This window comes from Halostagnicola kamekurae (genome assembly GCF_900116205.1).
Classification (GTDB): Archaea; Halobacteriota; Halobacteria; order Halobacteriales; family Natrialbaceae; genus Halostagnicola; species Halostagnicola kamekurae.
The window spans coordinates 723,060-777,844 of the sequence record NZ_FOZS01000002.1 but is presented as its reverse complement, the minus strand read 5'-3'; the positions used below and the strand labels follow the sequence as shown (position 1 = coordinate 777,844).

Here is a 54,785-nt window from a genome sequence, read left to right as displayed (position 1 = left end):
GATCGTCGACGTCGTCGAGGAGCTCGACCCGCTCTGGATGGTCGATATGCACAACCAACTCACCTACAGGACCGACGACGGCGACATCGTCTCGAACTCGGTGTACTGGCCGACCCACGAGGACGTCCCGGACGAGACGAGACGGCTCGGGAAACGACTCTGTCGGGCGGCGTTCGAGGAGGCGGACCGCTTCGGTAACGCGACGGTCACCAGCTATCCGGGCGGAAACCAACTCGGCATCGCGCGAAACAGCCACGGCGTCGCGGGCGTCGCCTGTATGCTACTCGAGACGCGCGGGCACATGGGTCAGGAGGCGCTCGGACGGCGAATTCGAAACGAGTTCGCCATCGTGACGCGCTTGATCGAGGCCACGGCGGACGGGTCGCTGTTCGAGATCGATCCGGCGCTCGCCGAGGACATCCCCGAACGGGGCGAGCGGTACAACACGGACCTCCCGCCGACGGACGTCCCGATGGATCAGTGGGTGGACGCGTCGGTGTCGACGGCCATGATCGACTGGGAGATCCTCAACGACGCGGTCGCGTGTTCGGTCGACGGCCGCTTTCTCGAGCGGCTCCCCGTCGATGTCGGCGGAACCCTCCTCGTACGGAACGACGTGAACGACCAGGTCCGCCCGTACCACGTCGCCCGCACTCACGACGAGGGTGGGGCACGGGCCGTCAGAATCGGAGCGAACGCTCGAGAGCGGTTCTACGAACCCGGCGACAACGTTCCGACGAGATTCGATTCGGCCGTTCGCGGGTACGATCCGGATCCGTGGGCACTGCTGGAAGTGCGACCGGCCCAGCTCGAGTGGGAGATCCTCAACGACGCGGAGGCGTGTTCGATCGAAGAATCCTTCCTCACAGATCTGCCCGTATCGGTCGGCGACCGAATCCGCCTGCAGAACAACGATACCGAGCGTGAACGGACGTTCACGGTCGCCAGGACTCACCACGTCGACGATCCGCACGGCATCGACGACGGAGAACGACGCGTGCGGATGGGACTCGCCGCTCGGAGCCGGTTCTACGAGTCTGACGAGTCGGTCCCCTCGTCGTTCGTCGGCAAAGCCCGACCGGCGTGAGTACGGGCGGATTTCGCCTCCGGTACGCTTCGATGAATTCGGACAATTCGCCTGAAATTCCTGTCTTCGCGGTCTCGAGACGGTTTCGATCGATCAATTTCGTGGGCGCATATGACCGTATTACGCGTCCGTATCTGTCGGCTATAGAAATTGGTGTTGCAAATAACCATCACGGTCTCCCGTTGTACGTCTGCTCCATGGGTCCACGTATCAGACGTCGGGCGTTCATCGCGGCCAGCGGCACGACTGGAATCGCGGCGTTCGCCGGTTGCATCGGTGAAGACGCCCAAGAGCAAGAAGACAATCAAGAGGGCGGCGACGGCGGCGGAGACATCGGCGAAGCCAATCCGGACGCGGACGGTCAGATCCTCTCCTGGCACGCGGGCGGTACGAGCGGAACGTACTACCCGCTCTCGGGTGACTTCAAATCGATCGTCGAAGAACACACGCCGCACGGACTGCAGGTCCAATCGACTGGCGCGAGCGTCGAAAACGTCGGGAGTTTGAGCCGCGAAGACGCCCACTTCGCGCTGATCCAGAACGACATCGCACACTTCGCTGCGACCGGGACGGGCATCGACGAATTCGAGGGGCAGGCGGTCTCGAACATTCGCGGCGTCGCGACGTTGTACCCCGAAACGATACACGTCGTCACGCAGGCGGACTCCGGCGTCGAAAGCATCAGCGACCTCGAGGGTGCGTCGGTCAACACCGGCGACCTGGGCAGCGGAACTCAGGTCAACGCCCTCCAGATACTCGAGACCGCCGGTATCGGGAGTGGCGATTTCGACGAGCAGAACACGAACTTCGCGACGGCGGCCGATCAGCTTCGAGACGGTGACGTCGACGCCTCGTTCGTCGTTGGCGGCTGGCCGGTCGGCTCGGTCGAGGAACTCGCGACGACCGACGACATCTCGCTGATCGAACTCTCCGCGGACCTCAACGAGGAGATTCAATCCGAGGCGGAGTGGTTCGCGAGCGACGTGGTTCCCGCCGGCACCTACGACGGGATCGACGAGGACGTCCACACGGTCTCGGTCCAGGCGATGATCGCCACCCACGAGGGCGTCGACACGGGCATCGTCGAGGAAGTCACCACCGCCATATTCGACAACACGGGCGACATCGGCCAGAAATCGGACTTCATCGACGTCGATTCGGCACAGGACGCGATGCCGATCGACCTCCATCCGGGCGCACAGCGGTACTTCGAGTGATTCGAGCGCCCGCTCCATCGGATCACACCTGAAACCGTCGTAGTGATGATCGGCGATCTTCACTGCGGTAGCGACCGACGAAACGCGCGAACGAACACACAACGAACTGCCTCGATCATGCACACGCTTCGTCGAACCCTCGTCGCGCTCGTCGTTCTCGCGATACTCGTCTCGACGGCGGCGCTCGTCGTCTCCGCGTCGCCCTCGAAGACGCTCGTCGTCACGGACGCCGACACCGGCGAGATGATCCTCGAGACGCCGGTCGAAGACGGCGAGAACGTCACGCTCGCGTACACCCACAGCGTCGAGAAGACGGCGGTTCAGGACGTGTACGTCGTCGACGACGCCGAACTTCGAACCGATCGGATGGTGTTTCGCTCTCACGGGGCCGGGTTGCCCTCCGACGCGGATATCGAGCTGACAGACGAGGGGTTCGTCGTCAGTCCGAACAGATCCTACGAGACGCTCCCCGTCGTCCCCGGATCGATCGCGGGACACGAACTCGTCGTCGACGGTGAGCGGTACGATCTGGTCGAGCGATCCGACGGCCCCGTTCGTATCACGGTTGAGGACCGCACCATCGGCGACCGAATTTCGGGAGTACTCGCTTCGATTGATCGCCCACATGCATCGCTATATGAACCAGCTCTCGAGACGCCCGCTCACCGGCCGTCGGCGGTGGATGGCCCCACGATAGCCGAATTGAACGCGGCGTAGATAGCAACTATGAGTACAGACACCGACGAATCGGAATCGCTCTCGGACGAAGAACAGGCGGAGATCATACAGGAAGTCGAACGCCGTCGAACCCTCCAGGGGATCGCGGTGATCCTCGTCGCCCTCGTCGGGATTTCCTTCTCGGCGTTTCAGCTGTGGCTCGCCGCCCGAAGTTACGAGATCGCTGTGACGCTTCCGGTCGTCGGCGAGTACCAGCTCACGTCGCTCCAGCAACTCCAAGTCAACGCGATCCACGTCACGTTCGCGCTCGTGCTGGCGTTTCTGTTGTTCCCGACGACGCGCGGGGACGGGTTCGTCTCGCGACGTCTCGCGCGCCTCGAGCCGGCGACGCGTGACAGATTCGGCGCTGACGCCGCGGCGACGCGTCTCGTCGAACGGCTCGGCGACGGCGTTCGCTGGGCGGTCGTCGACACCGATATGAACCGGATCACCCCGGTCGATTGCTGTCTGGCCGTGCTCTCGGTGTTGCCCGCCCTCTACATTCTCACGGAGTTCGAAGAAATCCAGACGATCGCGTTCCAGCGGTTCCGGCCGACACGGCCGGTTCAGGAGGTGTATCCGATCCTCGAGCCCGTCGTCACCGTCGTCGCCGCGGCTGGGATCCCGATCGACGGGGTGTCCTACGCGTACCTTCTCGGCGTGCTCGGGCTGTTGTTGGTGCTCGAGGCGACGCGTCGGACCCTCGGCTTCATCCTGATGTCGCTGGTCGGCTTTTTCATCGTCTACGCCAAGTGGGGCCACTTCGTCCCGCGAGATTCGGTGGTCGGCGCGCTGTCGGTCCAGCCCGAAACCTGGACCGAGATCGTCTACAACCTGTGGTACACCGTCGAGGCGGGGGTGTTCTCCACGCCCGTCACCGTCAGCGTTCGCTTCATCTACATCTTCATCCTGTTCGGCGCGTTCCTCGAGATGAGCGGCGCCGGCAAGTGGTTCATCGATCTGGCGTACTCGCTGACCGGCACTCGAAAGGGCGGGCCCGCGAAGGCCAGCACCGTCTCGAGTGGCTTCATGGGGATGCTCTCCGGGTCGTCGATCGCGAACACGGTGACGACCGGCGCGTTCACGATCCCGTTGATGAAACGGTCGGGGTACACGCCGTCGTTCTCGGGCGCGGTCGAGTCCGCTGCGTCCTCGGGCGGACAGATGCTCCCGCCGGTGATGGGCGCGGCCGCATTCCTCATCGTCGAGTTCACGGGGACGCCGTACCCGGACGTAATCATCGCCGCGACGCTGCCCGCCATCGCCTTCTTCTTCGGGATGTGGGTGATGGTCCACTTCGAAGCGATGCGGGCTGGAATCGGCGGTCTCCCGCGAGAGCAGCTTCCGGACCTGCGATCGCACGTCCGAAGCGGGTGGTTCTACCTGGCCCCGCTTGCGCTCCTGTTGTACTTCCTGATCGTCGCCCGCCTGTCGATCAACCGGGCCGGCTGGTACACCATCGTCGCCGTCGTCGCGCTCATCGCGGCCCTGACCGCGTACGACGAGCGGACTCGGCTCCCGCTGTTCGGCGGAATCGCCGCACTCTCGCTGGTTCAATTCGGCGCGTTCGCGGTCTACGGCGGCGGCGTTCTCGAGGCGCTCGGCGCCGTCGCTACCGGTCAGTCTGCCGGCGGGGCGCTCTCGCTCGGAAGTGCGGCCACCGCCGCTGCGGCTGATCTGGGCACGATTACGATCCTCATCAGCGTCGCCGTCATGCTGGCCCGCCCCGGTATTGATTCCCCACTTCTCGAGCTCGACGATTCGGTCGAGACGACGATACAGCGGAGTACGCAGGTTCTCGATCGGCCGGCGCTCGCGAGCAAGGCGTGGTACCGCTTTGGCGGGTTCGTGCTCAAATCGATGGAATCGGGGGCTCGAACGGCGACGACCGTCGTCATCGCCGTCGCCGCCGCGGGCGTTATCCCCGGCGTTATCAGCATCTCAGGGCTCGGGCCGAACCTGGCCGCGCTCATCAGCTCCGTCAGCGGGGATTCGATGTTGCTATTGCTCGTCCTCACCGGCGTCGCGGCGATCATCTTCGGCATGGGGATGCCGACGACGGTCATGTACATCATCCTCGTCGCGATGCTCGAGACGCCGATCGCTCGCGGGACGGGCATCGCGATCCTGGCGGTCCACCTCTACATCCTCTACTTCGGCCTGATGGCGGACGTGACGCCGCCGGTCGCGGTCGCCGCGTTCGCCGGCGCGGGCGTGGCGAAAGCCGACGAGTTCAAGACCGCGACGACCGCGTTCTTGCTGTCGCTTAACAAGATCCTCGTTCCGTTCGCGTTCGTCTTCTCGCCGGGGATCCTCCTGTTACGCGACCAGACGTCCGGGTGGGGCGTCATCGGCTGGTCGGACGTGGTCGACCCCGGCTTTTTCCTCCCGAGCGTCGTGGTCCCCGTGCTCGGGATGTTCCTCGGCGTCTACGCCCTCGGGGCCACGATCATCGGCTACCAGTACTCCCCGGTCGGTCCGACCGCCCGCGGGCTCTACTCGCTCGCCTCTATCCTCCTGATGGTCCCCGAACTGCTCTTGCTGGTCGTCGAGGCGCTGTTGGGACTGGCCGGAATACCGTCGTTCCTGACGATCTTCGCGATAACGTTCCCGCTTCGACTCGTCGGACTGGGGCTACTCGTCGGGCTCTCGCTTCGAAACCGCTCCGGGACGGCGGGCGAAATCGACTCGAGCATCGCCGGAGCGGCGACCGGGGACGCCGACTAGCTCGCGGTGTGGGGCGTCTTGGTGTGAGCCGTCTCCGCCGCTGCGATATCACCCGAGTTCTTCGTCGAGAATGAGCCGCGTCTTCGTGCTTACGACCTCGTCTTGCTCGCGCGCGTTCGTGATGAGTTCGTTGACCCCTCGCGTGTCCGCCGCGTCGACGACGAGCACGATGTCCTGCTCGCCCGACACCTGCCAGACGAAGTCGACTTCCTCCCACTCGGCCATGCGATCGGAGACGTTCGCCGTGTCGACGTCGACCGCGACGCTGACTTCTATCATCGCCTTTACGTTCCCGGTCCGCGTCGAGATCGTAAACCGCTCGATGATCTCCTCGTCCATCATGCGCTCGACGCGGTTGCGAACCGTTCCCTCGCTGGTACCCACCTCGTCGGCTATCTCGGTGTAGGGCGTCCGGGCGTCCCACCGGAGGACGTTCAGGATTCGCCGGTCCAACTCGTCCATGGACGAGAGCTTCGGTCGACTCACACTTACCGATTACGAATTTCGTAACTCAGCTTCGAAGACAACACTTATGATGGTGGCACAAATACGTAGTTCGTAATGACAGCAGCCTACGTAGCACTGGAAGGTGGCCACGTGATCGAGGGCCGTGGTCGTGCTTCGGGAACCGCTCGTGGGGAATTGGTTTTCACGACAGCGTACTCGGGATACGAAGAGAGTCTCACCGATCCCTCCTACGAGGAACAGGTGCTGACCTTTTCGTACCCACTGATCGGTAACTACGGCGTCCGAGAGGAACGCTTCGAGTCCGATCGCGTCCACCCGCGTGCGGTCCTCGCGCGGGAACTCACCGAGGACGTCGCCGAGTGGCTCGAGAGCGAGGGTGTCCCCGCACTCGACCACATCGACACGCGCGAGGTCGTCACCGACATCCGAGACGGCGGCGCGATGAAGTGCGGTATCGCCGTCGGCGAGGACGTCACTCCCGAGGACGCACTCGAGGAACTCGAGGCCTGCAAGGGCATGAGCGAACACACGGAGATCGGCGAGCAGGTAAGCGTCGACGACGCCACCGTTCACGGCGAGGACAACGACGGCGAGACGGTCGCGCTCGTCGACTGCGGCGCGAAGGGCTCGATCGTCTCCTCGCTGCTCGAGCGAGACGCGACGGTCCACGTCCTGCCCCACGACGCGACGGTCGCCGAGGTCGAGGCGATCGACCCCGACGTCCTGTTCATCTCGAACGGGCCGGGTGATCCCGCGAACTTCGAGCAGGCGATCGCGCTCGTCGAGGCGTTCGTCGAAGACACGCCCGTCGCGGGCATCTGTCTCGGCCAGCAGGTCGTCGCCCGCGCGCTCGGCGGCTCGACCGAGAAGATGGACTTCGGCCACCGCGGCGTCAACCAGCCCGTGCTCGACCTCGAGTCCAAGCAGGTGCTCATGACGACCCAGAACCACGGCTACACCGTCGCGGAACCGGGCGAACACCTCGAGGTTTCCCAGATCAACGTCAACGACGACACGCCGGAAGGCCTCGACGGGGTCGAGTACGACATCCTCACCCGTCAGTACCACCCCGAAGCCAACCCCGGCCCGCAGGACTCCCTCGGCTTCTTCGACGACGTGCTCGCGATGGGCGAACAGTCCGCTCGAGCGGTCCCGGCCGACGACTGATCGGATCGTCGCGTCGCAACTGAGTCGTTTTCGTTCGTTTTCCTGAAGTAATTCGTCGAGTAGCCTCGATCCTACGGAAACGAGTAGCGCGCCTACTCGAAGGAGTAGACGACCGTCGCGCTCGCGCGAACGCTGACCGGCCCGGAGTCGATGTCGGTACTCGGTGCACCAGACCCGCTCGATCCGCTGGCGTCCGCACTCGTTTCGTACTGGACCGGTTGCACGTCGACGTTGCTCGTCGAGACCGACTTCGTTCCGGTGAGTTCCACGCCCCGATTGTCGGCGATGTGGGCGGCTTCGTCGTCGGCGTTCTCGAGCGCGTGGTCGATCGCCTCGTCGCGCATCTCTGCCCGTCGCTCGTCGCTCAACTCGAAGCTCACCCTCCCGACGTCGTCGGCACCGGCCTCGACCGACGCGTCGATAATCTCACCGACGCGGTCGACGTCGTCGATTTCGACCTGGAACTGGTGGGTTCCGACGTACCCCGACTCTTCGTAGCGGGTTCGAACCTCGTACCGCCCGGACTCGACGCGATCGTCCGGAATCTCGAGGTCGTCGAAGGTCTCTCGAAGCGTTTCGGCTCGCGTCGCCAGTTCGTCTCTGACCGCCGCCGCGCTGTCGCCCGTCGCTTCGATGCCGACGCTCACTACGGCTTCGTCCGGTTCCGTTTCGACTTCGCCGGCCGCCCTGACTTCGATTTCGCGCCCGCTCGAGTCGGCGTCGTCGCCGGATTGGCCCTCGTCGCCAGTCATGGCGCTGCCGAGGCAGCCTGCGGTAGTCGCGGTCAATCCAGCGGCCGTCGCTGCGAGGAGTCGTCGTCGATCCATATGCACCGATTAGGGCAGTGACACATAGCACCTTCCCAAGCTGAAACGAGCGTTTGAGCTACGAGAGACGGCCGAACGGGATCGCCTGACTTCGTCGCGGCAACTCAGCACCCACGACTCTGTCGCGATAACAGCCCTATAACTTCGTCGCTACGCGCAGTCCCGACAACTCGGTCGCGACGCACAACCTCGATAACTCAGCTCCTATTGCTCAGTCATACCGAAAACAACAGAAGACTCGCTCCGCTCGTCTTCCGAGCTTTCGGCATTCCTTCGCTACCGCTCAGTCATGCCGAAAACTCCGCTTCCCCGTAAACGCCATTGCGATGTCGTGTTCGTCCGCGGCCGCGATCACGTCCTCGTCGTTGACCGACCCGCCGGGCTGGACGACGGCTTCGATGCCGGCTGACGCGGCTTCTTCGATGCCGTCCGGGAACGGGAAGAACGCGTCCGAAGCCATCACGGCTCCTTCGGTGTCCTTACCCTCCGCGTGTTCGTCGGCTTTCATCGCCGCGAGTCGTACCGCGTCGACGCGCGAGACCTGTCCCATGCCGACGCCGACCGTCTCGGTCCCCTCGGTGAACAGGATTCCGTTCGACTTGACGTGTTTGAGCGTCTGCCAGCCGAAGATCATCGACTCGAGCTCCTCGTCGGTCGGCTCGCGCTCGGTGACGACCTCGAGGTCGTCGACCGAGATCGACTGTCGGTCGCGTTCCTGAACGAGCCGACCGCCGACGAGCGGCTTTTCGGTGAAGCGCTCGGTTCGCTCGCCGAGTTCGCCAACGTCCAACACGCGCAGGTTGTCCTTCTCGAAGAGAATCTCGAGGGCGTCCTCGCTGTAACCCGGCGCGACGACGACCTCCTTGAACGAGTCGATGACCTGTGCTGCGGTCTCGGCGTCGCACTCGCGGTTGAGCGCGACGATGCCGCCGAACGCGCTCATCGGGTCCGTCGATAGGGCCTTCTCGTAGGCCTCGGCGAGCGAATCCGCGGTCGCACAGCCCGCGGGATTCGTGTGTTTGATCACCGCGGCGGCCGGCTCGTCGAACTCCTTGATCAGATTGAGCGCGCCGTCGGCGTCGTTGTAGTTGTTGTACGAGAGCGCTTTGGCTCCCTCGTTCAACTGCTCGGCGTGGACGACCGAGGCTTCCTCGCAGGTGTAGTCGGTGTAGACCGCGGCGTCCTGATGGGGGTTCTCCCCGTATCGAAGCGTCTCGAGCCGATCGTTCGAGACGAGGCGGCGACCCGGCAGGCCGTCGTGGTCGTCTCCGGGGGTGGTCGCCACGTCCTCGCCGACGGAAACCGTCCCGCCGTCTTCGTCGACCGCGACCGCGTCCTCGGCGAACCACTTCACCGCCCGCGGGTACGCCCGGAACTCGCCCTCGTAGAGCACCCGGTCGGAGAGCGAATCCTCGTCGTCACCCTCGTAGACCGGGATCGGCTCCTGGGTCACGATGGGGCCAGCGTCGACCTCGCTCTCGACGACGTTGCCCTCGTCGTCAGTCGCGTCGGTGACGACGTGGACCGTACACCCGGTCGTCGAGACGCCGGCCTCGAGCGCGTCGCCCCAGGCATCCGTGCCGGGGAACGACGGTAGCAGCGAGGGATGGACGTTCAGCGTGGTCGGAACCGCATCGAGGAACGTATCCGTCAGTATACGCATGTAGCCGTCGAGACAGACCAGGTCGAACTCGTAGTCGGCAAGCGCCTCGAGGACGGCCTCCTCGTGGTCGGTTCGGCTCATCCCGTCCTCGAGCGGGACGACCTCGGTGGGAATCTCGCGTTCGGCTGCGCCTTCGCGTACTGGGGCGTCCTCGCTAGTGGTGAGGACGACGGACAGTTCCGCGCCGCCCGGCGCGCGATCGGTGATGTTGAGCAGGTTGCGCCCGCGGTTGCCGGCCATCCCGGCGATTCGGATCATACTCGAACCCGCGCTCGCAAACGGGAAAGTGATTGCGGTCTCGAACGGCACAATATACACGAACATGGATATAGATACTCGTCACGAACCGAAGTATCCCGGACAGTATGCACGCTCGTGGCCTCCAGTTTCGATACGCTTTTGGACCGCGCTGGAGGATGCTCGAGCATGACCGACACTCACGCGCTGTACGCCGTCTCCCCGCTCGACGGCCGGTACGGCGGCCGCACCGCACCGCTGTCGCCGTACGCCAGCGAAGCCGCGCTCATGCGCGCCCGCGTCCGCGTCGAAGTGGAGTATCTGATCGCGCTCGCCGACTGCGAGGCGACGCCGCTCGAGTTAGACACCGACGAGCGCACCCAGCTCTCGGGGCTGTACAACCACTTCGCCGAGGAGGACGCGCGGTTGATCAAGACCCTCGAGACCGAGGGCTACGAAGAGTTCGAGGCCACGAACCACGACGTGAAGGCGGTCGAGTACTTCATCCGTCACAACCTGCCCGCAGACAGCGACGCTTCCGCGTGGATCCACTTCGGACTCACGAGCGAGGACGTGAACAACCTCGCCCATCGTCTGCTCGTCCGGGACGCCGTCGAGGACGTGCTGTTGGGCGAACTGTACGAACTGCAAGACACGCTCGCGGAGATGGCCCGCGAACACCGGGACCTGCCGATGCTCGCGCGAACGCACGGCCAGCCCGCAACGCCGACCACCTTCGGGAAGGAACTGGCCGTCTATGCGGCCCGTCTCGGTCGAACGACGGCTCGCGTTCGCGACGCGACCGACGAACTCCGGGGGAAACTCGGCGGTGCGAGCGGCACCTACGCCGCCCACGTCGCGGCGTACCCGGACGTCGACTGGCAGTCCTTCGCCGAGGCGTTCGTCACCGACCTCGGCCTCGAGTTCGAACCGCTCACGACGCAGGTTAACCCCTGCGACGACCTCTCGGCGCTGTTCGACGCCTTCCGCGGCGTCAACGACGTATTGCTCGACCTCGATCGGGACATGTGGCTCTACGTCTCCGATCGCTACCTCGGCCAGGAGGCCGTCGAAGGCGAAACCGGCTCTTCGACGATGCCCCACAAGGTCAACCCGATCGACTTCGAGAACAGCGAGGGCAACCTCTCGAAGGCCAACTCGGATCTGACCTTCCTCGCCGAGTACGTCACGACCTCGAGGCTCCAGCGGGACCTGTCGGATTCGACGGTCAAACGGAACATCGGTGCCGCGCTCGCACACTGTCTCATCGGCTACAAGAAGTCCGCTGCGGGCCTCTCGAAGGTCGTCCCCAACGAGCAGGTCATGCGCGACGAACTCGAGTCGACCCCCGAAATCATCGGCGAGGCGGTCCAGACGATTCTCAGACGAGAGGGACAGGCGGATGCCTACGAGCGGGTCAAGGCCGTCACCCGGGGCAAGGACGTTTCGATCGCGGACTTCAGAGAACTGTTCGACGACCTCGATATCGACGAAGATGTCCGCGAGGAACTGCATGCGTTGACGCCGGCAGGGTACACCGGCATCGCCGACGATCTGGTCGACGACGTTCCCGAATAATCGCGACTCGAGACGAGTCGTCGGTCAACGGAGTCCGGCAGCGAGAAACGTTCCTCGAAACGTGTAGTCGAGATCAGTCTGCGGTCGGCGACGCGGGCGTGTCGACGACGCCGCTCGTCCAGGTGCCTCGGAAGAACCAGAGGCCCGCGACGACGACGCTCACGACGTTCGAGATCGCCATCGCGTACCAGACGCCGGTTTCGCCGAACCCACCCCACTGGATGAGTCCGTAGGCGACCGGGACCTGGATGATCCACAGCGAGAGGATCGAGAACGCCATGGCGATCCGGGTGCTCCCGCTGCCGCGGAACGCCCCCATCAGGATCTGGAACACCCCGAGGAAGGCGAACGTCGGACCGACGATCGTGAGGAACTCGGCACCCATGTCGATCACCGTCGCCGACTCCTCGCCGGTCAGGAAGACGCCGATTATCTCCGGTGCGAACGCGTAGACGGCAACGCTCATCGCCGCGAACGCTCCGCCGATGATCCCGGCGTTCAACAGGACGCCGTTGCGGGCGCGATCGGACTGCTGTGCGCCGAGGTTCTGCCCGACGACGACCTCGGTCGCCTGTGCGATTCCCAGCGAGAGGAGGGTGAATATTGCGTAGACGCGACTGCCGACGCCGAAGGCCGCGACGGCGTCCGAACCGGCGATTGCGACCAACGCCGTCAAGACCGTAATCCCGAGGGCTCGAGTGCTCTGTTCGATCCCCGCGGGGATTCCGAGTCGGACGAGCTTCGTGACGGACTCGAGTTGTAAGCGAAACTGCGAGAGCGACGGTTTGATCCCGAGCTCTCCGGAGAACAGCAACCACAGGCCCACGAACGCGCCGACCGCGCGGCTAAATACCGTCGCGATCGCCGCACCCTCGACGCCGAGACCGGTGAAGCCGGTCAGCGAGTACAGCGACGACTCGAGAGCCCCTAATCCGAGCGCGCCGAACAGCGGATTGTTTTCGAACCCGAGGATGAGGAACGGGTCGAGGACGACGTTGAGGACGACGCTGACGGTCATCAGGTAAAGCGGCGTTCGCGTGTCGCCCCACCCGCGCAACAGCGCCTGAAACATGAAGAACGCGAAGACGGTGACCGTCCCAACGAACCAAGCTCGCGTGTACTCGACGGCCATCCCGTGGACCGCGCTCCCGGCCTCGGCACCGACGAGCGTGAGCAACTGCGGCGCGAAGACGTAGCCGACGATCGAGGCGAGCAGCGAGACGAGCAACACGAACGACATCGTCTGCCCGACGACGTGATCGACCCGCTCGTCGTTGTTCGCGCCCTTGTGCTGGGAGATCAGGATGGTGCCGGCGACCGTAAAGCCGCCGCCAATACTGATGACCAGAAAGATGATCGGAAACGCAAAGGAGATGGCGGCGACGGCGTCGGAGCCGACGCGACCAACCCAGAACGTATCCGCGATGTTGTACGCGACCTGCAGTAGCTGCGTCAACACGAGTGGAATCGCGAGAAAGACGATCGGCTTCAACAGCTCTCCGTTGGTCACGTCGACGGATCGATCTTCCCCGGTCGCGCTCATCTTCCACCCGACGATCGGCGACTATCCGCGGGCAGGGCTCTCGAGCGGGAGAACGCGTCGGTACGATCGGGGAGGGAAGTCCGTTCGAGCGGTCGATCCGATTCCCTCGGCCGGCGTCGATGTTTCAATTCCCACATAGTAACTGACTAGTCAGTCAGTTCGTAAAGGCGTTTCGTGAGTGTGCGTCGCGGGACCAAAGATATCGAGTCACAGGCCGCAGGCACAGGATATCAGGCCGCGATCGTAGAGACAGGATATCGAAATACACAGGCACCGCTCGAAGACGTATTCATCCAACCGGTACCGATCCGTCGAAAACAGTCAGGTGCCTCTACTCAGTGAGCGGGAGGAAGATACCGAACACGAACGGCGAGAAGAAGCCGACGAGGAGGCCGACGATCGAGAGGGCATACAGCAGCGTATCCTCCCAGGCGGGGAGACCGCCGAAGTACGTCTGACCGACGAACTCGCCGCCGACACCGATAATGAGCAATCCAAGGCCGAGAAGGAACCCGGCTTTCGTCAGGTGGGGATAATCGAGTTTTCCGTACCGTCCCATACGACTCGAGTACTCGCGTGGAACTAATAGGGTTACGGGCCGTTGCAGAATCCGCTGCTAAGTCGTCCGAACTCTTCTTCGAGCGCCTCGGGTCGATCAGCCGACGAACTGCTCGAGCGTCTCGCGGACCGCCGCCGCCGCTCGCTCGATGTCGGTCAGCCGAACGTACTCTCGTTCGGCGTGGGCGACGCCACCTTCCTCGTCCTCGAGGACGCCCGGGCCGAAGACGACCGTCGGCGCGTCGGCGGCGAAGAACCCGGCTTCGGTCGCCGCGCCGAACGGCCGTACGTCGCCGCCGCTCGCCTCACGGAGGCTCCCAACGAGTGCGTCGTCCTCGTCCGTGACGAACGCCTTCGGGAACGGCGTATCGGGCCGGACGAGATCGACGGAGACCTCGAGCGCGTCCGGAACGCGGTCGTCGAGAAACGCCTCGAGATCCGTACGGAACGATTCGCTCGTCTCCGGCGGGACGCTCCGCCGGTCGAACGTGAGTCGGCACCGGTCCGGAACGCGATTCGGTGCCTCGCCGGCCTCGAGCATGGTCGCCGTCAGTTTCGGCTCCCCGAGCGTGGCGTCCGCGCCCGGTCCGGCCTCGTCGTCGTAGCTTCGAAGCGCCTCGAAGACGGTCTCGAGGCCGAATATCGCGTTTCGGTCGGCGGGAACCTTCGCCGCGTGGCCGCTCTCGCCCTCGAGGGTGACCGTCCCTTCGAACTGGCCGCGGGCGGCGATACACACGTCGAGGTCCGTCGGTTCGCCGACGATGAAGCCGTCCACGGATGGGGGTAACGTTTCCCGTAGCCCCGCCCCGCCGGTCATCAACGTCTCTTCGTCGGTGGTGATCGCGAGCGTGAGCGTCCCGGCGGTCGGTTCGACCCCGAGGAACGCCGCCAGCAGGGCGGCGAGCGGTCCCTTCGCGTCACAGGCTCCGCGCCCGCAGACGATGTCGCCGTCGCGTTCGTAGGGAACGTGGGGGGCGACGGTGTCGATGTGCGTGTTCAAGACGATGTGCGGACCGGAGGCGTCCGTTCCGTCGGCCGCTCCCTGTGCGCCGGCGCCTCGGCTGGCGAGGACGTTTCCATACTCGTCCACCGTCGGCTCGGGCCCGGCGTCGCGAAGCGTCTCACGGAGCAAGTCCCGCATCTCCGAAACGTCCTCGTGGGAGGGCGTCCGGACCGCGTCGGCGTGGAACTGCGCGATATCGAAGCCCATCTTACTGTCCCGACTCGCGCTCGACGCGCGTTACGTCCGCGAGCGTTTCCCGGCGGCGGACGACACGCGCGTCGCCGTCCTCGAGTGCCACTTCCGCCGGCCGTGGCTGAGAGTGGAACTGGCTGGCGAGTTCGTAACCGTATGACCCCGCGTTGCCGATCGCGACGACGTCGCCGCGCTCGGGGCGGGCGATGGGTCGGTCGTGGGCGAAGACGTCCGCGCTGGTACAGACCGGCCCGCCGACGGTAACCTCGTGGGCCTCGCGTTCGGGCGCGCTGACGTTCAGCATAGGATGGTAGGAGCCGAACATCGCGGGCCGAATCAGGGTTGCGAGACTAGCGTCGATGCCGACCACGGTCGTGTCCGGCGCTTCCTTGATCGTGTTCACTTCCGAGAGGATCAGGCCCGCGTCGGCGACGACGTAGCGGCCCGGTTCGAGCTTGAGCCGGGCGTCGAGGTCGCCGACCGCCTCGCGGACCATGTTCGAGGTCTTCTCGAGATCCAGCGGCTCGTCGTCCTCGCGGTAGGGAACGCCGTAGCCGCCCCCGACGTCGACGAACTCGAGGTCCTCGTCGCCTACTCGGCGAGCCATCTCGCCGATGCGGGAAATGGCGCGACAGTGGTCCTCGAGGCCGTCGGTCAGGACGCCGCTGCCGGCGTGGGCGTGGAGGCCGACGAGGTCGAAGTCCTCGCGCACGCGATCGGCGACTTCCGGGACGCGCTCGTAGGGGATGCCGAACTTCGCGTCCGCGCCGGTCGCGACCTTCTCGTGGTGGCCCGTTCCGATGCCGGGATTGATCCGAATGGCGATTCGCCCGTCGTAGCCGCGCTCTGCGAGGCGCTCGAGCGTGTCCATCGCGCCGATGGTGATCGTCAGCCCCGGATTATCCGCGGCGAGGTCGGTCGCGTAGTCGAGGTCGTGATCCGGCGGGTTGACGGCGGTGTACTGCAGTTCGTTCGGGTCCGCACCGGCGTCGATCGATCGCTGGAGCTCGCCCCAGGCCGCACACTCGATGGTCCCGCCGACCTCGAGAACCGCCTCGAGCACCGCCTTCCCGGTGTGTGCTTTCGCCGCGTACATCACGTGGGCGTCCGGAAACGCGGTCGAAAACCGGGCGTAGTTCTCCTTCACGCGATCGAGATCCATCACGTAAAGCGGTGTGTCGTACTCGGCGGCGAGCGACTCGAGTCGCTCGCGGTCCCAGTCGTCGAGCCGGCGAACGGCCGGCGAGTCCGCGAAATCACTCATTGTCCACTGGAAGTGACCGGGAGGATTCAAGCGTTTGGGTTCGTCCGCTCGTCGGGAAGCGAGTCGACTCACTCGAACCGATACCGTCTCTCACCACTCTACCGGGTTCAGTGTCGCAGGAGGTTCTATCCATCTCTCGTCGACTCATCGTCACCTCACTCGTCTCGGCTAGCAAATAATGTGGATACAGTAGATACGAGAATACGATCCTACATCCCGTATCAGTAATATTTCGAATACACTCTTGATGATTCGGTTCGTTGGTTCCCGTATGTCGATCGATATCGAGGATTTCGAAGAACGCACCTCCGCGGAACTCGAGGAGCCGAGCAACGCCGAACGAGTGCTTCGATTTCTCTACGAGAACAGAGACAAGGCGTGGAAGGCATCGACGGTCGCCGAACGAGCGAATGTCAACGAAAACTCGATCTCGGCGGTCCTCAATCGACTGAAGGAACAGGATCTCGTCCGACACAAGGGCTCGTACTGGGCGATTACGGACGACACGGAACGCCTTCGTCGCGCCCACCAGTTCCACCGGACGGTCCAGCGATTCGACGAACTCTACGGCGAAGAGGATCGCGAGGAGTGGGTCGAAGCGAGTGAGCGATCGAACGAATGACTCTCGATCGAGGGACCATCGTACTCGCGGACGATCCGTTCAAGGGCGACGGTGCAAGCCGGCCCTGGCTGGTAATCGGTACGGACGAGACGCCCTTTCACGGCGAGCAATACATTGACTCACGCTCTCGACGAAAACGTGGTACGACGAACGCGTTCCGATCGACGACGACGATATCATCGATGGCGGCCTCCCGAAAGACAGTTCGATTCTTCCGTGGGCGGTCGCATCAGTCGACGCGACTCGAATCGATCGTGAACTCGGCACGCTAAAAGAACCCCTCATCGCCAACGTCGCCAGACAGCTCGGTGCGTATATCGGTCTCGAGCGACACTGATTACCGGATACACAGCCACACCGAACTCTCGGTCAAACGAACGGTCGGACGATGCGTCGCTATTCTCGCAGCGCGTCCTCGCGCTCGGTCGCCTCGAGCGTCTCAGTCTCGAGATCGGTCGCGACGACGGCGGGTTTGTACGCGCCGCCCTCGAAGAGGTCGTGGTCGCTGACCGAGGATTCGACGAACCGCGTGAACGCGCGTCGCTCGGCGGGCAGTTCGCCGTACAGGACTTCCTCCTCGACGAGGTCGTAGACGGGGATTCGTGGCGTCAGGAGCGTGTTCTCGCCGACGACGCTGTTTTCGCCGACGACGAATCCGCTCGTGACGCGACAGCCGGCACCGAGCGAGACGCCGTCCTCGACGATGACCGGCGCGCTCTCGACGGGCTCGAGCACGCCGCCGATGAGGGTGTTCGCGCCGAGTTTGACGTTCTCGCCGATCTGGGCGCACGAGCCGACGGTGTCACAGGAGTCGACGAGCGCGCCGTCGCCGACGTGGGCCCCGATGTTGACGAAACTCGGGCTCATCATGATGCAGTCCTCGCCGAGGTAGGCACCGCGGCGGATGGTCGTCCCGTCGGGCGTGTTGCGGGTGCCACGCTCGCCCAGGTCCTCGGTCTCGCGCAGCGGGAGGACGTCGTAGTGCTCGACGCCGCCGTACTCGAAGGCTGCGTTCTCGCGCAGGCCGAAGTTCAGTAGAATTCCCTGTTTAACCCACTCGTTGGCCTCCCACTCGTCGCCGCGCTTTTCGGCGGCGCGGATCTCCCCCTCTTCGAGCGCCGAGAGAAAGGCCTCGAGCGTCGAACGTTCGTCCTCGCCGGCCGACTGCGCGTCGACCTCGCCGCGTTGCTTTCGCTCCCACAGTTCGTCGATCTCGGTCTCGAGCGCACTCATAGCTGTCCGGGGATGGCGCGTGCAGGGCTAAAATTCCATCCATTCGCGCCGGCTCAGTAGGGTAGCACGCGACCGGCTCCGTGGGCCGACGACGCGAGCCCGTTCAGTCGGCCAGCACGTCCGCGAAGTCGTAGCTTCCGGGGTCGCGCCCGGAGAGCCACACCGCCGAATCGACCGCGCCGGCGGCGAAAACGCCCCGGTCCTCGGCTCTGTGGGTCAGCCGAACCTCCTCGTGGTTGTCCGCGATGACGATCTCGTGCTCGCCGGTCACGTCGCCCGCCCGAAGGACGTGGACGCCGATCTCATCCTCCTCGCGCGGGTCGAATCCCTCGCGGCCGTGTTTGCGCCCCGAAAAGTCCCCGTTGGCCTCGATCTCGGAGAGCAGTCGATTCGCGGTCCCGCTCGGAGCGTCGCGTTTCGCGTTGTGGTGGGTTTCGACCAGTTCCACGTCGTAGCCCGCCAGATCCTGCACTGCGTCGCCGACGACGTTCACGAGCGCCTGCACGCCGCGGGCGAAGTTCGGCGCGCGCAAGAGCGGAATCGTCTCGCCGACTTCCTCGAGCGCCTCGAGTTCGTCGTCCTCGAACCCCGTCGTTCCAGTGACGAACGCGACGCCCGCGTCTGCGCAGGCTCGCGCGTACTCGAGCGCGGATTCGGGCCCGGTGAAGTCGATCACGGCCGCCGGTTCGCGCTCGGCGAGGAGCTCCTCGAACGCGTCGGCGGACTCGACGGAAACGCCGCTTACGTCCTCGCCGTCCGGATCGCGGTTGACCGCGAAGGCGACCTCGACGTCGTCGCGGTCGGCGACCGCGGCGATCACTTCCGCGCCCATTCGGCCGGTGGCTCCGGTGACGCCGACCCGCACCGTCATCGATCACCCTCCGGTCCGGCGTTGGCGACCGCGGCGGAGCCGTCCTCGAGATCGGCGAGGACCGCCTCGAGGTCGTCACGATATTCCTCGGCCAGTCGGGACAGTGGCGGGCGCATGCGGGCCGGGCCGTAGCCGCGGATCTGCATGGCCTCCTTGACCGGGATCGGGTTGGTCTCGACGAACAGTTCCCGAAACAGCGGCCCGAGTTCGTGGTGGAGTTCTCGAGCGCGCGCGTAGTCGCCGTCGAGCGCGGCACCGACCATCGCGCAGGTTCGCTCGGGTTCGACGTTGGCGGTGACGCTGATCGCGCCCGTCGCGCCGACCGAGAGCATCGGCAGCGTGAGTGCATCGTCGCCCGAGAGGACGGCGAAGTCCTCGCCGGTCGTCCGCTCGGCGATCTCGCCGATCAGGCCGAGGTCGCCGCTGGCGGCCTTGTAGCCCGCGATGTTCTCGTGGCTCGCGAGTTCGACAGCCGTGTCGGGCTCGATGGATCGGCCCGTTCGCGAGGGCACGTTGTAGACTATCTGTGGCACGTCGACGGCGTCCGCGATCGTTCGATAGTGCTCGATCAGGCCGCGCTGCTCGGGCTTGTTGTAGTACGGCGAGATCAGGAGTAGGCCGTCAGCGCCCGCGTCGGCGGCTCGTTCGGAGAGCTCGAGCGCCTCGCGGGTGTTGTTCGAACCGCTGCCCGCGATGACCGGCACGTCGGAGACGGCGTCGATGACCGCCTCGACGACCTGAACGTGTTCTTCGTGGGTCAGCGTCGCGGATTCGCCGGTCGAGCCGACGGGGACGAGCCCGTCGACGCCCGCGCGCTCGAGTCGCTGTGCGTCGGTCTGTAAGGTTTCGAAGTCGATTCGCTCGTCCTCGTCGAAGGGCGTACACATCGCCGGGAAGACGCCCGTGAAGTCGATATCGTCCGTCATAGGTATTCTATTGGTGTGTTGGTCGGCGGTCGGCTACTTGGATGTAATGATTCTGCACGGAGCCGGCGTCGCGACTGGCCGGAGTGATCTGGGGCGCACCCGAGACGGGACGTCACCCCGCCTCGAGCCCTTTCAGGCCCGTTTTTTCGGAAAACGAGATTTCGCGCCGCTCACGATCGGGCGTACCGAGGCGTGAGCGGTGCGACGCATATCCGAGCCATCACAGCGGACGAACTTATCCGTTGTGGATTTTCTCTCTACTTCCGCTTGTGTGCGAACTGCTACCAGCATATTTCGCGGAACTTATACCTTCGGCTTACCTACAGCAAGGCATGACAGACTTCGGACTGCAAGTACGGATGGCGGTCGTGGGAAGCATCCTGTTTGCTTTTTACACCGTCGCAGCGGTTTTCGCTAGCCTATTTTTCTCCATTCCGCTACTGGTCGTTCTCCCGCTTGGTATTATCGTCCTCCCGGCGATCCAGTACAAACTCGGGAAGTGGTCGGCGCTCAGGGGCGCAGAAGAGATGCCCGAAGAGGGGCAGTATCAGCAAGTCCATCAGATGACCGAGTCGCTCTCGCGCGATATGGGGATCGACAAACCCAAACTGATGGTCATGAATATGGGCGTTCCCAACGCGTTCGCCGTCGGCCGAAAGGGTGCCGGCGTCGTCTGCGTTTCGACCGAACTGATGCAGCTCCTCGAGCGCGACGAACTCGAGGGCGTCATCGCTCACGAACTCGCACACATCAAAAACCGAGACGTGATCACGATGGTCGTCGGTCAGTCGATCGGTTCGATGGTCGGCTGGGTCGCGGCGATCGCGTACATGTCCGGCGGCGAGCGAAACCCGGGGAGCTTCTTCGTCGCGATGATCATCTCGAACATCGCGAACATGCTCGTCATGATCTTCGTGCTCGCTATCTCGCGATATCGCGAGTACGTCGCCGACGACGACGCGCGACAGGCGATCGGCAGCGGCGATCCGCTCGCGCGGGCGCTCGAGAAGATATCTAACGGCGCACAGGGGCGAGAGTCGGAACTGGACGACAGCATGAGCGCGCTCTGTATCCTCAACGCCGACAGGAGCATTTTGCAAAAAATCTTCTCAACCCACCCGCCGACGGAAAAGCGCATCCAGAAGCTCCGAAGCTAATTTCTGCCGTCGACGCCGGCGACTTTCGATCGATTCGACTGCCACGACGCGATTTTTTTACGTGTTCCCAACAGAGACGCGAGTGTGACAGATATTCATCCGGGTCAGCGCGTCGCCGTCCTCGTCGACGCCCAGAACCTCTATCATACGGCCCAGAGCATGCACAGCCGTAACATCGACTACTCGTCGCTGCTCGAGAAGGCGGTCCAAGACAGACAGCTGACGCGCGCCATCGCCTACGTGATCCGCGCGGATTCGCCGGAAGAGGAGTCGTTTTTCGACGCGCTCGTCGACATCGGCTTCGAGACGAAGATCAAGGACATCAAGCGCTTTTCCGACGGTACGAAAAAAGCCGACTGGGACGTCGGAATGAGCCTCGACGCGGTGACGCTCGCGAACCACATCGACACGCTCGTCCTCTGTACCGGCGACGGTGACTTCTCCCGGCTCTGTTCGCACCTCCGGCACGAGGGCGTCCGCGTGGAAGTGATGGCGTTCGAATCCTCGACGTCAGAAGACCTCATCGACGCGGCAGATACGTTCCTCGACCTCGGCGAACGCCACGAAACGTTCCTGCTTTGACATCCTCCCCGCGCTGAAGCGCGAGGATTCCTCCGTTGGGGGTTCTGCTACCGACCCACGGGGGCAACTTGCGGGTTCGTGCGCACTTCTTTGGGACTTTCGTGAGGGTGTGGCGTCCCCGACCAGTTGTGGTCGTCCCACTCGAATCGCACGGGCCGTGCCATCGGCCTGACTTCGCAATCGCTGTTTTCTCGAAGGAACGTCTCTGACGCCGTGAGGTCGGCGTGTCCCTCGAAACCGCACGGACACGTCAGCGTATCCCCGTGGCGAACCGTCTTCCTGTGGTCGTCACACTTGGGACACGTCTGAGAAGTCCACGCTTCCGACTCAGCTTCGAGAGAGATGCCGTACTCCTCACAAACGCACGCGAGACGGTGGATGAACTTCTTGAACGCCCAGAAGTTGTGTGTCTTCTCGTTCACTCTGACCGACCAGTGCGTTTCCAGCACGTCGGTCAAATCGCCCACGTATACTGTCGCCACGCCCTCGTCGTACAACCGTTCAACGAGGTCGCGCACCAGCGCATTCTGTGCATGGTCACGACGTTTCGTCCGCTGTCGGTACAGCCGTCGAATCCGTTTCGAGGAGTAGCTTCCCTCCCGGAGCTTCGACTGTAGGCGGGCGATTTCATCGGTCGTCTCACGGAACCGTCCGAACAACTCCCGACCGTCGTAGAGGTACTGGTTCCCAGTGGTCGTGGAACAGGCGATGAGATTGTCCGCGCCAACGTCGAGGGCGGCTTCTTCCGAAGCCAGTGGTGAATCCAGTCGAGAATCAGGGACGGTGACTGGTTGGAAAGCCCTGAACGTGTCGCTCACCTCGTCGTACTCAAGTTCCAAACGACCCTGTTCGCCGTCCCACTTCGGGTTGCCTCGGACTTCGAGGCGGAGCCGTTCGTGGTAGCCGAGTCCGTATTCGTCTTTCAGTTCTTGCCCGACAGGGATCTCGAGACGGCTAGGCTTTCCCCACTGAATCGTGTACTGGTTGCATCGGATGTAGGTACGGAGTTCTCGTCCGTCCTCCTCGTTGCCCCAGTACGACGGTGGGTTGGGGTACTCGCCTTTCTCCTTGAGGGCGAAGAACGACCGCCACGCTTCACTGTTCTTGCGCGTGACCTGTTGAACAGTCGCGCTTCCGACGACACCGTTGTACTGTCCACGGTATTCGGACGTGTCCCACACGTCGCCGTCACCGAAGTAGTTCTGACGGCGTTCGTAGGTCAGTTCGTTCCACAGGGATGCGGAGGCGTCGAGTAGCCGTAAGAGGCACTCTGTGTCGTTCTCGGTCTGTGGAACGACCTCGAAGGTGTTGACGCGCTTCATTCGTCGTCACTCTCCTGTTCAGCGATGTACTGTTCGATAGCACCCTTCGAGGCACTTCCTGCCGTACCGACGTAGTACGAACGAGTCCACTTCACGCGGTCGTCGTACCGCTGATTGTATTTCCGCGCGGAAATCCCCTTGACCCAGTTGACGATGAGTGACGGGGCGTTCTTGGGTGGACTCCCGATGAACAGGTGTACGTGGTCGGGCATGACCTCAGACTCGGTCAGTTCGAGGTCTTTGTCTTCACAGATTTCTGCGAAGATGGCTTCGAGACGTTCCTTCGTCTTCCCCGTCAGGTGCGAACGCCGGTATTTTGGTACGAAGACTATGTGGTAGTAGAGTTCATATTTCGCATGACGGGTACTCTTTACCACTATGTATACTATCTTAGTCGGACAGCTTAATAATTGCGTTGGAACCCCGTTGGCACCATCGACGGCGGTTGAATACTGTTGGTCGGCTTCATCCCCGCGCTGAAGCGCGAGGCTTTCGCCTCGGATTTTTCGTAAGTCCCGAGCGAGGCGACCGCTCTCGAGAACTCGAGCGAATCATACCTGCTCGAGACGGGCTGAAAACACCGGAAACGGAGTCAAAAAAGCGACTCGAGCGGCTCAGTAAGCGCGCGCGTCGGGGTCGGCTCGAACGACGCCGACCACGAGCGCTCCCGCCGCGAGGGCGGCCGCGACGACCGGGACCGCGTATCCGGCAGCGCTCGAGTCGAGAAAGGTCGGTCCGGCGAGCGTGAGGGTGCTGACGCCCAGTAAGGCGAATCCGAGACCGATCTGCGTGACGTTCATCGATACGTGTACTCGTGGGCGGTCTTTTATAACATTCACTATCTTCCGACGCGGCCGATTTTCGGTGCGAAATTCGTTTCGGCGGTCGGGAGACATCCCGGCGTGCGGGCGCTTCGACACCCTTTCGAGCGCGGGGCCACGACGGGAACCAATGAGCGAGCGAACCGACGGGCGAACCGGGATCGAGAACCTCCGGACGGTAGCCGACTACCAGTTCGGCGCGGACGCCGGCGAGGCGCTGTTTCCGGCGGACGCGTCCCAGACGATCAAGCGAACCGCTTCGGGGCGGCCCCAACAGGTGCTTTCTGACGCGGGCCGAATCGTCTCGTTCGGGACCGACGGCCGATTCACCCTCGGCGTCGAGGGCGGGCGGCGGCTCGTTTCCGCGCTCGAGTCGCCGGCCTACCGCGTCGTCGTCGACGACGAGAGCGAACCGTTCGTCCGCGACGGGAAGAACGTGTTCGCGAAGTTCGTCCTCGAGGTCGGTGAGGGAATCAGACCGGGCGACGAGGTCGTCGTAGTCCACGAGCGAGGTGAGGTGATCGCCGTCGGTCGCGCGGAACTCGCCGCTGCGGGAATCCGAGACTTCGAGACGGGAATGGCCGTAAAAGTTCGATCGGGCGTCCCGGCAGGCGAGTCACGCTGAAGCGGGCACGGAACTGATTTTGCCGCCCACATTTCTGTCGGCGTCTCGACGAGCGTGACACCGAAACTAGACGGTCGAGACCGCAGGGTAAAAGGTCGCGGGTGTCGACGATACGAGTATGTTTGGAGGAGGCGGCGGCGGACTCAATCCGCGCAAGATGGAACAGATGATGGAACAGATGGGGATCGATGTCGACGATATCGACGCCGAGGAGGTCATCATCCGCACGGCGGAGCACGATCTCGTCTTTACCGACCCCGAAGTGACCAAGATGGACGCTCGAGGTCAGGAAACCTACCAGGTCATCGGCACGCCGGACGAGCGGGCGGCCGGCTCGGCGGGCGAACTCGAGGCGGGCGACGGCGACGACGATTCGGGCAGTAGCGTCGACGAAGACGACGTCGACCTCGTCGTGACGCGGACCGGGGCGAGCGAGGAAGAGGCCCGACGGGCCCTCGAGGACAACGACGGCGATCTCGCGGCGACGGTCGCGGAACTCGAGTGACGTGACCGTCCCCGTCTTGCTCGTTCGCGAGGACCGCGAGTACCTCGTCGAACCCGGCGAGGAGTTCGGAACCGACCTGGGCGTGCTCGAGGTCCCCGAGGACGTCGAACCCGGAGCGACGCTCGAGACCCATCTCGGAACGGCGTTTCGCGTTCGGCGGCTCCGCGGTCCGGACCTGTTTCATCACTTCGAACGGACCGGTGCGCCGATGGTCCCGCGAGATATCGGGCTGGTAATCGGTGAAACGGGCGTCTCGGTCGGCGATCGAGTGCTCGACGCCGGAACCGGAACCGGCGTGCTCGCGGCGCTGCTCGCCCGCGCCGGTGCGCGCGTCGTGACCTACGAACGCGATCCGGAGTTCGCCGAGGTCGCACGCGAGAACATGGTCCTCGGCGGCGTCGAGGAGCAAGTCGACGTTCGTGCGGGAGACGTGACCGCCGACCTCGAGTCGCTCCGCGAGGAGTTCTTCGACGTGCTGACACTCGATACCGGCGACGCGCCAGACGTCGTCACGGCCGCGCCGGACCTGCTCGTCGACGGCGGGTTTCTCGCCGTCTACAGCCCGTTCGTCGAGTCGACCCGGGACGTCGTCGCCGCCGCTCGAGAGGCCGGCCTCTCGAGCGTTCGAACCCGAGAGACGATCCAACGGGAGATGGACTTCGACGAGCGCGGCTCCCGACCGTCGACGGCACCGGTCGGACACACCGGTTATCTCACGATCGCCCGCAACGAGTAGTCAGAGACGGTGGCGACTGGCGCCGACGGCTCCGGCGATGATGGTAACTCCGATAACGATGGGCGGCTCCGACGACGGTGGGAGTCCTTCGCGCTCGACCCTCACAGTGTAGGGAGTAATCGTATTCCGTCTGCGGACGAACAGCGAGTCGCCCGCCTTCGGCGGGCCCGCACCTCGATCACCAGTCCGCCCTGACGGTGCTCCGTTTCGTCAGGGGCACGCGACGCGATCACTCCTCGAGTCGGGTACTCGCGGCTCCTCGGACGCGGAATCGGTCGTCGGTCGCGAGGGCACGCGACTCGAGGATCAGTTATCGTCTTCTCGCCACTTGTGTTCGCACTCCGAACAGATGAAAAAGCGCGTCTCGGACTCGTCCGCGGAGCGGATCTGTTTCATGTACCAGTACGCCCGGTCGTGGCCGCACTCGGGACAGTGTGCGTCGGTTTCGGGCAAGGACGTCTCGCCGGAGGATTCGATGACTTCGCTCGCCTCCTGGTCTTCGGTGACGGTGTAGTCCGCGGTGTCGCCTTTCGGCTTCGTGAAGTCACAGCTGCCACAGACCCACGTCCCGTCTTCGGCTTTCATCATCGAACCGCATTCGTCGCAAAACTCCATGAACGGTGCTTGTCACTCGTCTCGCTTAAGCGTGTAGAAAGCGGCCGGCGAGATAACTGTAGATCATATTCCACTCGCAGTGCCAGCCGCCGATGGGGAACGACCACGATACGAACCGCGCGAAATCGGTTTCGATCCGAAATGGTCATTGGGCCAGCTTACGGACACCTCGAGAGATGGAGATCTCCCTTCGTCGACTTCGAGCAGCGTTCGCCGTCGACCGACGGGTGCTGACGCTCGCGTTCGCTCGGATGGCCGACGGCATCGGGAACTCGTTTCTGATCGTCGTGATACCGCTCTATGTGACCAGTGACGTGGTCACCGGGGCGACGTTCGGGCTGTCGGAGTCGGTCATAATCGGCGGAATCCTCTCGCTGTTTGGCTTTCTCAACAGCAGCTTCCAGCCGTTTACGGGGCGACTCTCCGACCGCACCGGGAGGCGAAAGGCGTTCATCCTGATCGGTCTGGCCGGATTGGCGATGACCAACGTCGCGTACGTCTTCGCCGACACTTACCAGCTGTTGGTCCTCATCCGCGGCTTGCAGGGAGTCAGCGTCGCGTTCATCGTCCCGGCATCGATCGCGCTCGTGAACGAACTCGCGACGACGGCCGATCGCGGCGGCAACATGGGCGTTTACAACACTTTCCGACTTGTCGGGTTCGGTGCCGGGCCGGTCGCGGCCGGTGCGGTCGTCAACGCCGGCCCGTACGCGGTCCCGTCGATCGCCGGATTTCTGCCCGCCGGGTTCACGATCGATGGCTTCGACGCGGCGTTTTTCGTCGCCGCGATCACCGCGGCGATCAGCTATGTCCTCGTGACGATCCTGATCTCCGACCCGGAATCGACTCGAGAGAACGCGGGCGCGGAGCTATCGATCGACGTGTGGGACGATTCAGGGTCGAACGTCTTCGATCCGATCTTCACTCTCGGGGTCGCGACGCTCTTTCTTGCGACCACGATCGGGCTCTTCGCGACGATTCAGCCCCAGATCAACGACCACCTCGGGCAGGGATCGACCTGGTTCGGCCTCCAGTTCGCCGCGTTCATCGTCGCGCAAGTGCTGTTGCAGACGCCGGTCGGCCGCGCCTGCGACCGATACGGTCGTCGCCCGTTCATCGTTCTTGGAATGGTGTTTCTTATCCCGACGACGCTCGTCCAGGGGTTCATCGGCACCTCCGAGATGATGTTCCTCGCGCGGCTGTTACAGGGCGTCGCGGGTGCGATGGTGTTTGCGCCGTCGCTGGCGCTCGCCGGCGACCTCGCCGGAGCGGGCGAGTCAGGCTCGAAACTGTCGGTGCTCACGATGGCCTTCGGCTTCGGCATCGCAGTCGGCCCGCTCGCGTCGGGGCTCCTGATCGGGTACGGATTCCGGTGGCCGTTCGTTTTCGGCGCGGTGATCGCAACGCTGGGCGCGCTCCTGGTGTTCACACAGGTCGAGGAGACCCTCGAGACCGCGGCCAGTCTCCCCGGAACCGGGAGTTGAGCTCCCCGCCTGCGATTTCGGATCGCCAGCGTTCGATTTGCGGTCTCAGCGCGATCGACAGGGCGCAACGCAAAAGTACTGGATCCGCTTACGATTCGACGATGACGCTCTCGGAGGAGGCGCGAGACCGACTGGCCGACGTGGTGGAGCTACAGCCGACGAAGAACGCGGAGCTACAGGAGCGGTGGGGAGTCGACAGCGGGAGCGAGGTACACCAGATCCTCGAGAACGAACTGGGCGAGTACTACTTTCGCGACGACAACAGCCTGATCCGCGCGACCGCGGAAGCCGCTGAGCTGGTCGACGTCGAACCCGGCGTGGTCAACGACCCCGACGACGAGGGCGGGCCGTCGGCAATTCGGGTGCCAGAGCTCCACGCACAGATCGTCGAGGTGCTCGCCGGCCCCGACGAGGAGTCCGAAAGCGTCGTTTCGGTCCTCCACAAGCTTCGAGACGCCTACGACGTCGATCCGAAGAGCGAGGACGTTCGCTCCGCCCTCCAGAGCCTCCGTCGAAAAGACGTCGTCGAGGTCGAGTACCGGACGGTCCCGACGTTTCGACTCGCCCTCGAGCGCGAGGACCTCGAAGTCTCCATTTCCGACTCGAACTGAGACTATTTCGACCGCGAATACGGACCAAGCGCGGTCGTCCGGCCTGCCGTCATAACCCCGGCCTGCGTCGCCGTCGCCGTTTCTCGAGCAGGCGTGTGAGTCGCTTTCCGGGGCCGCCTTCGATCGGCCACCCGCGGGTTCGCCAGGTCGGCGGCTCCGGCTCGAAGGCGGGGCAGGACCCCGAACACTCCGCGGCGGTCGGCAGACAGTCTTTGGCTCGGCAGTAGGGGAGCAACTGGTTTTGCGAGCGCAGTTCGAACGCCTTGCAGTCGGGTCGCATCGTCTCGGCGAACGAGCGCCAGCCGCGCTCGTAGGCGCGCTCTGCGATCGCGAGGCGGCGATCGGCCTTCTCGGCGGGGTCGACGTACTCGAATCGAGCGGCCGACGCGTCCCGTCCGCTCCCGGTCGGCCGCTCGAGGATTCGCGTCCCCCGATTCTCGACCGAGAGCGTCCGCGGGTGCCACGCGACCTCGACCTCGAGCTCGTCGAGATCGAGCGAGAGGATCCCCGCTTCGACCGGCAGATCCTCGAACAGGGCGGGCACGACGCGGTCGCCGGTCTGTCGGGTCGCAACCCAGACCTCGTCCGCGAGCCCCATCGCCACGTCGTACTCGAGTTGGGGGCCGAGCGTGCGTGCGGCGCTGGCGTCGAGATCCGGTTTGTTCTCGATCGCGACGACGCGCTCTACCCAGTCCGGGTAGGCCCACTTTCGGCGGATCTCGATGCGATTGCCGTCGCGGCGGGTCTCGAGGATCCCCCGGTCGGCCGCTTCGTGGATCGACTCGCGGACGTACCGCCAGGGGTAGCCGGGGTGGGGGAGCACGTCGCGGTAGTAGCCCCACTCCGCGGGCGCGTTTCGGACGACGTGCAGCAGGTCGCCGTTCAGCCGCTCCGGACCGAAGAGAGCGCGTTGTCTGAGCCCCTCGCGGTCGCACTCGAGGACGATCGTGTCCCACCGTCGGCGCTTCGTCCCGAGCTGGCGGGCGACGACGACCGGGCGATCGCTCTCCTCGAGGGGCCAGCGGCGTTCGGCCCAGCGACAGCAAGCGAGTTCGAACCCGAATTCGGAACCGCCGTGGAGACTCACTGGCCTGTCGTACGGAGCGGGTATCGAAATGTGCTGTGGTCTCGCTGAAAGCGGCGTTCGGTTCCTCGAGTCGGGGTCGAGCCAGATTACGGCTCGATCTCTCCTCGGTTGATCTTCTCGGCGACCGAGTAGGCGTCGTAGATGGCGTAGACCCAGACGACGAAGCCAGTGAAGATACCGATGAGTGCGAAGACTAGCAGAAGGTTGACCAATTGGATCAGCATGAGCACTAATCCTTTCCCGACTTGCCCGTTGTAGATCTGTCCGACGCCGGTGAAAAACACCGAGAGGACGGCCGCGATCCCCGGATTCTTCTCCTGTGGATACTTCTGTCTCACACCACAGTGTGGACAGATTTCGGCCTCTCTCTTGATGACATCGCCGCAACTCGAGCAGTACTGCTCGTCGGGACCGGTCGTCACAGCGGGACCGTCTCGCTCGTCGAATGGCATTTCCTCAACTGAGTTACCACATCTAATGAGAGTTTCGACAATCAGTACCCTCAACCGATGCTCGCAGAAAGCAGTCGCTCCTCGAATCGCTCACACAGAGACGAGAATCGATTAGATTTCGTCTTCGGCCTCGAGCACGTCGAGGTAGTCGTGGGCCTGTTCGAAGATCTCTCGCGGGCCGTCCTGCGTGACGGTGTTTACCGCCTGCTCGTAATCGCGCCACTGAAGGTCGCGGTGTTCGCTCGAGAGTTCCGCGCTCGCTTCGAACGATTTCGCGATGAAGAGATGAACGGTCTTGTGGATCGTCGTCCCGTTCGCCTCGAAGACGTAGCTGTAGTCCTCGCGAAAGCCGTCGAGTAGTCTGAACTGCTCTATACCTGCCTCTTCCTTTACTTCGCGGATAGCCGTCTGCTGAAGTTCTTCGTCTCCTTCGACACCGCCCTTGGGAAATTCCCAGTCGCCCGGGCGGCTCTTGAGTAGAAGATACTCGCGCCGGCCCCGCGTGTCGCGGAAGAGGATCGCGCCTGCGCTCGTAGCTTCGACTGCCATTACAGAGGATAACAGGTGCGGCGTTAAGTGAATATCGGACTGTCTTCTCGTCGTACATCACAGCAGAGACGCGTTCGAGGGGCCGCGTCGACGGCCGCCACCGATGCATCTCAGAAGGCTTTAGGTCGCCACCGGAGACGTACCTACAACGCCAGCCATGACCTTCGTAACTCGCCTCACGCTCCAAAGCGGTGACCGCGCCGCTCTCGACGGCCTCGTCTCGGATATCAAAGAAACCGCCGAACGAAAAGGGGCGGCGCTGAAAGGTCCTCACACCCACCCGCCGAAACGGCTCTCGGTCCCCCAACACTCCCGACTGCACTCGGACGACGACCGCCGCTTCGATCCCTGGAACTACACGGTCTTTACGCGTGAACTCGAGATCCACGGTCACGACGACCTCGCAAGAAATATCGCCTCTCAGGACTTCCCCGACTCGATTTACATCGAGGCGGAAGTCGAGCAGATCCACGATATGGGAACGTAGAGAGAAAAACTCTCTCGAGCCGATTTACGCACCGACCGCACGCGGCCGAACAAACTCACTCGATGGCGGCGATCGAGGTCGTTTCGACGCGCTACTCCCGCTTTTCGTCGCGATGTATCCGGAGCCGTCTGCGAAGCGACCCCAGCGTGGAGGGACGGTTCTTCGGTTCGAGAGGTGTAACCGGTTCGGGGGAGCGTATCACTGGTTCGAGTTACGTATCGGCGATTCGGTGCTCGAAGAGGCGCTCGCCGGTGTCTTCGCAGGTAACCGCGAACACCTTGTGGGAGCTACAGCACGATTCGACGACCTCCTCGCCTATCTGGATATCGCCACCCGTGGTCGGACACGTCTCGAGGAACATCCGAAGGCTGTTCAGCAGCTGTCCTTTCTGTGCGGGGGCGAACGCGTCCCAGTCATCCACCCAGGATTCGAAGACCCGGCTCGCGGCGACGTCTGCGACGAGCGCCGGACGCGATGGCCACTGGCCGGTTCGACTTGAGTTCGCTCTGAGCGTGTGCACGCCGTCGCGGGTCAACAGTTCGAACTCGTCGGGGTCCTCCTCGAACCCGAACGCTGCGGCGGCGTCGGCCGCGGTGATCTCGCCGTCCGCGATCGGTTCTATCTCCTCGAACCACGCCGTTTCGAACGCGTCGGTCAGACAGAGGTCGTCCGACTCCTCGCACGGCTCGAGGATCTCCTCATCCATGAAGTACGTCTCGAGATCCATGCCGGCTTCGGGGCCGTCGGCCGATTCGGCGTCGGATTCAGATCCGTGGCCGACGGTTTCGGCGTCTCCCTCCGCTGGCGTCTCCTCGCTAGGAGCGTTCGCGGATGCAGCGGATGCCGCTTCGGTCGGTTCGTCGGAACGATCCTCCTGGGTCGGGTCTTCGATCGTAGCGGTCGCGTCGGGCGAACCGAGTCCGGACGCGACGACCGGCTCCGGGTCCTTCCCGAACCAGCGGAGGACCTCGGGCGGGAGATACCGTTTCGTCAGCGTCGGGGTTCCCGGAATCAGATAGCCGCGAAGGTAGATCAAGCCGATCGAACAGCCGAGGGCGAGTGCCCCGCCGAGTTTCGACTTCCGCGCGATAAGAGAACTCAGTACGGCGGCGATGACCAAGTTCAAAATCGTACACGGCTCGCATCTATCGTCACCGGTGTACTCCGGTTGATGGAGCGTTTCGACGACGTCAATCTTCATTTCATCCGTATCATCACACTCATATATTGTTTAATTTTGGGGTCCGGAACCAGTGCTCGAGTTTCGCGCTCTGAAGGCTCGATGGGGCCGAATATCGCATTTATCGACGCTTCTATCACCGTGGCCGGTCGCCGCGAACCCGATTTCGGTTCGGCCGGTTCGTCGCCGCTTCGATTTCAGTTCGATTCCGGTCGTTGGGGCGAGCCGATCACGCGTCCGGAACCTCTCTCGCTTTTCGGCGCGTCGCCACAGTTTAGACGGTTCCCGAGTAGATGTAGTCATGACCAGCGGATCGCACGTTTCGCTCCGTCGTGACCTGCATCGAAAACCAGAACCGGCGTGGTGCGAGTTCTACACCACTGCTCGTCTGGTCGAGACCCTCTCAGAGCTCGACCTGACGGCCCTCCACGTCGGTCCGGACGCGCTCGCCGCCGACCACCGAATGGGCCTTCCCGACGAGGACGAACTGTCGGCGTGGTACGACCGGGCCGCGGCCTCCGACGTCGACGAGGAGATCCTCGAGTCGCTCGAGGGCGGGCACACGGGCGCCGTCGCCGTGCTCGAGCAAGGTCCGGGGCCGACGGTCGGGCTTCGGGTCGACATCGACGCGTTGCCCCGGCCGGAATCCGACGATCCGGCACACGTTCCCGCCGCCGAAGGGTTTCGGTCCGAACACGAGGGGGCGATGCACGCCTGCGGGCACGACGCCCACGCCACGATCGGAATCGGGGTGCTCGAGGCGATTCGAGAGAGCGACTTCTCGGGCACGCTCAAGGTATTCTTCCAGCCCGCAGAGGAGGTCGTCGGCGGCGGCAAGTCGATGGCGAAGAGCGAGCACATCGACGACGTCGACTACCTGCTCGCGATGCACGTCGGCCTCGATCACCCGACCGGCGAGGTCGTCGCGGGCGTCGAGGGGTTCCTCGCCGTCGTCCACCTCGAGGCGACGTTCACTGGCGAATCGGCCCACGCGGGCGGCCACCCCGAACAAGGTCGAAACGCGAATCAGGCGCTCGCGACCGCCGTCCAGAACCTGTACGGAATCCCGCGCCACGCCGGCGGTGCGACGCGAATCAACGCGGGCGTCATCGAGGGCGGGAGCGCTGCGAACGTGATCCCAGAGGAGTCGAGACTGGTCGCAGAGGTCAGAGGCGAGACCACCGAACTGATGCGATACATGGACGAGAAGGCCCGAAACGTCCTCAGATCCGCGGCCGAGATGCACGACTGCGAACTCGAGGTCGAGACGGGGGCCGAAGCGCCGAGCGCACACAGCGACGACGAACTCGTATCGATCGTCGCCGACGCCGCAGGCGGCGTCAAGGGCGTCGACTCGATCCTCGAGCGAGACGAACTCGGCGGGAGCGAAGACGCGACCTTCCTGATGCGGGAAGTCCAGCGAAACGGCGGGCTGGCCTGCTACGTCGGCGTCGGTACCGACCACCCCGGCGGTCACCACACGGCTACCTTCGACGTCGACGAGGAGAGCATCGGCCACGGCATCGACGTGTTGACCGGCGCGATCGAACGAATCGGACACGAGCGGCCGTAGGCAGTCGGCACAGCGAATCGAACGAACGGCAGAAGCGGCTGACGCAGCGACCGAGACTCGAGCAGCGTCAGTGGCCGTCCACGTATTCTCCCTCGGCGTCGACCACGACCTCGAGGTCGAAGGCTTCGTCCACCGGGGCATCTGACGGCTCGAGGTAGCCGACCGCGAACGCCGAGTAGACGTTTCCGGCGGCCGGTTCGACGTCGAACGTCCCGACGACCTCGCCGTCGTTGTTCGACGTTGCGGGCCGAACCTCGAGAGCGTATTCGCCCGGCGCGACATCGGCCGTCGCGGTCTCGCCGAAGCCGACGTCCTCGAAGAGGACGGTTTCGCCGTCGCCGACCGTGACGTCGACTGCCGGCGCGTCCGGCGACGCGTGTACGAGGCGGACGCAGGCGTCTTCGCCGGGACTCGAACGATCGTCTTCGAGTACCGTAACCTCGAACGGCTGGTTCTCCGCCGCGAGCTCGCCGAGCGCGGCCACCGTGTAGGCGCTCGCGCCGATCTCGAGCTCCTCGTCGAAGACGACAGTGTCGGGGTCGTCAGCGGCGGCGATCGTCACTTCGTAGGTCCCCGACTCGAGCGTGAGGTACTCGCTTACGGTCCGGTAGGGAACGTCCTCGAGGACCGTCTCGCCGTCGACCGAGACGTCGACGTTCGGCGCGTCCGGCGAGAGGTGAGCGACGCGGACCGACGCCTCCATCGATCCGTTCTCCTCATCCTCGTCACCGGAGTCGTCAGTCGTGTTTCCACCGTCGTCGGTGGTCGATCCGTCTCCGGAGCCATCGCTTTCGGATCCTTCGCCACCGCCCAGACAGCCTGCGATTGCGACGACGCTAGCGGCTCCTGCTCCCGAGAGCATCCGTCGGCGTGTATGGTTTCGAACCATATCACAACCGTGGCAACCGATCGCAATGCGGTCACATCCTAACAGCGTAGGGTCGAAGTGTTCGAAAGAAGAGAAACCGCCTGCGGGCTCAGTACTTCGGATCCGCGCCGGTCGTTTCGTACACGCGCTCCATCAACTCGTCGCGTTCGGCCTGCCAGGCCTCGAACCCGTCGGGACTCGAGGGGTAGTCCTCGTAGTGGGCCAGCAGTTCGTCGGCGCGCTGTTTGGTCTGGTAGAGGTTCCAGATCGTTCCCCAATGGCCGCGGCTCTTGATCAGCGACTCGAGTTTGAGCTTGAGACCGATGTTCGCGCTGCCGGAGTACAGCGCCTCTGCGAGTTTGTCGCCGGGCATCGCCGCGAGCAGTCCCATCAGGTCGTCGATGTCGACGGCGGTGGAGAGGATGTTGTACACGTCGAGGGCGGCGTATCGCGCGCCGAAGTGGTCCATGACGCGTTCGTTGTACCGCCAGAACGTCTCCTCGCTGTAGTCGCCGGTCTCGAGGGCCTCGATCGCCTGCTCGGCGGCGTAGCTGCCGGCGTATGCCGCGCCGGCGATGCCGCCGCCGGTGGTCGGGTTGACGTGACCCGCGGCGTCGCCGACGGACATGAATCCGGGGTGGACGGCCGAATCGTACGGCCGACGGGTCGGGAGCGCGGCTCCCAGTTTGTCCTCGACTTCGGCACCCTCGAACTCGGCCCGGTTCTCGAGGTCTCGCTTCAGGTCGTCGACCAGTTCCATCGGCTCCTCGGTCATCTGGAAGCCGAGGCCGGCGTTGATCTCCGTGTCGGTACGCGGGAAGTACCAGAGGTAGCCCGCCGCGCGTTCGGTCGGCTTGAACACGAGCGCGTCGTCCCACTCGACAGGCTCGTCGACGTGGACGATCTCCCGGTAGGCCGAACAGAACTGCGAGTAGTTGACGTTCGTGTCGTACGTCGACTCCGAGAAGTCGACGTGATCCTGTAGGATCGAAAGCGACCCCGCGCCGTCGATGACGACGTCGGCCTCGTAGGTGCGCGGGTCGCCTTTGGACATCGCCTCGACGCCGGTTACCCGCCCGTCGTCGGCCTGTAACACGTTCTGGACGACCGTATCGTAGTGGAAGTCGACGCCGGCGTCGCCCGCGCCCTCGATGATTCGGCGGCCGTACTCCCAGCGGTCGATGACCGCCAGCTCGCCGGGTACCGGAATCTCGAGGACGGTGTCTTCCTGTGGGATTTCGAAGCGCCCGTGGTCGACGCCGGTATTCGTAAACGCCGGCTCGAGCTTGGATTTCGGGATCGCATCGGGGAAGGCATCTGCGCCCTTCAGCGCGTCGCCACACGCGATGTGGCCCGCCTCTTCCTCGGTTTTCCGCTCGAGGATGACGACCTCGTAGCCCGCCTGTGCGACCGTTGCCGCCGCGTAGCAGCCCGCGGTCCCCGCACCGACGACGACCACGTCGGGCGAGCGCGTCTCCGTCGTCGCGGTTGCAGCCGACTGTTCCTGCGTACTCATACCTAGGAGTGGTTACCCAGGTAAGAAAACGTTTTTCGTGTTATTCGTTGGTTCGGGCGGGTCAAAATGCGGATCGAACGGGCCGTCGGCGATCGCCTTTGTGTCGGTAGTGACACGACAGATCCTAAATAAAGAGTTTTAGCGTGGTCTTTCGTAGCAGGCGGTATGACAGAGTACACCGTCGAGTTCGTCGGCACCGGCGAGACGATCACCTGCTCGGACAAGGAGACGATTCTCAGCCGCTGTCTCGAGGAGGGGATCGCCCAAGAGTACTCCTGCCGCGTCGGCATGTGTCTGGCCTGTTCTGCGGAGATCGTCGAGGGAGAGGTCACCCAACCCGCGGCCCGCGGGCTCACGGAGGCCGAAGCCGAGGCGTACGCGCTCACCTGCATGGCTCGGCCGACCTCCGACCTCAAACTCGACCGCGGGAAGTACCCGCCGAGCATCGAGGCAGAAATCGACTCCGAGGGCGCGAACGGGGCCGCGACCGCCGACGACTGACGAGTTAGCCTCCGTGCCGGTACGAACGGAGAGATTCTCGACTTCGTTTTCGCTGCGATCGACGGCCGCAGATCGCTCCGAAAGGCGTTACCCACTCGCCGTCTAACGACGGCCAATGACCATCGTCGGGCTCGACGACACCGACTCTCGAGAGCGCGGGATGTGTACCACGTACGTCGCGACGAGGATAGCGGATCGGTTGCGTACAGAGAACGAGGTGTCGCGACTGCTGCTCGTTCGGCTCAACCCCGCGGTCGAGTACAAGACCCGCGGGAACGCCGCGCTCGCCGTCCACACCGACTGCGACGCCGACCGAGCGTTCGAGATCGCACGCGGCGCACTCGAGTCGCTGTCGGAAACGGCGGACGACCGAACGAATCCGGGGCTGGTCGTCACCGACCACGGCCCGGCCTCGATCCCCCACCCGGTCGGCTCGTTCGCCCGCGACGCGATTCGCGATCACCTCGAGATCGACGAGGCCGAATCCCTGATCGACGCCCGCGGCTACCGATCGTGGCACGCGGGCAACGGCCGCGGCCGGATCGGCGCGCTGGCGGCGATCGGCAGCTGGCGGGCGCTCGAGGAGTGGACAGACGAGTACATCAGCTACCGCGAACCCGAGCGGTGGGGGACGTCCCGCGAGGTCGACCGCGAAAGCGTCTTCGCCGCAGCCGAGGAGGAGTACCCCGACGTCTGGGACACCGTCGACCGCGTCGAAGGCGAAGCCGTCTGCGTTCCGCACACGCCGGGTCCGATTCTCCACGGAATCAGGGGCGACGACCCGGAGGCGGTCGAACGCGTCGCGGCCGCGATCGACAGCGAACCGGTGGCCTCGAGCCAGCGCTTCCGGACGAATCAGGGGACCGACGCACATCTCCGTGAGGGGACGATCTCGGCGGCTCGCGACGGCTGGTCCTATCGCCTCGACGGGCGGGTCGTCTCGGCCCCCGAAACCCGACGCGGCGGCCACGTCTTCTTCGCGATCGAGTCGCTCGAGGATCACGCGGACCGAGACACAGACGGCGATAGGCGGGCAGTAGAATCCGAACCCGACCGCCTCGAGTGCGCGGCGTTCGAGCCGACCAAGCGATTCCGCGACCGGGTCCGCGAACTCCGCGTCGGCGATCGGCTCACCGTCTGCGGGGAACTCGCGCGCGGGACGCTCAAACTCGAGAAGCTGGCGGTTCGCGACCTCGTAGAGACCGAACTCGTCACGCCGACGTGTCTCGAGTGCGGTCGGACGATGGAAAGCGCCGGCAGCGATCAGGGGTATCGATGCCGTGACTGCGGGACGACTGCGCCGGGAAAATCCGAAGTTCCGCTCGAGCGCGACCTCGAGGTCGGCTGGTACGAGGTCCCGCCGTGTGCGCGCCGGCACATCGCGAAACCGCTGGTTCGGGGCGGCTTCGACGGCCCGATCCATCCGGAGCGATAGCGACGATGGGAACCGAGCGTTCCGCCGGGATCACGCGATAGTGACCCCGCGGCGGGCGAGGAAGTCGCTGGCCGCCTTGATCTCGACGGGGCTCCCGATGATCCGACAGTACTCCTCGCTCTCGTCGAAGATCGTGACGGTGAACTCGTCGTCTAACTGCGTCTCGAGTTCCCGGAGCACCTCCTGCTGAAGAACGATCTGGGTGCTATCACGCAGTTGCGACGGTCCCGACATTTGTACACTCCGACTGTGCCAGCCCCGTGGTTTATGTGTGTCGGAATCAAATTTGTATTGGTAATAGGGAGCTTCAGGAGCTTAGACGAGCATAGGAACGCGGTACAGGGTTCGTAGAAAATCCACCGGCCAGTAGGTATAATACGCTCCACGCAACGACCGGTCCTCGAGATGAAGAGCGCGAATCCGGTTCGATCGGGTCGCATGGAAAGGGTTTTTCCAGACGAACGGTTGCGTGTAGGTACATGGGGCTCGAGGAGGAGATCGAGGAGATCGAAGAAGAGATCGCCAGCACGCCCTACAACAAGTCGACGGAGGCCCACATCGGCCGGCTGAAATCGAAGCTCGCGGAGAAAAAGGAGAAACTGCAGAATCAGTCCTCGGCCGGCGGCGGCACCGGTTATGACGTCGAAAAGACCGGGGACGCGACGGTCGCGCTCGTCGGGTTTCCGAGCGTCGGCAAATCCTCGCTTTTGAACTCGCTGACGAACGCCGACAGCGAGACCGGCTCCTACGAGTTCACGACGCTCGACGTCAACCCCGGCATGTGCAAACACCGCGGTGCGAACATACAGTTGCTCGACGTTCCCGGGCTGATTCAGGGCGCGGCGACCGGCAAGGGCGACGGCAAGCAGGTCCTCTCGGTCGTCCGAAACGCCGATCTCATCCTCTTCGTCCTCTCGGTGTTCGAGATCGAACAGTACGATCGACTCCAGGAGGAGCTCTACGACATCAACATTCGAGTCGACAAGACGCCGCCGCGGGTCACCGTGCGTCCGAAGATCAAAGACGGCATCAAGATTACCTCGAGCGCGGATCAGGACTTAGACGAGGAGACGATCTCGGACGTACTCCGCGAGCACGGCTACGTCAACGCCGACGTGAACCTCGGCGAGAAGGTCGACATCGATCGGCTGATCGACGGTCTGATGGAAAACCGCGAGTACATCCCGTCGATCACCTGCGTGAACAAAGTCGACCTGATCGAACCCGACTACAAGGAGACCGTCGACGAGCAGCTCAGAGAGCGCGGGCTCGACCCCGAGGAGGTCACGTTCATCAGCGCCGAGGAGGAAAAGGGCCTCGAGGCGCTCAAAGACCGCCTCTGGGAGAACCTCGACCTCATCCGGGTCTACATGGACAAGCCGGGTCGTGGCGTCGACTACGAGGAACCGCTGATGTTAGAGCGCGGGTCGACCATCGAGGAGGCGGTCGACAAACTCGGCGGCGAGATGCAAGAGCGGTTCCGGTTCGCCCGCGTCTCGGGGCCGAGCGCGACCCACGACGAACAGCAGGTCGGCGACCAGCACGTCCTCGAGGACGAGGACGTGCTCAAGTTGATCCTCCGACGATAGCGACGGCGTTCGGGTTCCGTTTTTTCGAATCCGAGAGATATATCCGCGACAGGTTCGTTTTCCGAGCATGCCTGAGTTCGGTGCGCTCTCGGTGTTGCCGCCGCTGCTCGCCATCGTCCTCGCGATCGTGACGCGGCGGCCGATGCTCTCGTTGTTCCTGGGTATCTGGTCCGGGGCGATCATCTACACCGAGAGTCTGGGAATCGCACAGACGTTCGACTGGATCGTGAGCGGGATCATCGCCGACGACGGGTTCTACGTCGAAATCCTGCTCTTTACGCTCCTGCTCGGTTCGGGGGTCGCGCTCATCTGGCGACTCGGGGGCGCGACCGCCGTTCGACGGTGGGCGACGGCGAACCTCCAGACCCGTCGAAACGTTGGGCTGACGACGTGGCTGTTGGGTATGTTGCTCTTTTTCGACGACTACGCGAACACGGCGATCGTCGGCAGCACCATGCGCGAGCTCTCCGATCAGCTCCGGATCTCCCGCGAGAAGCTCTCATACATCGTCGACTCGACATCCGCGCCCGTGGCGACGATCGGGCTCTCGAGCTGGGTCGCGTTCCAGCTCTCGCTGATCGCCGACGCGTACAACGGTCTCGACGGCGTCTCGGAGACGCCGACCGCGTTCGAGACGTTCGTCAGCTCGATTCCGTTCAACACCTACTCGCTACTCGCGATCGTGATGGTCGGGATCATCGTCTACACGGGGCGAGACTACGGCGAGATGCTGACCGCGGAACACCGCGCGTGGTCCTCCGGGAAGGTAAACCGCGACGACGCACAACCCCTGCAGGAAGTCGAGAAGGACCTCGGCGAACCGATCGAGGACAAACCGATGCTTCGGACGTTCTTCGGGCCGGTCGCCGTCCTCCTCGCGGTCACGCTGGCCGGCGCGGTCTGGACCGGACACCAGTCGTGGCTCTCCGCTCAGGCGGAGGCAGGCGCGCCGACGGCGTTCGGTGCCGCCGCAGACGAAACCGGAACGGTGCAGGTGCTCGTCGATATCGTCGGTTCGGGGAACTTCACCAGTTCGCTGATCTGGGGCTCGTTCGCGATGGTCGCCACCGCGATCGCGATCGGCATCGCCTACGACCTCTTCGATCTCAGCGAGGGCGTGGAGACTGTGCTCGACGGCTTCCGACTCATGTTGACCGCAGTGACGATCCTCGTCCTGGCGTGGGGGATCAGTTCGACGACTGACGCGCTGGGAACCGGCGATTTCGTCGCCGGCGTCGTCGGGTCGTCTATCCCCGCGGAACTTCTTCCGCTCGTCATCGTGTTCGTGTCCGCGTTCGTCGCGTTCACCATGGGGTCGTCGTGGGCGACCATGACGATAGTGACGCCCATCGCGATCACCGTCGCCTTCGAGATGACGGGGACGTTCGAACCCATGCCCGTCGTCGTCGGTGCCGTCTTCTCCGGTGCGATCTTCGGTGATCACACCTCGCCGATCTCCGATACGTCGGTGCTCTCCTCGACGTTCACCGGCGCGGACCTGATCGATCACGTTCGGACCCAGTTTTACTACGCCGGGACCGTGATGGCCGTGGTCGTCGTCTGTTACCTGCTGTACGGGTTCCTCGAGGTGCCGCCGCTTGTCTTCCTGCCGCTCGGATTCGTCCTGCTCGTCGGCCTCGTCTACGCGCTTTCGGAACTGGACGCCAGGCGGCGCGGCGTCGAGCCCGTCGTTTCGAACGTTCCACAGGAAGACCGAGAGTCCGTCTCCGCTCGAGAATCCACGACCGACTCGACGGAGTAAGGCATTTCGTCGCTTTCTCGCTCGAGATCCACTTCGAACGACCGGTCCGCAGACCGAGGGACTACCGGCTTCGCCACGCTTTTAGAATTACCGATCGTAGACCCGTCCATGGACGGAACGCTCGATCACGTGATGCTGCGAGTCGCAGATCTGGACGACTCCCTCGAGTGGTACCAGACCCACTTCGGCTACGAGGAGAAAGACCGCCACGAGGGCGACGGCTTCACCATCGTCTACCTCGGGCCCGAGGAGATGCACGAGGAGGGTGCGATGCTCGAGTTGACCCACAACGAGGGCGACGACGACCTCGAGGTCGGCGACGCGTGGGGCCACATCGCCGTTCGCGTCCCCGAGGACGAACTCGAGTCGTCCTACCAGCAACTGATGGACGAGGGCGTCGAAGACTACCGCGACCCCGAATCCTGCGACGGGCGCTACGCGTTCGTCAAGGACCCCGACGGCCACGAGATAGAGATCGTCAAGCGCGACCACGGCGCGAAGTGGTCGCTCGATCACACCATGATTCGCGTCGAGGACGCCGACGAGGCGATCGGCTTCTGGACTCGGAAGTTCGAGTACGAACACACCGGCCGCTGGGAGTCCGATACCTTCGCGAACTACTTCGTGAAACCCGAGGACGCCGCCGAAGAGGCGATGTCGGTCGAACTCACCTACAACTACGACGGCCGGAGCTACGAGCTGGGCGACGCCTGGGGGCACCTCTGTGTCGAAGTCGACGACCTCGTCGAGGACTGGGAGCAATTACAGACTCGAGAGGCGGCCGACTACCGAGATCCGGAGAGCAACGACAACATGTACGCGTTCACCAAAGATCAGGACGGCCACGAGATCGAACTGCTCGAGCGCGATCCGAACGCTGACTCGCTGTTCCCGTTCTGAGTTCTTCGATCCTCAGCGGTCCCGTTCGACGACCTCGCCGGGTGTCGTGGTCGCGTTTTGGGACAGTTTGACGCCGGGATACAGGCTGGTGTTGATCCCCGTTTTGACGCCGTCGGCGAGCACGACACCGAACTTCCGTCGCTCCGTCGAGACGCGTTTGCCCTTGACCGTGAACTCGACCGGCTCGTCGTCGTGGCGGAGGTTCGCGACGGTCGTTCCGGCCCCGAAGTTGACGTCTCGTCCGAGGACGCTGTCGCCGACGTACGAGAGGTGTCCGACCGTCGCGCCCGCCATGAGAACGCTGTTTTTGATCTCGACGGCGTGGCCGACGGAGGCCTCCTCGCCGATCAGCGTCGCGCCGCGGACGTAGGCGTTGGGACCGACGGACGCGCCGGCTCGGATCGTCGCCGGCCCCTCGATGACGACGCCCGATTCGACGGTCGCGCCCTCCTCGACGACGACGTCGCCGGTGATCTTCGCGTCGTCGCTCACGTCTCCCGCGAGTCGTCGGTCCCGTTCGCCGAGTTTCCACTCGTTGGCCTCGAGCAGTTCCCACGGGCGGCCGACGTCCATCCAGCGGTCCATGACCACGGGCGTCACCGCGTATTCGTCGACGGTCTTCGCGAGGACGTCCGTGATCTCGTGTTCGCCGCGTTCGCTCTCGGGGACCTCGAGCCAGCCCGCGGCTTCCTCGGGGAAGACGTACGCGCCGGCGTTCGCCAGGTTCGTCGGCGGCTTCGCTGGCTTTTCGACGATGCTCTCGACGCGCTCGCCCGCGGTCTCGAGGACGCCGTAGTTCGACGGATTGGCCACCTCGATCGCTCCGATCGCGGGCCCGGACTCGAGAAGCTGGCCGATCGCCGCCGAGTCGTATAGATTGTCGCCGTTGAGGACGGCGAACGGGCCGTCGAGGTACTCTCGAGCGGTCGCGACGGCGTCTGCCGTTCCCGCGCGCTCGGTCTGGGTCGCGTAGTTGATCGGGACTCCGCGACGGCTCTCTCCGAAGTGCTCGACCACCGCGTCGGACTCGTAGCCGACCACGAGAACGAATTCGTCGACGCCGGCGTCGATGGCGGCATCGAGGGTGTGAGCGACCAGCGGCCGATCTGCGACGGGAAGCATCGGTTTGGGGACGGTTGCGGTCAGCGGACGCATTCGCGTTCCCTCGCCGGCGGCGAGAACCACAGCTTTCATCGAGGCCAGCTACTATCGGCCGCGAGTTAATGGTGTGGTTCGATCCTCATCACCTGCACCGGGGCCGCCCGTTCAGGTGTCGGCGTCCTCGAGCGCACGATCTCGGTCGTCGACCCCCTCCGACCGATCGTCAGACAGGTCGTTCGCCGACGCCGGCGGTTCCGGCGGTTCGAACGCGGCGACGAGCGCCCGGCCGAGGCGAGTTTCGAGGACTCCCTCGAGCGTGCGCGTCGACCGAACTCCGAGCGCTGCGAGTGCGCCCAGAACCGCCAGCGCCGCTGCTCGTCCCGTCGTCAGCGAACCCGAGCCGACCGCGGCGAGCGCCGAGACGACGACGAACACGATTCCCGCGAGACCGACGACTTTCAACGGTCGAGCTTGCCACACTTCCGCTACGCCCTCGACTGCGGCCCGCGTTCTCGAGCGTTCGTAACTGTCCGCAAGGCCCGACAGCAGTCGATCGAACAGGCGAACGAACGGGCCGATCGTGTAGGTCTCGCGGAGGTCGATCACGATGACGTCCGGCTCGGGTTCTTTCGTCAGCCATCGGTACACGACCGAGGCTTTCACGTATCGAGCGAGGCGATTGCCCGCGCGGCGAAACGGCTCGAGGACGGCGCTGGCGGCGGTGCGACACCGTCCGAGGAACCGGACGATCCGCGAGTTCTCGAGTGCGTCGTCGATCATAGTGGGAAACGGCTACGGTGGTACCTCGGTGGGCGACTACGTCGTCTAATCATACCCACCACGTCTACATCGAGTCAAACCAGCGACGCTCACAAAGAGTTTGCCCTCTGCGTATTGGACCTGACTGTCGGTGCGTAAAGACCGTCATAGAACGCGATACTCGATATAGTTGAAGAGACTGACTCGCGGCACTCCTTGAAAACAGGCCGGCTCGGACGCTCGTCAGGACGATTCGTCGACCCACCGTCGATCGAGTGCCCAGACGCAGACTGCCAGAGAGAGGGCGACGAGCAAGACCGCAGGCTCCGACGAGACGTACAGGTTTGGCGTCGGGTGGCGAGCCCACGTCAGGGGAAACAGCCACGCCCCCGCCTCGCCGTCGGCGTAGCGTTTGATCGCGTCGAACAGCAGGTGCGAGAGCCCGCCGGCCAGAAGCAACCCGTACGCCCGGAATCGGTGGGTTTCGAAGCAGAGCGTTCCGATTCCGGCGAGGACGATGACCCCGCCGAGCGTCTGGATCGCGCCGAAGGAGAAGGGCGTTCCGAGCGCGGCTTCAACGGTCGGCTCGCCCACGAGCAGTCCGATGCGATTCAGGTCGGGCACCACCGCACCGACCATCGCCACTGCGATCCACCGACTGGAGAGCCACTCGAGTCGCCACCCCGCGACGGTCCCCAGCGCGTAGGCGACCAGGACGTGCGAGAGGAGATCAGCCACGCTCGGACACCTCCGATTGGGTGTCGCCCCGGGGGACGAACCGCAGGTTTCGGCTATCGATCCGCCAGTGTCGCAGGAAGAATCCGGCGGCAAACAGGCCCCCAAGAGCCGAAGCAGCGTACTTGTACACGCTGGCGCGCGGACTCGCATTAACGACGACCACCTTCTCTGCCATCACGGTCCCGTCGCGTGCGTCCGCGCCGTCGAACTCGAGAGTCCCGTAGACCTGCACGACACCGCCCGGCTCGATGCCGGTGGTGTCGACGCCTCGCACCTCGAGGTCGGCGGCGACGTCGCCGCTATCATCGGTTACGTGGATAGAGATACCGTCTTCCTCGACCGCTCGGACGTCCCCGAACAGGAGGACGCCCTCGCCATCGTACTCGCTCCCGTCCGCGGCGAGCTGGTCGCCGGTCGGATGCGGCCAGGCGTCGTCGTAGGCGGCTCCGTGGTGGACACAGAGCCCGAGCAACGCGAGCGAGAGGACGATTCCGAGCGCAAGTCTCCGTCGCCGGTCCATTCGTCTTCGAGATTACGGGGTCCGCACTTGGGGATACCGATCGGTGGCGGTCGACGAATCGTCGGTAGGAGTGTCGAACCCCCTCGAGGGACGCGATCGGTCGACGCGAGCCGGTAGTGGTTTGAGTACCCGTTTCGATTGTGGCAGTATGGATACGGGCGACGACCGCCACGAAAACGCCGGACAGGACGTTATCGCCGTCGACGCGACCGACACCGAACAGGGACTCGTCAACCGCCTCGAGGCCCACACTGGCGAGGGAATCCGCCACCGGGCGTTCACCTCGCTCGTGTTCGACCGAGACGACAACGTTCTGCTGGCCCAGCGTGCGCCGGAAAAACGGCTCTGGGGGACCTACTGGGACGGCACCGTCGCCTCTCATCCCACCGACGGACAGAGCCAGGAGGAAGCAACCAGACAGCGACTCGAGGAGGAACTCGGAATCGCGCCCTCGCAGTACGACGACCTCCGCGTGACCGACCGGTTCGAGTACAAGCGCTACTTCGAGAACGAGGGCGTCGAGCACGAGGTCTGTTCGGTGTTGAAATTGACCGTCTCCGACCCGTCGCTCGACCCGGACCCGGAGGAGGTCGCGGGGCTGCTGTGGGCCCCCTACGACCGGCTGCACTCGAACCCGGAGTGGTACCGCCAGCTCCGGCTCTGTCCGTGGTTCGAGATCGCGATGCGTCGCGATACGCAGTAACCGTTCGTCGCCCGTCGACGCGTCCGCGCTCGAGTCACTATCGTTTCCGGCGGCGAACTAAATATCGAACTCTCAATGTGTGTCATACGCTACCAAGGTTTATGGTCCCCCCGTTCGTATCGTCGCCCGTGGGCCGGCGAAACCGGTCCTGATATCGAAATGAGTTCCTCGCCACCGACAACCGAGACGTACGAAGTCGATCTTTCCCGAGACGAACAGTGGGTCGTCCACGACGTGGTGGCACGCCGCGTCGACGACGCCCTCGACGACGACGCCGCTCCGCCCGACTGGGCGCTCGAGGTCGTCGAAACCATTGAATCCGACGGGAGAACGTTCACTCGCGAGCAAGTCACGAACGTCCACGAGGTCGTCTCGGCGTATCTCGACGCCCCGGAGACGCCGGCGTCGGACGTCGCCTACGGCACCGCGGTCCTCGAGCGCATCGAAGGCGCGGTGCCGCGGCTCGCGAGCGAGTAACTCGGTCGTCGGCGAACGTTTTCTCACTCGCACCGAACAGTTCCCGTCGAACCGATCAGTCTACGCTCGCGTCGTCGCCCAGATGGCCGTCGTCGCTAGCAGGACGGCCGGAAACAGCGGCAGAATCAACAGCGCGAACCAGTAGCCGAGCTCGATCGGCCAGAACGCGATCGTGAGCGGCGAGACGACGAACGCGAAGACGATGACGCCGACGAGTATCCACCCGCGCGTGCCGAACTCCCGGTCTGTGGCCGCCGGATGGGCCGGATCCTCGAGCCACTCGTCGTCCGTCGGTTCCTCACCCTCGTGGGCCGACTCGTCGTCGAAATCGGCCGGATCGTGAACGTATCCGCTGTCGTCGCTCGAGGTCACGAACTAGCGTTTCGAGCGTATGGTAAAAGCGGTCACGGTTCTGGGCCGCGTTCGTCTGCTCGGCGGTCGTCCTCGCGACCGACTGCCGAGCGGGCGAGTTTCGATGGTCGATCCCGGGTAGGTACCGCTACCGTTCGACAGGCCAGTGTTTTACCCGCTTGCGGCCGAACAGGGGCTATGACCGCAGAAACGGGTGCGGAATCGACCAGCGAGGAGGAGCCTTCGAACGGCGAAATCGGCGTCGCCGTCGTCACTATTTCTGCGGACGGACGGATCGAGGACGACGCGGCCGGCGATGCGATCGTCGCCGCGTTCGACGCCGAGGATCACGAGATCGCAATTCGAGAGCTTATCGATCGAAGCTACGATAACGTACAGGCCAAAGTGTCTCGGCTCCTCGACCGTGACGACGTCGACATCGTCGTCACCGCGGGCGGAACCGGCATCGGACCCGAAGATGCGACGATCGAAGCCGTCCGTCCGCTGCTCGAGAAGGAACTGTCGGCGTTTTCGGAGCTGTTCTACGCGCTCGCCTTCGACGAGATCGGGACGAAGGCCGTCACGAGTCGCACGCTCGCGGGAGTCAGTGACCGGACGCCTATTTTCTGTCTGCCGAACGAACCCGTCGCGATCTCGAGCGCGGTCGAATCGATCATCGTCCCGGAAGCCGATCGGTTGGTCGCGCTGGCGAGCGGACCGGACAGCGACGGCGGAGCGTAATCGATTGGCTGTGCGACGCCCGTCGACGATGGAACGGCGCAACGACCCGCGGACGATCGAACGGCACTGTTCGGACGCACCGCGTGGATATCGTCGCCTCGCCGAACGCCGGCGCGGTCGAACTCGTCCCGTCGCAGAATACCAACGCTGAACTCGGTCGCCGGCCGAACTATGAGCATGCCCACTCCGTCGAAACAGGACATCCGCGAACGCGTCTGGGACGACCTCGAGGAAAGCGGCGAGGCCAGGTTCCCCTTTCCTCCACACGGTCGCATTCCAAACTTCGCGGGCGCGAAGGCGGCGGCCGATCGACTCGCGGCCCGCCCGGAATGGAATCGAGCCGAGACGATCAAGGCGAACCCCGACGCGCCGCAGTTGCCAGTGCGGCGACGCGCCCTTCGCGAGGGAAAGACCGTCTACATGGCCGTTCCCCGGCTTCGCGACGAGCGGTGTTTCCTTCGGCTCGACCCCGACGAACTCGAGGACTACGACGCGGCGACCACCGTCTCCGGATCGTCGGAACACGGCGTCCAGGTCGGCCCCGAAGCGGTGTCACAAATCGACCTGATCGTCTCCGGAAGCGTCGCGGTGGGAACCGACGAGGGCTCGAGCCCGGGCGCACGGATCGGCAAGGGCGAGGGCTACAGCGACCTCGAGTACGCGATCCTCACCGAATTAGGTCTCGTAGACGAGGAGACACCAGTCGCGACGACCGTCCACGAGCGACAGTGCATCGACGAGGAGATACCCACGACCGACCACGACGTCCCGATGGATCTGATCGTCACACCCGACAGAGCGCTCGAGCCGGACGACGCCGTCGATAGGGGCCCATCCGGAATCGATTGGGCTCTCCTTTCTGACGAACGACTCGAGGAAATCCCGGTTCTCGACCAATTGCGGTAGTGATCTGGTGGCGGGGCGGTATTCACGACTCTCCGAATCGAAAACTGGTGCTCGACCCGAGCGGAACGGCATCGACCGGCCCGCCGGTTCGAGCACCGAGAGAATCACAGACAACTCTCGGGGATCTGGTGGGTGATCCGTTGTGAGGATCCACGTCGGGACTCGTCGTCCCGACAGCCATTCCGAAGCGCGATGCGGGTCGGTGCAGCGAACCCGCATCGCCGCGCCGGGATGGCAAGTGGGGGAAGGGTGCTGTGGTGGGGTTGCTGGAAGTCACGGGTCCAAGGCGGTGGGTGCCTTCGTGTGGGTGTGCCCGTCGACCTCCACTCCCAGCTATCGTCGGTTTCCACTTCAACGATGGCGATGGTAGTACCATCTTATTCCGAGTTACCTCGCGATTAAGCACAGTTCAAAACGCCTATATCTGTAGTTAGATAGTTTAAATCGGCCATTTTGTCCGGTTTGGGACAAGACGCACTCGAGCGGTGCCGTCCGGATCAGCCGACCAGTTCCTCGGCGACCATCGCGGGTTCCATCAACGCGGGATCGAGCGCGAGGTCGAGTTGACCGCGGACGAACTCCGGCACCGAGTCCCGCGCGTAGACGACCGTCCGGAGGTCGTCGTTCAGATCCAGCGCGATCGGGACCGTAGTCGATTGGCCGACGTCGGTCAGCACGTACAGATCCGCCTCGAGGATTCCCGCTTCTTCGAGCGTCGGGCGGCTGAGCGTCCCCTCGAGTCGGGTGACGGAGACGCCTTCGGCCTCGAGTGCATCGCCGAGACCGTCTTCGTCCGGACCGGAGACTATCGCGTCCATCACTCGTACTCGATAGTCGCGGGCGGTTTGTGCGTGACGTCGTAGACGACCCGTGCAACGTTCTCGTTCTCGCCGGTAATCCGCGATTGGATCCGCTGGAGCGTCTCCCAGTCGATCTCCTGGGCGCGAGCGGTCATCCCGTCGCGGGATTCGACCGACCGAACGGAGACGATCCAGCCGTGAACTCTGTTGTCACCCTTGACGCCCGTCGCTTTGCCGACGACCGCAGCGAGCGCCTGCCACGGCTCGTACTCCTCGAGTTCCTCCTCGACGACGTGACAGGATTCGCGGGCGATCTCGAGTTTTTCCGCCGTGACCTCGCCGATGACGCGGATGGCGAGTCCGGGGCCGGGGAAGGGCATCCGCTCGGCGACGAGTTCGTCGAGGTCGAGTTCGCGGGCGACCTCCCGGACCTCGTCCTTGTAGAGGTCCCGAACCGGCTCGACGATCCCGTCGAAATCGACCACGTCGGGGAGCCCACCGACGTTGTGGTGGGATTTGATCCCGCCCTCGGATTCGATCCGGTCGGGGTAGATCGTTCCTTGGACGAGAAAGTCCGCGTCGGCGTCTTTCGCTTCGCGTTCGAACTCGCGGATGAACTGCTCGCCGATCACCGACCGCTTCTCTTCGGGATCGGTGACGCCCGAGAGCGCCTCGAGGAACCGGTCTTTGGCGTCGACGACCCGGAGGCTGTCCATGTAGGAGAACGTCTCCCGGATCTGTGCCGTCTCGCCTTTGCGCATCAGCCCGGTGTCGACGTACACCGGTGTCAGTTGATCGCCGATCGCCTCGTAGGCGAGGGCGGCGGCGACGGACGAATCGACGCCGCCTGAAAGGGCGATGACGGCGTTTTCGTCGCCGATTTCGGTTTCGATCTCTTCGACTGCGTCCGGGACGAACGTGTCTGTATTCACCATCAGAAAGTCACCTCTTGTCCGCTCTGGGCGTCTGCGTCGTCGGCGTCGGCCTCCGGTTCTGCGATCGTCGCCTCGACGAGGCCGAGGAACGGCGGACTCGTATCGCCGGGGCGAGAGCTGTACTCGGGGTGGAACTGCGTCCCGAGGAAGTACGGGTGATCCTCGAGTTCGAGGATTTCCATCCGGTTCCCCGCCGTTCCCGAGAACGAGAATGGCTCGTCGGCGAAGTTCTCGAAGTACTCGGGGTTTACCTCGTAGCGGTGTCGGTGCCGTTCCGTACACGAGGTGTCGCCGTAGATCTCTTCGGCGAGCGTCCCCGGCTCGATCTGCGTTTCGTGGGATCCGAGTCGCATCGTCCCGCCCATGTCCTCGACCTCGTACTGTTCGGGGAGGATGTCGATGACCGGGTGGGGCGTCTCCTCGTCCATCTCGGCCGAGTGTGCGCCCTCGAGACCGAGCACGTTACGGGCGTACTCGACGACCGCCATCTGGAAGCCGAGACAGAGGCCGAGAAACGGCACGTCGTTCGTGCGGGCGTACTCGACTGCGTTGATCTTGCCTTCGGTTCCCCGCATTCCGAAGCCGCCGGGGACGATGATCCCGTCGACCCCCTCGAGTTGCCCGTCGTGGCCGTCGGCCATCTCGTCGGCCGCGACCCAGCGGACGTTCACGTCGACGCCGAGTTCGAAGCCGGCGTGTTTCAGCGACTCGTGGATCGACATGTACGCGTCCTCCAAGTCGTACTTGCCGACGAGCGCGACGTCGACCTCGCCCGACTTTTCGGTCGTGACGACCTCACGCCACTCCTTCGTTCGCTCGCTCGAGGGAAGCGCCTCGTCCTCGAGGTCGAAGCGCTCGAGGACGAAGTCGTCGAGTCCCTCCTCTTCGACGACCAGCGGGACGTGATAGACGTCCTCGACGTCGGGGTTCGAGAACACCGCGTCGGTCGGAATGTCGCAAAACAGCGCGATTTTCTCCTTGGTTTCGGGGTCGAGCTTGTCGTCACAGCGCCCGACGATGACGTCGGGCTGGAGGCCAATCGAGCGGACCTCCTTGACGCTGTGTTGGGTCGGCTTGGTCTTCTGTTCGCCGTTTTTCGAGTAGGGGACGAGGGTGACGTGAGCGAAGAGGATGTCCTCGTCGTCTTCCTCGTGGGCGAACTGGCGCAGGGCCTCGAGGTAGGGCATGCCCTCGATGTCCCCGACGGTCCCCCCGACCTCGACGAGACAGACGTCGCTTCCTTCCGCGGCCTCGCGAATGCGCCGTTTGATGTCGTTCGTGATGTGAGGGATGATCTGGACCGTCTTGCCCAGATAGTCGCCCGCCCGCTCCTTCTCGATCACGTGCTGGTAGGTCTTGCCCGTCGTGATGTTGTGATCGAACGTCATGTCGATGTCGAGGAACCGCTCGTAGTTCCCCAGATCGAGGTCGACTTCTCCCCCGTCTTTGAGCACGTAGACCTCGCCGTGCTGGTAGGGATTCATCGTCCCCGCGTCGACGTTCAGGTACGGATCGATCTTCACCGCGGTCACGTCGAAACCGGCGTTTTTCAGGAGTCGGCCGGTGCTGGCGGCCGTGATCCCCTTGCCGAGTCCCGACATCACCCCGCCGGTGACGAAGATGAACTTGTTCCCCAGTGTGGGGTCATAATTAGTGTCCGAGTCCGTCGGCATACCGAGTGTGCGCGCGAGCGGTTGAAAACCATTTCGGGATGGCACCCGCTCCGCGAACCAATGTCATCCCTCGAGAACCGCGAGACCTCGACTGGGAACGTCTCGCCCCCGGTTTCGGTTCCCCCTCCCGTCGGCGCTCGAACCGATGCGGTAGGACTACGTCCCTGCCGTCTGATGGCCTCGATATGTCCGACCTGCGAGTCACCGTCGACGGTCGCGAACTCGAGGCGACCTGGCACGACGACGCCCCGGAAACCCGCCGGGCGCTCGAGCGCGAACTGCCGCTCGAGGGCGAGGCCGTCCGCTGGGGCGACGAACTGTACTTCGACGTGCCGCTCGATGCGCCGGCCGAAAACCAGTCCGAGGCGGTCCCGGTCGGCGCGATCGCCTACTGGCCCACCGGGGACAAACTCTGTCTGTTCTGGGGGCCGACGCCGGCGAGTCGCGGCGAGGAACCGCGGGCGACCGCGCCCGTCAACGTGGTTGGCAGGCTCGAGGACGTTTCGGCGCTGTCGGATCTCGAGGGCGGCGCTCGAGTGCGGTTCGATGTCGAAAACTGAGAAGTTAGCTGCTAAACGGCTCTACTTGCCCCAGAACGGATCCCGCTTGCGCTGTTTCTCGAGGTACATGTTCAGCGCCTCGAGTTCGTCGCCGGGGATCTCGTCGGTCAGTTCCTGTTCTAAGATCTTGGCGTGCTTTTCTGGGACCTCCATCCAGAGTTCGTCGCCCTCCTCGATCTGTCGGCCGACGGTCGGGCCGTCGATGGCGACGGAGACGCGGTTGCCGGCGCGGGCCTCGTCGACGTCCTCGCCTTGCTCTTGGATCCCTTTGACCTGCCCGACGCGTTCGGTCTCGTTGCCGTCCCAGGTGACGACGAAGTTGTTGTTCTGGATCGTGCCGGCGTTGACTTCCACGCCGACGACAGCCGGATCGTTCTGTCTGAAGGTGTGATCCGGCAGGATCCGGAATCGCGCGGGTCGGGAGATGTTCTCGAGGATCGTGTCCTGCTGGGCGCGCTCGAGTTCCTCGACGTGTTCGTCGTACTCCTCGACGAGCTGGTAGATGACCTCGTCGGTGAACAGTTTCACGTCGTCCTGTTCGGCCCGCGTCTTGGCGTCCGCGAGGACGTCGACGTTGAACCCGAGGATCGCCTGCTGTTTCGGGTCCTCCGCCGTCGACGCGACGGAGACGTCCCGCGGCGCGATATCGCCGACCTCTGCGCTGACGATCGGAATCTCGGCCTCGCCGAGCGCGTCGGCCATCGCCTCGAGACTCCCGAGGGTGTCGGCCTTGACGACGACGCCCTGTTCGTCGGTGTCGACGGCGATGTCGGCGAGTTCGGCCCGCACCTCTTCGACGACATCCTCGAGGTCTCGGTCTCTGACGACGCGAACCGGCGCGCCGGCCATCGCGTCCTTGAGCTCCGGCGCGGCGATCTTGATCCCCGAGGCGGCCTTGACCGACTCGACCTTTTCGAACCGGCTCTCGGTCCGGATCTCGGCGAGCGGTCGCGGCTGAAGCAGCGCGCGCACGTCGGTGACGATCGGTTCGTTCGTTCCGCCGACGACGACCGTGTCGTCGCTGCGGATCGTCCCGTCGTAGAGGACCGTATCGACCGTCGTTCCGAACCCCTTCTCCTCTTTGACCTCGAGGACGGTCCCGACGCCGGGGCCGGCGACGTCGATCTCCATCTCGGCTTTCATGTAGCGCTGGGAGAGGCCCATCATCACCGCGAGCAGGTCGGGGACTCCCTCGCCGGTCATCGCCGAGACGGGGACGACGCCGACGTTGCGCTGGAAGTTCTGGACCCGCCAGTAGAGGTCCGCGGAGAACCCCTCGTCGCTCAACTCGCCGATGATTTCGTAGAGGCTCTCGTCGAGTCTCGAGGCCGCGCGATCCGACTGAGCGTCGTAGGTGTCGTTGATCGGCGTGTCCTCGTTGGGATTCCAGCCCGGGACGGTATCGATCTTGTTCGCGGCGACGATGAAGGGCGTCTCCGACCGTTTGAGGATGTCGAGCGCCTCGATAGTCTGTGGCTGAAAGCCGTCGTTGACGTCGACGACGAGGATCGCGATGTCCGCGAGGGCACCGCCGCGCGAGCGAAGCGTCGTGAAAGAGTGGTGTCCCGGCGTGTCGATAAAGAGCAACCCGGGGAGATCGAAATCGTCGGGATCGACAAGTTCGCCCGCGATCGTCGAGATGACGTCTAGGGGGACGGCAGTGGCACCGATGTGCTGTGTGATCGCGCCGGCCTCGCCCTCGATCACGGCCGAGCCGCGTATCTTATCGAGGAGGCTCGTCTTACCGTGATCGACGTGCCCGAGGACGGCCACGATCGGCGTTCTGAGAGATGTGGGGTCGTGTGTGTCCGTGTCCGTCATGGTGAACCACCAGAGAAGGTCTTGGGTAAACGGTCCGCAGGACGGTAGTTAAACCCATCGTCACGACGACGCCGACCGATTCCGATCGGGCCTAACCCACCGGCCCCAGCAGCGGTCTATCACTGCACCGACGAACTCGAGCAACCGTTCCGAAATCAGTGTTCCCTCCATGGTATTTATTAGCGACTAGTCTGAACGGTACGGTATGAGCGACATACTCGCCGAAAACCTCTCGGGGAAGTCCGTCATGGGATCCGACGGAGTTGAACTGGGAATGCTCTACAACGTCACGATGGACATCAAATCGGGTAAACTACACGACCTCGTCATCGACCCCGACGAGGAGCTACCCGGCCACGCGGTCGATTTCGACCGCGACGACACCGGCCGATTCCGCGTGCCCGTCAGCCGCGTTCAGGCGGTCAAAGACTACATCGTCGTCA

The 54,785-nt window shown here is 64.2% G+C and carries 57 protein-coding genes (2 of these 57 cut by a window edge); 27 read left to right on the top strand and 30 right to left on the bottom strand.

What is annotated here, in order from left to right; translation table 11 throughout:
- From BM348_RS11725 to BM348_RS11710, 4 genes are all read left to right on the top strand, one after another.
- A protein-coding gene (locus tag BM348_RS11725; protein WP_092904993.1) for a M14 family zinc carboxypeptidase crosses the window boundary here: on the top strand, positions 1–1,087 show its 3' portion. Its footprint begins 644 nt before the window's first position; the window shows 1,087 of its 1,731 coding nt (coding positions 645–1,731); its start codon lies beyond the left edge, outside the window; it ends in the stop codon at positions 1,085–1,087.
- A 197-nt stretch (positions 1,088–1,284) separates the two neighbouring features.
- Positions 1,285–2,304: a TAXI family TRAP transporter solute-binding subunit gene (locus tag BM348_RS11720; RefSeq protein ID WP_092904992.1), complete on the top strand. Its 1,020-nt coding sequence runs from the start codon at positions 1,285–1,287 to the stop codon at positions 2,302–2,304.
- A gap of 45 nt (positions 2,305–2,349) precedes the next feature.
- Positions 2,350–3,021, top strand: a complete 672-nt coding sequence (locus tag BM348_RS11715) for a DUF1850 domain-containing protein (RefSeq protein WP_394328094.1) — start codon at positions 2,350–2,352, stop codon at positions 3,019–3,021.
- 9 nt (positions 3,022–3,030) lie between these two features.
- Positions 3,031–5,748: a TRAP transporter permease gene (locus tag BM348_RS11710; protein WP_092904991.1), complete on the top strand. Its 2,718-nt coding sequence runs from the start codon at positions 3,031–3,033 to the stop codon at positions 5,746–5,748.
- Between the two features lie 48 nt (positions 5,749–5,796).
- Here BM348_RS11710 and BM348_RS11705 read toward each other — a convergent pair whose 3' ends face one another.
- Complete coding sequence (locus BM348_RS11705) at positions 5,797–6,210, bottom strand: Lrp/AsnC family transcriptional regulator (protein WP_092904990.1); 414 nt, start codon at positions 6,208–6,210, stop codon at positions 5,797–5,799.
- Positions 6,211–6,309: 99 nt separating this feature from the next.
- Between BM348_RS11705 and carA the strand changes: the two genes are divergently transcribed.
- Positions 6,310–7,383 carry a glutamine-hydrolyzing carbamoyl-phosphate synthase small subunit gene (carA, locus tag BM348_RS11700; RefSeq protein ID WP_092904989.1) on the top strand — a complete coding sequence of 358 codons (1,074 nt, stop codon included), beginning with the start codon at positions 6,310–6,312 and terminating at the stop codon, positions 7,381–7,383.
- A 92-nt stretch (positions 7,384–7,475) separates the two neighbouring features.
- Here carA and BM348_RS11695 read toward each other — a convergent pair whose 3' ends face one another.
- On the bottom strand, positions 7,476–8,210 hold the full coding sequence (locus BM348_RS11695) for an SIMPL domain-containing protein (RefSeq protein WP_092904988.1): 735 nt from the start codon (positions 8,208–8,210) through the stop codon (positions 7,476–7,478).
- Between the two features lie 283 nt (positions 8,211–8,493).
- Positions 8,494–10,131 (bottom strand): bifunctional phosphoribosylaminoimidazolecarboxamide formyltransferase/IMP cyclohydrolase, encoded by a 1,638-nt coding sequence (gene purH / locus BM348_RS11690; protein WP_092905558.1) that lies wholly within the window; start codon positions 10,129–10,131, stop codon positions 8,494–8,496.
- 168 nt (positions 10,132–10,299) lie between these two features.
- On the opposite strand from purH, the gene purB reads away from it, so the two are divergent.
- On the top strand, positions 10,300–11,688 hold the full coding sequence (gene purB, locus BM348_RS11685; RefSeq protein WP_092904987.1) for an adenylosuccinate lyase: 1,389 nt from the start codon (positions 10,300–10,302) through the stop codon (positions 11,686–11,688).
- Between the two features lie 73 nt (positions 11,689–11,761).
- Here purB and BM348_RS11680 read toward each other — a convergent pair whose 3' ends face one another.
- The 4 genes from BM348_RS11680 to lysA all read right to left on the bottom strand — a co-directional run bounded on the left by BM348_RS11680 (position 11,762) and on the right by lysA (position 16,248).
- Complete coding sequence (locus BM348_RS11680; protein WP_092904986.1) at positions 11,762–13,231, bottom strand: MATE family efflux transporter; 1,470 nt, start codon at positions 13,229–13,231, stop codon at positions 11,762–11,764.
- A gap of 331 nt (positions 13,232–13,562) precedes the next feature.
- Positions 13,563–13,790, bottom strand: coding sequence for a DUF7860 family protein (locus BM348_RS11675; RefSeq protein ID WP_050051512.1), 228 nt, complete (start codon positions 13,788–13,790; stop codon positions 13,563–13,565).
- 96 nt (positions 13,791–13,886) lie between these two features.
- On the bottom strand, positions 13,887–14,999 hold the full coding sequence (locus BM348_RS11670; RefSeq protein WP_092904985.1) for a M20 family metallopeptidase: 1,113 nt from the start codon (positions 14,997–14,999) through the stop codon (positions 13,887–13,889).
- Position 15,000: 1 nt separating this feature from the next.
- A complete protein-coding gene (lysA, locus tag BM348_RS11665; protein ID WP_092904984.1) occupies positions 15,001–16,248 on the bottom strand; it encodes a diaminopimelate decarboxylase in 1,248 nt (415 codons plus the stop codon).
- Positions 16,249–16,519: 271 nt separating this feature from the next.
- Here lysA and BM348_RS11660 point away from each other — a divergent pair, with 271 nt between their 5' ends.
- Positions 16,520–16,870 carry a MarR family transcriptional regulator gene (locus BM348_RS11660; protein WP_092904983.1) on the top strand — a complete coding sequence of 117 codons (351 nt, stop codon included), beginning with the start codon at positions 16,520–16,522 and terminating at the stop codon, positions 16,868–16,870.
- Positions 16,871–17,266: 396 nt separating this feature from the next.
- On the opposite strand, the gene BM348_RS11650 is transcribed toward BM348_RS11660, so the two are convergent.
- From BM348_RS11650 to dapA, 3 genes are all read right to left on the bottom strand, one after another.
- A complete protein-coding gene (locus BM348_RS11650) occupies positions 17,267–18,103 on the bottom strand; it encodes a 2,3,4,5-tetrahydropyridine-2,6-dicarboxylate N-succinyltransferase (protein ID WP_092904982.1) in 837 nt (278 codons plus the stop codon).
- Positions 18,104–18,206: 103 nt separating this feature from the next.
- Complete coding sequence (dapB, locus tag BM348_RS11645; protein ID WP_092904981.1) at positions 18,207–18,974, bottom strand: 4-hydroxy-tetrahydrodipicolinate reductase; 768 nt, start codon at positions 18,972–18,974, stop codon at positions 18,207–18,209.
- A complete protein-coding gene (dapA, locus tag BM348_RS11640) occupies positions 18,971–19,900 on the bottom strand; it encodes a 4-hydroxy-tetrahydrodipicolinate synthase (protein ID WP_092904980.1) in 930 nt (309 codons plus the stop codon). The genes dapB and dapA overlap by 4 nt, the downstream gene beginning before the upstream one ends.
- Before the next feature lie 332 nt (positions 19,901–20,232).
- Between dapA and BM348_RS11635 the strand changes: the two genes are divergently transcribed.
- Together BM348_RS11635 and BM348_RS11630 are read left to right on the top strand one after the other, a co-directional pair.
- Complete coding sequence (locus tag BM348_RS11635) at positions 20,233–21,057, top strand: M48 family metallopeptidase (protein WP_092904979.1); 825 nt, start codon at positions 20,233–20,235, stop codon at positions 21,055–21,057.
- Positions 21,058–21,141: 84 nt separating this feature from the next.
- Entirely contained in the window at positions 21,142–21,639 is a 498-nt protein-coding gene (locus BM348_RS11630; protein ID WP_050051909.1) for a LabA-like NYN domain-containing protein, read from the top strand.
- 47 nt (positions 21,640–21,686) lie between these two features.
- On the opposite strand, the gene BM348_RS11625 is transcribed toward BM348_RS11630, so the two are convergent.
- From BM348_RS11625 to BM348_RS11615, 3 genes are all read right to left on the bottom strand, one after another.
- Positions 21,687–22,961, bottom strand: coding sequence for an RNA-guided endonuclease InsQ/TnpB family protein (locus BM348_RS11625; RefSeq protein WP_092904978.1), 1,275 nt, complete (start codon positions 22,959–22,961; stop codon positions 21,687–21,689).
- Positions 22,958–23,338 carry an IS200/IS605 family transposase gene (gene tnpA / locus BM348_RS11620; RefSeq protein WP_092904977.1) on the bottom strand — a complete coding sequence of 127 codons (381 nt, stop codon included), beginning with the start codon at positions 23,336–23,338 and terminating at the stop codon, positions 22,958–22,960. The genes BM348_RS11625 and tnpA overlap by 4 nt, the downstream gene beginning before the upstream one ends.
- Before the next feature lie 237 nt (positions 23,339–23,575).
- Positions 23,576–23,761 carry a hypothetical protein gene (locus BM348_RS11615; protein WP_092904976.1) on the bottom strand — a complete coding sequence of 62 codons (186 nt, stop codon included), beginning with the start codon at positions 23,759–23,761 and terminating at the stop codon, positions 23,576–23,578.
- A 151-nt stretch (positions 23,762–23,912) separates the two neighbouring features.
- Here BM348_RS11615 and BM348_RS11610 point away from each other — a divergent pair, with 151 nt between their 5' ends.
- The 3 genes from BM348_RS11610 to BM348_RS11600 all read left to right on the top strand — a co-directional run bounded on the left by BM348_RS11610 (position 23,913) and on the right by BM348_RS11600 (position 25,648).
- Positions 23,913–24,407 carry a PUA domain-containing protein gene (locus BM348_RS11610; protein WP_092904975.1) on the top strand — a complete coding sequence of 165 codons (495 nt, stop codon included), beginning with the start codon at positions 23,913–23,915 and terminating at the stop codon, positions 24,405–24,407.
- Between the two features lie 118 nt (positions 24,408–24,525).
- Positions 24,526–24,912, top strand: a complete 387-nt coding sequence (locus BM348_RS11605) for a nascent polypeptide-associated complex protein (RefSeq protein WP_092904974.1) — start codon at positions 24,526–24,528, stop codon at positions 24,910–24,912.
- A gap of 1 nt (position 24,913) precedes the next feature.
- Positions 24,914–25,648: a methyltransferase domain-containing protein gene (locus tag BM348_RS11600; RefSeq protein ID WP_092904973.1), complete on the top strand. Its 735-nt coding sequence runs from the start codon at positions 24,914–24,916 to the stop codon at positions 25,646–25,648.
- A gap of 306 nt (positions 25,649–25,954) precedes the next feature.
- Here the strand turns inward: BM348_RS11600 and BM348_RS11595 are convergent, their stop codons facing one another.
- Positions 25,955–26,263: a transcription factor S gene (locus BM348_RS11595; protein ID WP_092904972.1), complete on the bottom strand. Its 309-nt coding sequence runs from the start codon at positions 26,261–26,263 to the stop codon at positions 25,955–25,957.
- Between the two features lie 176 nt (positions 26,264–26,439).
- Between BM348_RS11595 and BM348_RS11590 the strand changes: the two genes are divergently transcribed.
- Together BM348_RS11590 and BM348_RS11585 are read left to right on the top strand one after the other, a co-directional pair.
- Entirely contained in the window at positions 26,440–27,747 is a 1,308-nt protein-coding gene (locus BM348_RS11590; protein WP_092904971.1) for an MFS transporter, read from the top strand.
- 101 nt (positions 27,748–27,848) lie between these two features.
- On the top strand, positions 27,849–28,358 hold the full coding sequence (locus BM348_RS11585; RefSeq protein ID WP_092904970.1) for a DUF5797 family protein: 510 nt from the start codon (positions 27,849–27,851) through the stop codon (positions 28,356–28,358).
- A 49-nt stretch (positions 28,359–28,407) separates the two neighbouring features.
- On the opposite strand, the gene BM348_RS11580 is transcribed toward BM348_RS11585, so the two are convergent.
- The 3 genes from BM348_RS11580 to BM348_RS11570 form a co-directional block, all read right to left on the bottom strand.
- Positions 28,408–29,445, bottom strand: coding sequence for a DUF5787 family protein (locus BM348_RS11580; protein ID WP_092904969.1), 1,038 nt, complete (start codon positions 29,443–29,445; stop codon positions 28,408–28,410).
- An 86-nt stretch (positions 29,446–29,531) separates the two neighbouring features.
- Positions 29,532–29,897: a zinc ribbon domain-containing protein gene (locus BM348_RS11575; RefSeq protein ID WP_139231185.1), complete on the bottom strand. Its 366-nt coding sequence runs from the start codon at positions 29,895–29,897 to the stop codon at positions 29,532–29,534.
- 111 nt (positions 29,898–30,008) lie between these two features.
- Complete coding sequence (locus BM348_RS11570) at positions 30,009–30,446, bottom strand: bis(5'-nucleosyl)-tetraphosphatase (RefSeq protein ID WP_049952118.1); 438 nt, start codon at positions 30,444–30,446, stop codon at positions 30,009–30,011.
- A 157-nt stretch (positions 30,447–30,603) separates the two neighbouring features.
- Between BM348_RS11570 and BM348_RS11565 the strand changes: the two genes are divergently transcribed.
- Positions 30,604–30,933, top strand: coding sequence for an uS10/mL48 family ribosomal protein (locus BM348_RS11565; RefSeq protein ID WP_050051919.1), 330 nt, complete (start codon positions 30,604–30,606; stop codon positions 30,931–30,933).
- A gap of 211 nt (positions 30,934–31,144) precedes the next feature.
- On the opposite strand, the gene BM348_RS11560 is transcribed toward BM348_RS11565, so the two are convergent.
- Positions 31,145–32,134, bottom strand: coding sequence for a hypothetical protein (locus BM348_RS11560; protein ID WP_092904968.1), 990 nt, complete (start codon positions 32,132–32,134; stop codon positions 31,145–31,147).
- 280 nt (positions 32,135–32,414) lie between these two features.
- Between BM348_RS11560 and BM348_RS11555 the strand changes: the two genes are divergently transcribed.
- Positions 32,415–33,686 (top strand): amidohydrolase, encoded by a 1,272-nt coding sequence (locus BM348_RS11555; RefSeq protein WP_092904967.1) that lies wholly within the window; start codon positions 32,415–32,417, stop codon positions 33,684–33,686.
- A 67-nt stretch (positions 33,687–33,753) separates the two neighbouring features.
- Here the strand turns inward: BM348_RS11555 and BM348_RS11550 are convergent, their stop codons facing one another.
- Together BM348_RS11550 and BM348_RS11545 are read right to left on the bottom strand one after the other, a co-directional pair.
- Positions 33,754–34,548 carry a DUF4397 domain-containing protein gene (locus BM348_RS11550; RefSeq protein ID WP_342714168.1) on the bottom strand — a complete coding sequence of 265 codons (795 nt, stop codon included), beginning with the start codon at positions 34,546–34,548 and terminating at the stop codon, positions 33,754–33,756.
- 115 nt (positions 34,549–34,663) lie between these two features.
- Positions 34,664–36,070: a geranylgeranyl reductase family protein gene (locus BM348_RS11545; RefSeq protein WP_092904965.1), complete on the bottom strand. Its 1,407-nt coding sequence runs from the start codon at positions 36,068–36,070 to the stop codon at positions 34,664–34,666.
- 165 nt (positions 36,071–36,235) lie between these two features.
- Between BM348_RS11545 and BM348_RS11540 the strand changes: the two genes are divergently transcribed.
- Both BM348_RS11540 and BM348_RS11535 read left to right on the top strand, forming a co-directional pair.
- Positions 36,236–36,571, top strand: coding sequence for a 2Fe-2S iron-sulfur cluster-binding protein (locus BM348_RS11540; protein WP_092904964.1), 336 nt, complete (start codon positions 36,236–36,238; stop codon positions 36,569–36,571).
- A 115-nt stretch (positions 36,572–36,686) separates the two neighbouring features.
- Complete coding sequence (locus BM348_RS11535; protein WP_092904963.1) at positions 36,687–38,006, top strand: tRNA(Ile)(2)-agmatinylcytidine synthase; 1,320 nt, start codon at positions 36,687–36,689, stop codon at positions 38,004–38,006.
- Positions 38,007–38,036: 30 nt separating this feature from the next.
- Here the strand turns inward: BM348_RS11535 and BM348_RS11530 are convergent, their stop codons facing one another.
- Positions 38,037–38,240, bottom strand: coding sequence for a VNG_1110C family protein (locus BM348_RS11530; RefSeq protein WP_092904962.1), 204 nt, complete (start codon positions 38,238–38,240; stop codon positions 38,037–38,039).
- 245 nt (positions 38,241–38,485) lie between these two features.
- Between BM348_RS11530 and BM348_RS11525 the strand changes: the two genes are divergently transcribed.
- The 3 genes from BM348_RS11525 to BM348_RS11515 all read left to right on the top strand — a co-directional run bounded on the left by BM348_RS11525 (position 38,486) and on the right by BM348_RS11515 (position 42,257).
- Entirely contained in the window at positions 38,486–39,595 is a 1,110-nt protein-coding gene (locus tag BM348_RS11525; RefSeq protein ID WP_092904961.1) for an OBG GTPase family GTP-binding protein, read from the top strand.
- A gap of 67 nt (positions 39,596–39,662) precedes the next feature.
- A complete protein-coding gene (locus tag BM348_RS11520) occupies positions 39,663–41,357 on the top strand; it encodes a Na+/H+ antiporter NhaC family protein (protein ID WP_092904960.1) in 1,695 nt (564 codons plus the stop codon).
- A 108-nt stretch (positions 41,358–41,465) separates the two neighbouring features.
- Positions 41,466–42,257 (top strand): VOC family protein, encoded by a 792-nt coding sequence (locus BM348_RS11515; RefSeq protein WP_092904959.1) that lies wholly within the window; start codon positions 41,466–41,468, stop codon positions 42,255–42,257.
- Positions 42,258–42,269: 12 nt separating this feature from the next.
- On the opposite strand, the gene glmU is transcribed toward BM348_RS11515, so the two are convergent.
- The 4 genes from glmU to BM348_RS11495 all read right to left on the bottom strand — a co-directional run bounded on the left by glmU (position 42,270) and on the right by BM348_RS11495 (position 45,375).
- The gene (glmU, locus tag BM348_RS11510; RefSeq protein WP_092904958.1) at positions 42,270–43,451 is read right to left on the bottom strand and encodes a bifunctional sugar-1-phosphate nucleotidylyltransferase/acetyltransferase; all 1,182 of its coding nucleotides are present in this window, start codon (positions 43,449–43,451) and stop codon (positions 42,270–42,272) included.
- A gap of 72 nt (positions 43,452–43,523) precedes the next feature.
- Positions 43,524–44,138, bottom strand: a complete 615-nt coding sequence (locus tag BM348_RS11505) for a hypothetical protein (protein WP_092904957.1) — start codon at positions 44,136–44,138, stop codon at positions 43,524–43,526.
- Between the two features lie 222 nt (positions 44,139–44,360).
- Positions 44,361–44,855 carry a metal-dependent hydrolase gene (locus tag BM348_RS11500; protein ID WP_092904956.1) on the bottom strand — a complete coding sequence of 165 codons (495 nt, stop codon included), beginning with the start codon at positions 44,853–44,855 and terminating at the stop codon, positions 44,361–44,363.
- Positions 44,848–45,375: a hypothetical protein gene (locus BM348_RS11495; protein WP_092904955.1), complete on the bottom strand. Its 528-nt coding sequence runs from the start codon at positions 45,373–45,375 to the stop codon at positions 44,848–44,850. The genes BM348_RS11500 and BM348_RS11495 overlap by 8 nt, the downstream gene beginning before the upstream one ends.
- A 148-nt stretch (positions 45,376–45,523) precedes the next feature.
- Here BM348_RS11495 and BM348_RS11490 point away from each other — a divergent pair, with 148 nt between their 5' ends.
- Together BM348_RS11490 and BM348_RS11485 are read left to right on the top strand one after the other, a co-directional pair.
- Positions 45,524–46,078 carry an NUDIX hydrolase gene (locus BM348_RS11490; protein WP_092904954.1) on the top strand — a complete coding sequence of 185 codons (555 nt, stop codon included), beginning with the start codon at positions 45,524–45,526 and terminating at the stop codon, positions 46,076–46,078.
- 159 nt (positions 46,079–46,237) lie between these two features.
- Positions 46,238–46,555: a DUF7853 family protein gene (locus tag BM348_RS11485; RefSeq protein WP_092904953.1), complete on the top strand. Its 318-nt coding sequence runs from the start codon at positions 46,238–46,240 to the stop codon at positions 46,553–46,555.
- A gap of 60 nt (positions 46,556–46,615) precedes the next feature.
- Here BM348_RS11485 and BM348_RS11480 read toward each other — a convergent pair whose 3' ends face one another.
- Positions 46,616–46,927 (bottom strand): hypothetical protein, encoded by a 312-nt coding sequence (locus BM348_RS11480; protein WP_092904952.1) that lies wholly within the window; start codon positions 46,925–46,927, stop codon positions 46,616–46,618.
- Positions 46,928–47,104: 177 nt separating this feature from the next.
- Here BM348_RS11480 and BM348_RS11475 point away from each other — a divergent pair, with 177 nt between their 5' ends.
- Together BM348_RS11475 and BM348_RS11470 are read left to right on the top strand one after the other, a co-directional pair.
- Positions 47,105–47,647 carry a MogA/MoaB family molybdenum cofactor biosynthesis protein gene (locus BM348_RS11475; RefSeq protein WP_092904951.1) on the top strand — a complete coding sequence of 181 codons (543 nt, stop codon included), beginning with the start codon at positions 47,105–47,107 and terminating at the stop codon, positions 47,645–47,647.
- 177 nt (positions 47,648–47,824) lie between these two features.
- Positions 47,825–48,553, top strand: a complete 729-nt coding sequence (locus BM348_RS11470) for a 5-formyltetrahydrofolate cyclo-ligase (RefSeq protein WP_245779437.1) — start codon at positions 47,825–47,827, stop codon at positions 48,551–48,553.
- 497 nt (positions 48,554–49,050) lie between these two features.
- Here BM348_RS11470 and BM348_RS11465 read toward each other — a convergent pair whose 3' ends face one another.
- From BM348_RS11465 to pyrG, 3 genes are read right to left on the bottom strand one after another with little or no spacing between them, the layout of a single operon-like run.
- Positions 49,051–49,371 carry a DUF7126 family protein gene (locus BM348_RS11465; protein WP_092904949.1) on the bottom strand — a complete coding sequence of 107 codons (321 nt, stop codon included), beginning with the start codon at positions 49,369–49,371 and terminating at the stop codon, positions 49,051–49,053.
- Positions 49,371–50,288 (bottom strand): glutamine-hydrolyzing GMP synthase, encoded by a 918-nt coding sequence (guaA, locus tag BM348_RS11460; protein WP_092904948.1) that lies wholly within the window; start codon positions 50,286–50,288, stop codon positions 49,371–49,373. Before guaA ends, BM348_RS11465 begins: the two co-directional genes overlap by 1 nt.
- Positions 50,288–51,961: a glutamine hydrolyzing CTP synthase gene (gene pyrG / locus BM348_RS11455; protein ID WP_092904947.1), complete on the bottom strand. Its 1,674-nt coding sequence runs from the start codon at positions 51,959–51,961 to the stop codon at positions 50,288–50,290. Before pyrG ends, guaA begins: the two co-directional genes overlap by 1 nt.
- A gap of 185 nt (positions 51,962–52,146) precedes the next feature.
- Here pyrG and BM348_RS11450 point away from each other — a divergent pair, with 185 nt between their 5' ends.
- On the top strand, positions 52,147–52,521 hold the full coding sequence (locus tag BM348_RS11450; protein ID WP_092904946.1) for a cyclophilin-like fold protein: 375 nt from the start codon (positions 52,147–52,149) through the stop codon (positions 52,519–52,521).
- Between the two features lie 21 nt (positions 52,522–52,542).
- On the opposite strand, the gene infB is transcribed toward BM348_RS11450, so the two are convergent.
- A complete protein-coding gene (gene infB / locus BM348_RS11445) occupies positions 52,543–54,342 on the bottom strand; it encodes a translation initiation factor IF-2 (protein WP_092904945.1) in 1,800 nt (599 codons plus the stop codon).
- Positions 54,343–54,547: 205 nt separating this feature from the next.
- On the opposite strand from infB, the gene BM348_RS11440 reads away from it, so the two are divergent.
- Positions 54,548–54,785: the 5' portion of a PRC-barrel domain-containing protein gene (locus BM348_RS11440; RefSeq protein WP_092904944.1), read on the top strand. 8 nt of this gene lie beyond the right edge of the window; the window shows 238 of its 246 coding nt (coding positions 1–238); its start codon is at positions 54,548–54,550; its stop codon lies off the right edge, out of view.

What these genes read in the sequence shown, in the direction of transcription:
- BM348_RS11570 (WP_049952118.1), bottom strand. Translation starts at nt 30,446, where the DNA reads ATGGCAGTCGAAGCTACGAGCGCAGGCGCGATCCTCTTCCGCGACACG.
- BM348_RS11705 (WP_092904990.1), bottom strand. Translation starts at nt 6,210, where the DNA reads ATGGACGAGTTGGACCGGCGAATCCTGAACGTCCTCCGGTGGGACGCC.
- BM348_RS11465 (WP_092904949.1), bottom strand. Translation starts at nt 49,371, where the DNA reads ATGGACGCGATAGTCTCCGGTCCGGACGAAGACGGTCTCGGCGATGCA.
- BM348_RS11475 (WP_092904951.1), top strand. Translation starts at nt 47,105, where the DNA reads ATGACCGCAGAAACGGGTGCGGAATCGACCAGCGAGGAGGAGCCTTCG.
- BM348_RS11720 (WP_092904992.1), top strand. Translation starts at nt 1,285, where the DNA reads ATGGGTCCACGTATCAGACGTCGGGCGTTCATCGCGGCCAGCGGCACG.
- BM348_RS11555 (WP_092904967.1), top strand. Translation starts at nt 32,415, where the DNA reads ATGACCAGCGGATCGCACGTTTCGCTCCGTCGTGACCTGCATCGAAAA.
- BM348_RS11680 (WP_092904986.1), bottom strand. Translation starts at nt 13,231, where the DNA reads ATGAGCGCGACCGGGGAAGATCGATCCGTCGACGTGACCAACGGAGAG.
- BM348_RS11615 (WP_092904976.1), bottom strand. Translation starts at nt 23,761, where the DNA reads ATGAACGTCACGCAGATCGGTCTCGGATTCGCCTTACTGGGCGTCAGC.
- BM348_RS11575 (WP_139231185.1), bottom strand. Translation starts at nt 29,897, where the DNA reads ATGCCATTCGACGAGCGAGACGGTCCCGCTGTGACGACCGGTCCCGAC.
- BM348_RS11695 (WP_092904988.1), bottom strand. Translation starts at nt 8,210, where the DNA reads ATGGATCGACGACGACTCCTCGCAGCGACGGCCGCTGGATTGACCGCG.
- BM348_RS11625 (WP_092904978.1), bottom strand. Translation starts at nt 22,961, where the DNA reads ATGAAGCGCGTCAACACCTTCGAGGTCGTTCCACAGACCGAGAACGAC.
- BM348_RS11660 (WP_092904983.1), top strand. Translation starts at nt 16,520, where the DNA reads ATGTCGATCGATATCGAGGATTTCGAAGAACGCACCTCCGCGGAACTC.
- dapA (WP_092904980.1), bottom strand. Translation starts at nt 19,900, where the DNA reads ATGACGGACGATATCGACTTCACGGGCGTCTTCCCGGCGATGTGTACG.
- purH (WP_092905558.1), bottom strand. Translation starts at nt 10,131, where the DNA reads ATGATCCGAATCGCCGGGATGGCCGGCAACCGCGGGCGCAACCTGCTC.
- BM348_RS11530 (WP_092904962.1), bottom strand. Translation starts at nt 38,240, where the DNA reads ATGTCGGGACCGTCGCAACTGCGTGATAGCACCCAGATCGTTCTTCAG.
- BM348_RS11710 (WP_092904991.1), top strand. Translation starts at nt 3,031, where the DNA reads ATGAGTACAGACACCGACGAATCGGAATCGCTCTCGGACGAAGAACAG.
- BM348_RS11590 (WP_092904971.1), top strand. Translation starts at nt 26,440, where the DNA reads ATGGAGATCTCCCTTCGTCGACTTCGAGCAGCGTTCGCCGTCGACCGA.
- BM348_RS11525 (WP_092904961.1), top strand. Translation starts at nt 38,486, where the DNA reads ATGGGGCTCGAGGAGGAGATCGAGGAGATCGAAGAAGAGATCGCCAGC.
- guaA (WP_092904948.1), bottom strand. Translation starts at nt 50,288, where the DNA reads ATGGTGAATACAGACACGTTCGTCCCGGACGCAGTCGAAGAGATCGAA.
- infB (WP_092904945.1), bottom strand. Translation starts at nt 54,342, where the DNA reads ATGACGGACACGGACACACACGACCCCACATCTCTCAGAACGCCGATC.
- BM348_RS11715 (WP_394328094.1), top strand. Translation starts at nt 2,350, where the DNA reads ATGATCGGCGATCTTCACTGCGGTAGCGACCGACGAAACGCGCGAACG.
- BM348_RS11540 (WP_092904964.1), top strand. Translation starts at nt 36,236, where the DNA reads ATGACAGAGTACACCGTCGAGTTCGTCGGCACCGGCGAGACGATCACC.
- BM348_RS11470 (WP_245779437.1), top strand. Translation starts at nt 47,825, where the DNA reads ATGCCCACTCCGTCGAAACAGGACATCCGCGAACGCGTCTGGGACGAC.
- BM348_RS11450 (WP_092904946.1), top strand. Translation starts at nt 52,147, where the DNA reads ATGTCCGACCTGCGAGTCACCGTCGACGGTCGCGAACTCGAGGCGACC.
- BM348_RS11670 (WP_092904985.1), bottom strand. Translation starts at nt 14,999, where the DNA reads ATGGGCTTCGATATCGCGCAGTTCCACGCCGACGCGGTCCGGACGCCC.
- BM348_RS11560 (WP_092904968.1), bottom strand. Translation starts at nt 32,134, where the DNA reads ATGAAGATTGACGTCGTCGAAACGCTCCATCAACCGGAGTACACCGGT.
- BM348_RS11635 (WP_092904979.1), top strand. Translation starts at nt 20,233, where the DNA reads ATGACAGACTTCGGACTGCAAGTACGGATGGCGGTCGTGGGAAGCATC.
- BM348_RS11495 (WP_092904955.1), bottom strand. Translation starts at nt 45,375, where the DNA reads ATGGACCGGCGACGGAGACTTGCGCTCGGAATCGTCCTCTCGCTCGCG.
- BM348_RS11490 (WP_092904954.1), top strand. Translation starts at nt 45,524, where the DNA reads ATGGATACGGGCGACGACCGCCACGAAAACGCCGGACAGGACGTTATC.
- dapB (WP_092904981.1), bottom strand. Translation starts at nt 18,974, where the DNA reads ATGACGGTGCGGGTCGGCGTCACCGGAGCCACCGGCCGAATGGGCGCG.
- BM348_RS11595 (WP_092904972.1), bottom strand. Translation starts at nt 26,263, where the DNA reads ATGGAGTTTTGCGACGAATGCGGTTCGATGATGAAAGCCGAAGACGGG.
- BM348_RS11605 (WP_092904974.1), top strand. Translation starts at nt 24,526, where the DNA reads ATGTTTGGAGGAGGCGGCGGCGGACTCAATCCGCGCAAGATGGAACAG.
- BM348_RS11675 (WP_050051512.1), bottom strand. Translation starts at nt 13,790, where the DNA reads ATGGGACGGTACGGAAAACTCGATTATCCCCACCTGACGAAAGCCGGG.
- BM348_RS11485 (WP_092904953.1), top strand. Translation starts at nt 46,238, where the DNA reads ATGAGTTCCTCGCCACCGACAACCGAGACGTACGAAGTCGATCTTTCC.
- glmU (WP_092904958.1), bottom strand. Translation starts at nt 43,451, where the DNA reads ATGAAAGCTGTGGTTCTCGCCGCCGGCGAGGGAACGCGAATGCGTCCG.
- BM348_RS11585 (WP_092904970.1), top strand. Translation starts at nt 27,849, where the DNA reads ATGACGCTCTCGGAGGAGGCGCGAGACCGACTGGCCGACGTGGTGGAG.
- carA (WP_092904989.1), top strand. Translation starts at nt 6,310, where the DNA reads ATGACAGCAGCCTACGTAGCACTGGAAGGTGGCCACGTGATCGAGGGC.
- BM348_RS11545 (WP_092904965.1), bottom strand. Translation starts at nt 36,070, where the DNA reads ATGAGTACGCAGGAACAGTCGGCTGCAACCGCGACGACGGAGACGCGC.
- BM348_RS11610 (WP_092904975.1), top strand. Translation starts at nt 23,913, where the DNA reads ATGAGCGAGCGAACCGACGGGCGAACCGGGATCGAGAACCTCCGGACG.
- purB (WP_092904987.1), top strand. Translation starts at nt 10,300, where the DNA reads ATGACCGACACTCACGCGCTGTACGCCGTCTCCCCGCTCGACGGCCGG.
- BM348_RS11565 (WP_050051919.1), top strand. Translation starts at nt 30,604, where the DNA reads ATGACCTTCGTAACTCGCCTCACGCTCCAAAGCGGTGACCGCGCCGCT.
- BM348_RS11515 (WP_092904959.1), top strand. Translation starts at nt 41,466, where the DNA reads ATGGACGGAACGCTCGATCACGTGATGCTGCGAGTCGCAGATCTGGAC.
- BM348_RS11550 (WP_342714168.1), bottom strand. Translation starts at nt 34,548, where the DNA reads ATGCTCTCGGGAGCAGGAGCCGCTAGCGTCGTCGCAATCGCAGGCTGT.
- lysA (WP_092904984.1), bottom strand. Translation starts at nt 16,248, where the DNA reads ATGAGTGATTTCGCGGACTCGCCGGCCGTTCGCCGGCTCGACGACTGG.
- BM348_RS11505 (WP_092904957.1), bottom strand. Translation starts at nt 44,138, where the DNA reads ATGATCGACGACGCACTCGAGAACTCGCGGATCGTCCGGTTCCTCGGA.
- BM348_RS11650 (WP_092904982.1), bottom strand. Translation starts at nt 18,103, where the DNA reads ATGAGTGCGCTCGAGACCGAGATCGACGAACTGTGGGAGCGAAAGCAA.
- BM348_RS11520 (WP_092904960.1), top strand. Translation starts at nt 39,663, where the DNA reads ATGCCTGAGTTCGGTGCGCTCTCGGTGTTGCCGCCGCTGCTCGCCATC.
- BM348_RS11535 (WP_092904963.1), top strand. Translation starts at nt 36,687, where the DNA reads ATGACCATCGTCGGGCTCGACGACACCGACTCTCGAGAGCGCGGGATG.
- pyrG (WP_092904947.1), bottom strand. Translation starts at nt 51,961, where the DNA reads ATGCCGACGGACTCGGACACTAATTATGACCCCACACTGGGGAACAAG.